This is a genomic window from Pseudomonas fluorescens, from assembly GCF_018614655.1.
GTDB classification, from domain to species: domain Bacteria; phylum Pseudomonadota; class Gammaproteobacteria; order Pseudomonadales; family Pseudomonadaceae; genus Aquipseudomonas; species Aquipseudomonas fluorescens_BX.
Window position 1 is genome coordinate 56916 of record NZ_JAGGOG010000019.1, and the last position, 57671, is coordinate 114586.

The 57671-nt window shown below is 59.0% G+C and carries 53 protein-coding genes (2 of these 53 cut by a window edge); 24 read left to right on the forward strand and 29 right to left on the reverse strand.

The annotated features are described in order from the left end of the window. Positions 1–2016: the 5' portion of an ATP-dependent RNA helicase HrpA gene (hrpA, locus tag J7E41_RS19905; protein WP_214995470.1), read on the reverse strand. Its footprint begins 1896 nt before the window's first position; only the first 2016 of its 3912 coding nucleotides appear in the window; its start codon is at positions 2014–2016; its stop codon lies beyond the left edge, outside the window. Between the two features lie 275 nt (positions 2017–2291). Between hrpA and J7E41_RS19910 the strand changes: the two genes are divergently transcribed. Continuing rightward, positions 2292–2843, forward strand: coding sequence for a hypothetical protein (locus J7E41_RS19910; RefSeq protein ID WP_214995472.1), 552 nt, complete (start codon positions 2292–2294; stop codon positions 2841–2843). Positions 2844–3011: 168 nt separating this feature from the next. On the opposite strand, the gene aceK is transcribed toward J7E41_RS19910, so the two are convergent. After that, positions 3012–4733, reverse strand: a complete 1722-nt coding sequence (gene aceK, locus J7E41_RS19915; protein WP_214995474.1) for a bifunctional isocitrate dehydrogenase kinase/phosphatase — start codon at positions 4731–4733, stop codon at positions 3012–3014. 188 nt (positions 4734–4921) lie between these two features. Between aceK and J7E41_RS19920 the strand changes: the two genes are divergently transcribed. After that, positions 4922–5818, forward strand: coding sequence for a DMT family transporter (locus J7E41_RS19920; protein WP_214995476.1), 897 nt, complete (start codon positions 4922–4924; stop codon positions 5816–5818). Positions 5819–5850: 32 nt separating this feature from the next. On the opposite strand, the gene J7E41_RS19925 is transcribed toward J7E41_RS19920, so the two are convergent. Next, complete coding sequence (locus J7E41_RS19925; protein WP_214995478.1) at positions 5851–6711, reverse strand: DMT family transporter; 861 nt, start codon at positions 6709–6711, stop codon at positions 5851–5853. Between the two features lie 429 nt (positions 6712–7140). On the opposite strand from J7E41_RS19925, the gene J7E41_RS19930 reads away from it, so the two are divergent. Beyond that, on the forward strand, positions 7141–7680 hold the full coding sequence (locus tag J7E41_RS19930) for a hypothetical protein (RefSeq protein ID WP_214995480.1): 540 nt from the start codon (positions 7141–7143) through the stop codon (positions 7678–7680). Between the two features lie 43 nt (positions 7681–7723). Continuing rightward, positions 7724–7876, forward strand: a complete 153-nt coding sequence (locus tag J7E41_RS19935; RefSeq protein ID WP_214995482.1) for a hypothetical protein — start codon at positions 7724–7726, stop codon at positions 7874–7876. Between the two features lie 54 nt (positions 7877–7930). On the opposite strand, the gene J7E41_RS19940 is transcribed toward J7E41_RS19935, so the two are convergent. After that, on the reverse strand, positions 7931–8869 hold the full coding sequence (locus tag J7E41_RS19940; protein WP_214995484.1) for an aspartyl/asparaginyl beta-hydroxylase domain-containing protein: 939 nt from the start codon (positions 8867–8869) through the stop codon (positions 7931–7933). A 186-nt stretch (positions 8870–9055) separates the two neighbouring features. Beyond that, positions 9056–10030, reverse strand: a complete 975-nt coding sequence (cysK, locus tag J7E41_RS19945) for a cysteine synthase A (RefSeq protein WP_214995486.1) — start codon at positions 10028–10030, stop codon at positions 9056–9058. Positions 10031–10155: 125 nt separating this feature from the next. On the opposite strand from cysK, the gene J7E41_RS19950 reads away from it, so the two are divergent. From J7E41_RS19950 to J7E41_RS19960, 3 genes are all read left to right on the forward strand, one after another. Further along, a complete protein-coding gene (locus J7E41_RS19950; RefSeq protein ID WP_214995488.1) occupies positions 10156–11232 on the forward strand; it encodes a DUF748 domain-containing protein in 1077 nt (358 codons plus the stop codon). A gap of 160 nt (positions 11233–11392) precedes the next feature. After that, the gene (locus J7E41_RS19955) at positions 11393–12238 is read left to right on the forward strand and encodes an AAA family ATPase (RefSeq protein WP_029292347.1); all 846 of its coding nucleotides are present in this window, start codon (positions 11393–11395) and stop codon (positions 12236–12238) included. Positions 12239–12249: 11 nt separating this feature from the next. Beyond that, complete coding sequence (locus J7E41_RS19960) at positions 12250–13428, forward strand: vWA domain-containing protein (RefSeq protein ID WP_214995490.1); 1179 nt, start codon at positions 12250–12252, stop codon at positions 13426–13428. Positions 13429–13619: 191 nt separating this feature from the next. On the opposite strand, the gene J7E41_RS19965 is transcribed toward J7E41_RS19960, so the two are convergent. The 3 genes from J7E41_RS19965 to J7E41_RS19975 are packed head-to-tail and all read right to left on the reverse strand — an operon-like array spanning position 13620 to position 15975. Continuing rightward, positions 13620–14537 carry a biotin-dependent carboxyltransferase family protein gene (locus J7E41_RS19965; protein ID WP_214995492.1) on the reverse strand — a complete coding sequence of 306 codons (918 nt, stop codon included), beginning with the start codon at positions 14535–14537 and terminating at the stop codon, positions 13620–13622. Then, positions 14534–15238, reverse strand: coding sequence for a 5-oxoprolinase subunit PxpB (gene pxpB / locus J7E41_RS19970; protein ID WP_214995494.1), 705 nt, complete (start codon positions 15236–15238; stop codon positions 14534–14536). Before pxpB ends, J7E41_RS19965 begins: the two co-directional genes overlap by 4 nt. Further along, the gene (locus tag J7E41_RS19975) at positions 15235–15975 is read right to left on the reverse strand and encodes a 5-oxoprolinase subunit PxpA (protein ID WP_214995496.1); all 741 of its coding nucleotides are present in this window, start codon (positions 15973–15975) and stop codon (positions 15235–15237) included. Before J7E41_RS19975 ends, pxpB begins: the two co-directional genes overlap by 4 nt. A 178-nt stretch (positions 15976–16153) precedes the next feature. Between J7E41_RS19975 and J7E41_RS19980 the strand changes: the two genes are divergently transcribed. After that, the gene (locus tag J7E41_RS19980; RefSeq protein ID WP_214995497.1) at positions 16154–17092 is read left to right on the forward strand and encodes a LysR family transcriptional regulator; all 939 of its coding nucleotides are present in this window, start codon (positions 16154–16156) and stop codon (positions 17090–17092) included. A gap of 866 nt (positions 17093–17958) precedes the next feature. Here J7E41_RS19980 and J7E41_RS19985 read toward each other — a convergent pair. From J7E41_RS19985 to ltrA, 4 genes are all read right to left on the reverse strand, one after another. Beyond that, positions 17959–18501: a DUF2937 family protein gene (locus J7E41_RS19985; RefSeq protein WP_214995499.1), complete on the reverse strand. Its 543-nt coding sequence runs from the start codon at positions 18499–18501 to the stop codon at positions 17959–17961. Positions 18502–18512: 11 nt separating this feature from the next. Next, positions 18513–19289, reverse strand: coding sequence for a class II glutamine amidotransferase (locus tag J7E41_RS19990; RefSeq protein WP_169353400.1), 777 nt, complete (start codon positions 19287–19289; stop codon positions 18513–18515). A gap of 30 nt (positions 19290–19319) precedes the next feature. Beyond that, positions 19320–19796 carry an MFS transporter gene (locus J7E41_RS19995; protein WP_214995501.1) on the reverse strand — a complete coding sequence of 159 codons (477 nt, stop codon included), beginning with the start codon at positions 19794–19796 and terminating at the stop codon, positions 19320–19322. Positions 19797–19883: 87 nt separating this feature from the next. Then, on the reverse strand, positions 19884–21590 hold the full coding sequence (ltrA, locus tag J7E41_RS20000) for a group II intron reverse transcriptase/maturase (RefSeq protein ID WP_214995503.1): 1707 nt from the start codon (positions 21588–21590) through the stop codon (positions 19884–19886). A 1147-nt stretch (positions 21591–22737) separates the two neighbouring features. Between ltrA and J7E41_RS20005 the strand changes: the two genes are divergently transcribed. Further along, the gene (locus J7E41_RS20005) at positions 22738–24792 is read left to right on the forward strand and encodes a S9 family peptidase (protein ID WP_214995505.1); all 2055 of its coding nucleotides are present in this window, start codon (positions 22738–22740) and stop codon (positions 24790–24792) included. A 68-nt stretch (positions 24793–24860) separates the two neighbouring features. Here J7E41_RS20005 and J7E41_RS20010 read toward each other — a convergent pair whose 3' ends face one another. Beyond that, entirely contained in the window at positions 24861–25148 is a 288-nt protein-coding gene (locus J7E41_RS20010; protein WP_214995507.1) for a hypothetical protein, read from the reverse strand. Positions 25149–25229: 81 nt separating this feature from the next. On the opposite strand from J7E41_RS20010, the gene J7E41_RS20015 reads away from it, so the two are divergent. After that, positions 25230–25916: a spermidine synthase gene (locus tag J7E41_RS20015; RefSeq protein WP_214995509.1), complete on the forward strand. Its 687-nt coding sequence runs from the start codon at positions 25230–25232 to the stop codon at positions 25914–25916. A gap of 51 nt (positions 25917–25967) precedes the next feature. Here J7E41_RS20015 and J7E41_RS20020 read toward each other — a convergent pair whose 3' ends face one another. After that, entirely contained in the window at positions 25968–26888 is a 921-nt protein-coding gene (locus J7E41_RS20020; protein WP_214995511.1) for a ParB/Srx family N-terminal domain-containing protein, read from the reverse strand. 175 nt (positions 26889–27063) lie between these two features. On the opposite strand from J7E41_RS20020, the gene J7E41_RS20025 reads away from it, so the two are divergent. The 3 genes from J7E41_RS20025 (at position 27064) to J7E41_RS20035 (ending at position 28433) form a co-directional block, all read left to right on the forward strand. Then, on the forward strand, positions 27064–27438 hold the full coding sequence (locus J7E41_RS20025; protein ID WP_003210675.1) for a YajD family HNH nuclease: 375 nt from the start codon (positions 27064–27066) through the stop codon (positions 27436–27438). Positions 27439–27546: 108 nt separating this feature from the next. Further along, the gene (locus tag J7E41_RS20030; protein WP_063032537.1) at positions 27547–28014 is read left to right on the forward strand and encodes an RNA methyltransferase; all 468 of its coding nucleotides are present in this window, start codon (positions 27547–27549) and stop codon (positions 28012–28014) included. 68 nt (positions 28015–28082) lie between these two features. After that, positions 28083–28433, forward strand: coding sequence for a YgaP family membrane protein (locus J7E41_RS20035; RefSeq protein WP_214995512.1), 351 nt, complete (start codon positions 28083–28085; stop codon positions 28431–28433). A gap of 125 nt (positions 28434–28558) precedes the next feature. Here the strand turns inward: J7E41_RS20035 and J7E41_RS20040 are convergent, their stop codons facing one another. Next, positions 28559–29797, reverse strand: a complete 1239-nt coding sequence (locus tag J7E41_RS20040) for a hypothetical protein (RefSeq protein WP_214995514.1) — start codon at positions 29795–29797, stop codon at positions 28559–28561. An 11-nt stretch (positions 29798–29808) separates the two neighbouring features. Further along, the gene (locus J7E41_RS20045) at positions 29809–30258 is read right to left on the reverse strand and encodes a YcgN family cysteine cluster protein (protein ID WP_214995516.1); all 450 of its coding nucleotides are present in this window, start codon (positions 30256–30258) and stop codon (positions 29809–29811) included. A gap of 187 nt (positions 30259–30445) precedes the next feature. On the opposite strand from J7E41_RS20045, the gene J7E41_RS20050 reads away from it, so the two are divergent. After that, complete coding sequence (locus J7E41_RS20050) at positions 30446–31039, forward strand: nitroreductase family protein (RefSeq protein ID WP_214995518.1); 594 nt, start codon at positions 30446–30448, stop codon at positions 31037–31039. A 90-nt stretch (positions 31040–31129) separates the two neighbouring features. Here J7E41_RS20050 and J7E41_RS20055 read toward each other — a convergent pair whose 3' ends face one another. From J7E41_RS20055 to J7E41_RS20085, 7 genes are all read right to left on the reverse strand, one after another. Further along, positions 31130–34387 carry an OspG family effector kinase gene (locus J7E41_RS20055; protein ID WP_251029591.1) on the reverse strand — a complete coding sequence of 1086 codons (3258 nt, stop codon included), beginning with the start codon at positions 34385–34387 and terminating at the stop codon, positions 31130–31132. Positions 34388–34826: 439 nt separating this feature from the next. Continuing rightward, positions 34827–35759, reverse strand: a complete 933-nt coding sequence (locus J7E41_RS20060) for a D-2-hydroxyacid dehydrogenase (RefSeq protein ID WP_214995522.1) — start codon at positions 35757–35759, stop codon at positions 34827–34829. A gap of 122 nt (positions 35760–35881) precedes the next feature. Continuing rightward, entirely contained in the window at positions 35882–36175 is a 294-nt protein-coding gene (locus tag J7E41_RS20065; RefSeq protein ID WP_155586391.1) for a YcgL domain-containing protein, read from the reverse strand. Beyond that, positions 36172–37305 carry a ribonuclease D gene (rnd, locus tag J7E41_RS20070; RefSeq protein WP_214995524.1) on the reverse strand — a complete coding sequence of 378 codons (1134 nt, stop codon included), beginning with the start codon at positions 37303–37305 and terminating at the stop codon, positions 36172–36174. The genes J7E41_RS20065 and rnd overlap by 4 nt, the downstream gene beginning before the upstream one ends. A gap of 122 nt (positions 37306–37427) precedes the next feature. Further along, a complete protein-coding gene (locus J7E41_RS20075) occupies positions 37428–38087 on the reverse strand; it encodes a class I SAM-dependent methyltransferase (protein WP_214995527.1) in 660 nt (219 codons plus the stop codon). Positions 38088–38160: 73 nt separating this feature from the next. Further along, positions 38161–39810 (reverse strand): phosphoethanolamine transferase, encoded by a 1650-nt coding sequence (locus J7E41_RS20080; RefSeq protein ID WP_214995529.1) that lies wholly within the window; start codon positions 39808–39810, stop codon positions 38161–38163. Between the two features lie 164 nt (positions 39811–39974). Further along, entirely contained in the window at positions 39975–41348 is a 1374-nt protein-coding gene (locus J7E41_RS20085) for a glutamine synthetase family protein (protein ID WP_214995531.1), read from the reverse strand. 387 nt (positions 41349–41735) lie between these two features. On the opposite strand from J7E41_RS20085, the gene J7E41_RS20090 reads away from it, so the two are divergent. Next, positions 41736–42512 (forward strand): transporter substrate-binding domain-containing protein, encoded by a 777-nt coding sequence (locus tag J7E41_RS20090; protein WP_214995533.1) that lies wholly within the window; start codon positions 41736–41738, stop codon positions 42510–42512. Between the two features lie 137 nt (positions 42513–42649). On the opposite strand, the gene cynR is transcribed toward J7E41_RS20090, so the two are convergent. Continuing rightward, the gene (cynR, locus tag J7E41_RS20095) at positions 42650–43498 is read right to left on the reverse strand and encodes a transcriptional regulator CynR (protein WP_214995535.1); all 849 of its coding nucleotides are present in this window, start codon (positions 43496–43498) and stop codon (positions 42650–42652) included. Between the two features lie 111 nt (positions 43499–43609). Between cynR and J7E41_RS20100 the strand changes: the two genes are divergently transcribed. Genes J7E41_RS20100 through J7E41_RS20110 form a run of 3 tightly spaced genes read left to right on the forward strand, consistent with a single transcriptional unit; the run spans position 43610 to position 45661 of the window. Then, the gene (locus J7E41_RS20100) at positions 43610–44269 is read left to right on the forward strand and encodes a carbonic anhydrase (RefSeq protein WP_214995537.1); all 660 of its coding nucleotides are present in this window, start codon (positions 43610–43612) and stop codon (positions 44267–44269) included. A 27-nt stretch (positions 44270–44296) separates the two neighbouring features. Further along, positions 44297–44767, forward strand: coding sequence for a cyanase (gene cynS / locus J7E41_RS20105; protein WP_214995539.1), 471 nt, complete (start codon positions 44297–44299; stop codon positions 44765–44767). A 54-nt stretch (positions 44768–44821) separates the two neighbouring features. Then, positions 44822–45661, forward strand: a complete 840-nt coding sequence (locus J7E41_RS20110) for a cache domain-containing protein (RefSeq protein ID WP_214995541.1) — start codon at positions 44822–44824, stop codon at positions 45659–45661. 399 nt (positions 45662–46060) lie between these two features. On the opposite strand, the gene J7E41_RS20115 is transcribed toward J7E41_RS20110, so the two are convergent. After that, positions 46061–47578, reverse strand: coding sequence for an MDR family MFS transporter (locus J7E41_RS20115; RefSeq protein ID WP_214995543.1), 1518 nt, complete (start codon positions 47576–47578; stop codon positions 46061–46063). Between the two features lie 72 nt (positions 47579–47650). Further along, the gene (pobA, locus tag J7E41_RS20120; protein ID WP_214995795.1) at positions 47651–48835 is read right to left on the reverse strand and encodes a 4-hydroxybenzoate 3-monooxygenase; all 1185 of its coding nucleotides are present in this window, start codon (positions 48833–48835) and stop codon (positions 47651–47653) included. 188 nt (positions 48836–49023) lie between these two features. Between pobA and J7E41_RS20125 the strand changes: the two genes are divergently transcribed. Continuing rightward, complete coding sequence (locus J7E41_RS20125; protein WP_214995545.1) at positions 49024–49911, forward strand: helix-turn-helix domain-containing protein; 888 nt, start codon at positions 49024–49026, stop codon at positions 49909–49911. On the opposite strand, the gene J7E41_RS20130 is transcribed toward J7E41_RS20125, so the two are convergent. Beyond that, positions 49904–50080 (reverse strand): hypothetical protein, encoded by a 177-nt coding sequence (locus J7E41_RS20130; RefSeq protein WP_178123450.1) that lies wholly within the window; start codon positions 50078–50080, stop codon positions 49904–49906. The two genes, J7E41_RS20125 and J7E41_RS20130, sit on opposite strands and share 8 nt — an antisense overlap. 100 nt (positions 50081–50180) lie before the next feature. Continuing rightward, positions 50181–51086 carry a LysR family transcriptional regulator gene (locus J7E41_RS20135; protein ID WP_214995547.1) on the reverse strand — a complete coding sequence of 302 codons (906 nt, stop codon included), beginning with the start codon at positions 51084–51086 and terminating at the stop codon, positions 50181–50183. Between the two features lie 114 nt (positions 51087–51200). On the opposite strand from J7E41_RS20135, the gene J7E41_RS20140 reads away from it, so the two are divergent. Continuing rightward, entirely contained in the window at positions 51201–52067 is an 867-nt protein-coding gene (locus J7E41_RS20140; protein WP_214995548.1) for an MBL fold metallo-hydrolase, read from the forward strand. 31 nt (positions 52068–52098) lie between these two features. After that, entirely contained in the window at positions 52099–52713 is a 615-nt protein-coding gene (locus J7E41_RS20145) for an NAD(P)-dependent oxidoreductase (RefSeq protein WP_214995550.1), read from the forward strand. A gap of 145 nt (positions 52714–52858) precedes the next feature. Here the strand turns inward: J7E41_RS20145 and J7E41_RS20150 are convergent, their stop codons facing one another. Continuing rightward, positions 52859–53725 (reverse strand): LysR substrate-binding domain-containing protein, encoded by an 867-nt coding sequence (locus tag J7E41_RS20150; protein WP_214995552.1) that lies wholly within the window; start codon positions 53723–53725, stop codon positions 52859–52861. Positions 53726–53840: 115 nt separating this feature from the next. Between J7E41_RS20150 and J7E41_RS20155 the strand changes: the two genes are divergently transcribed. From J7E41_RS20155 to J7E41_RS20165, 3 genes are all read left to right on the forward strand, one after another. Continuing rightward, positions 53841–55466: a 5-guanidino-2-oxopentanoate decarboxylase gene (locus J7E41_RS20155; RefSeq protein ID WP_214995554.1), complete on the forward strand. Its 1626-nt coding sequence runs from the start codon at positions 53841–53843 to the stop codon at positions 55464–55466. A gap of 211 nt (positions 55467–55677) precedes the next feature. Next, on the forward strand, positions 55678–56865 hold the full coding sequence (locus J7E41_RS20160) for a CynX/NimT family MFS transporter (protein WP_214995556.1): 1188 nt from the start codon (positions 55678–55680) through the stop codon (positions 56863–56865). Between the two features lie 163 nt (positions 56866–57028). Beyond that, positions 57029–57671, forward strand: the 5' portion of a protein-coding gene (locus J7E41_RS20165) for a LysR family transcriptional regulator (RefSeq protein WP_214995558.1). 293 nt of this gene lie beyond the right edge of the window; the window shows 643 of its 936 coding nt (coding positions 1–643); the start codon lies at positions 57029–57031; the stop codon falls past the right edge of the window.

Consider the following 57671-nt stretch of genomic DNA (forward strand, 5'->3'; position numbering starts at 1 on the left):
GGCGGTCATCAACCACTGCGGACGCTTCTTGCCGATGCCCGAGGAAGGGTGAATCCAGAAGCGTCGCTGGCGGGCGCCGAGGTAGTCACCGTCTTCAGTTTTCTGGCCAATCTGGCTCAGCAAGCCCGAAAGCACCGCCTTGTGCAGCTTCGGAAAGTCCGCCGGCTCTTTATTCAGCGTCAACTGCATATCACGGCAGATCAAGCTCAACTGACGATGGGAGTCACGCCACTCACGCAAACGCAAGTAGTTGAGGAAGTTCTTGCGGCACCAGTTGCGCAGCGGGCTGGCGGTCAGTTCCTGGCGCTGCTCTTCAAATCCGCGCCACAGATTGACCAGCCCGGCGAAATCCGAATCGGGGTCTTTCCATTGTGCATGGGCCTGGTCGGCGGCTTGCTGACGCTCCGGCGGACGCTCGCGCGGGTCCTGGATCGACATGGCACTGGCGACGATCAACACTTCCTGCAAACTGCCTAGCTTGGCCGCTTCCAGCAGCATGCGGCCCATGCGCGGGTCCACCGGCAAACGCGCCAACTGCCGGCCCATCGGGGTCAACTGGCTGTTGCGATCCACCGCCGACAACTCTTGCAGCAGGTTGAAACCGTCGCTGATGGCCTTGCCATCCGGGGGTTCGATAAACGGGAAGTCGGTGATTTCACCCAGTCGCAGGTGCAGCATCTGCAGGATCACTGCTGCCAGGTTGGTGCGCAGGATTTCCGGATCAGTAAATTCCGGCCGTCCAACAAAGTCTTCTTCGCTAAACAGGCGCACGCAAATGCCCGGCTCGACCCGTCCGCAACGGCCTTTACGCTGGTTGGCACTGGCCTGGGAAATCGCCTCGATCGGCAGGCGCTGGACCTTGGCGCGGTAGCTGTAGCGACTGATGCGGGCGGTGCCGCTGTCGATCACATAGCGAATGCCCGGCACCGTCAGCGAGGTTTCGGCGACGTTGGTCGCCAACACCACGCGGCGGCCCGGGTGGGACTGGAAGATCCGCTGCTGCTCGGCCGGTGACAGCCGTGCGTACAACGGCAGGATTTCCGTGTGCTTGAGCTGGGCCTTGCGCAGCATATCGGCGGCGTCACGAATCTCTCGCTCGCCCGGCAGGAACACCAGCACATCGCCGGGGCTCTTGTGCTCGCTGCGTTCAAACGCGGCGATTTCGTCGAGGGTGGCCAGGATCGCCTGGTCCACGGTCAAGTCGTCCTCGACGCGGTTGCCCTCCTCGTCCTGCTCCAGAGTCAGCGGGCGGTACCAGGTTTCCACCGGGAACGTACGCCCGGACACCTCGACGATCGGCGCATCATCGAAGTGCTTGGAGAAGCGCTCCAAGTCGATGGTGGCCGAGGTGATGATGACTTTCAGGTCCGGACGACGTGGCAACAGGGTTTTCAGGTAACCCAGCAGGAAGTCGATGTTCAGGCTGCGCTCGTGGGCTTCGTCGACAATGATCGTGTCGTAGCGTTCGAGGTAACGGTCGTTCTGGGTTTCCGCCAGCAGGATGCCGTCAGTCATCAGCTTGATCAGGGTGTTGGAATCGCTCTGGTCCTCAAACCGCACCTGATAGCCCACCAACGACCCAAGCGGCGTAGCCAACTCCTCGGCGACCCGGCTCGCCACGCTGCGCGCAGCAATCCGCCGCGGCTGGGTGTGGCCGATCAAACCGTATTGGCCGCGACCGATCTCCAGGCAGATTTTCGGCAACTGGGTGGTTTTGCCCGAGCCGGTTTCGCCGGCAATGATCAGCACCTGATGCTTGAGCAGTGCTTCCTTGATTTCGTCACGCTTGGCGGCAATCGGCAGGCTGTCGTCATAACGAATCACGGACAGGCTGGCACGCCGCGCCGTCACCTGGGCACAGGAGGCCTGCATCTTCGTCACCCACTGCGCAAGTTTCTCCTCATCGGGCTTCTTGCGCAGCTCAAGCAGCTGCCGACGCAACCGGTGGCGGTCGGCGAGCATGGCGTGATCGAGGTTTTTCAGCAGTTGGTCGATAGCGGGCGCTTGGTCAGTCATCAGGTGGGCAAAGGTCTTTTTAGTGAGGCAGGTAAGCCTGCGGTGACATTCTCGTAACTGAGGATTGTCGCAGATTCCGTACCTGCGGACGAGGCGACCACTTACGACACCCGCTCTCCTTGGAAAACGTCCTACCGAATAGGAGAAAGCTCCCACAGCTAATAAGGAAAGGTATCAAACACCATCATAAAAGGCTGACAACTTATGAGAAGAGAGATCGGCTCCAATGTAAACGCTATAACGCAACCATTCCTGTAATTGCCAAGGAGTACTTTATGCCGATCGATGGTAACTCGTATCCTAATACCTACAACAACACTTCCAGCTACGCTAACAAATACCAAAGTATCGCACCTGAAAGTCAAGCATCTCACGGTTCCTGGGCTCAGAGCTCGTCCACCCCACTGGTGAATCAGACCCCGCTATCCAGCTTGAGCAAATCCACACAGGAAAAGATCAACCAGGCGAAGAACACGAAAGACACCCTTGAAAAACTCCCGAAAGACTTTCCGATCCGCAGCCTTACTTCCGAAGACTATCAACGCCCTGTTAGCCTGATACAACAGAAAATCGACAAACTGGCGAACAATACTGACTCTAAGAATCCATTCACAAAGATCAGCAACCACAGGGAAAATAAAAGAGATGAGAAAGAGCTCAACAAAGAAATGAGCTCACTGTACAAAAAAGTCAGGGACGTCCAACTCAATGGCACCAATGAAACAGACAAGAACCGCGCCTCCAATGTGACGGACACCCTGACAGTCTTGGGCAGGAATCAACCCTGGCTTCAAGATATCCGCAAAGAAAATGGGTCAAGTCAGTAAGCGGAAGTCCATGAGTAGCGGGCCATGAGCTTGATGGTCACCTTCTCCGATAGATGATCACATCAGTATCAAACAGTCTCAGGTCTATCGAACATCCCGTACCGTCCCCGCCATCGGGTGCTCGATAGACGTCTACGCCAGTGTCACCTCTCATTCGACTCCCAGGCGTTATTCATCCGGCAGCCCGTGGCGCCGATACGGAAACACATCAATCACCTTGCCGGCGCGAATCGCTTCCTGCAGGCTTTTCCAGTAGTCGGCGTTGTACAACTCGCCGTGCAACTGGTCGAACAGCTTGCGCTGGCCGGCGTCGGCAAACAGAAACGGAGGAAACTCTTCGGGGAATACGTCCAGCGGCCCGATGGAGTACCAGGGCTCCGAGGCCATTTCATCTTCCGGGGTACGCGGTGCCGGGATGTGGCGGAAGTTGGCTTCGGTCAGGAAGCAAATTTCGTCATAGTCGTAAAACACCACGCGCCCGTGACGGGTGACGCCAAAGTTCTTCAGCAGCATGTCGCCGGGGAAAATATTGGCCGCCGCTAATTGCTTGATCGCCAAACCGTAGTCTTCCAGCGCTTCGCGTACCTGGGCCTCATTGGCATTCTCCAGGTAGAGGTTGAGTGGGGTCATGCGCCGTTCGGTCCAGCAGTGGCGGATCAGCACCGTATCGCCTTCGACTTCGACCGTGCCCGCCGCCACTTCAAGCAATTCAGCAAGGCATTCAGGCTCGAATTTGCTCAAAGGGAAACGGAAGTCGGCGAACTCCTGAGTGTCGGCCATGCGTCCGACGCGATCGACGCTTTTCACCAGGCGATACTTCTCGATCACCGTGGCGCGGTTGACGTTTTTCGACGGAGAAAAACGGTCCTTGATGATCTTGAATACGGTGTTGAAGCCCGGCAGGGTAAACACGCTCATGACCATGCCACGCACGCCCGGCGCCATGGTGAATTGGTCGTCGGTGGTGGCCAGGTGGTTGATCAGCGCCCGGTAGAACTCGGACTTGCCGTGTTTGTAGAAGCCGATGGAGGTATAGAGCTCGGCGATGTGTTTTCCCGGCAGGATGCGCTTGAGGAAGCCGATGAATTCCGCCGGCACCGGTACATCCACCATGAAGTAGGAACGGGTGAAGGAGAAGATGATCGACACATCCGCTTCATCGGTAATCAGCGCATCAATCTGGATGCCGCGCCCTTCCCGGTGCAACAGCGGAATTACCAATGGCCATTGCTCGTCGCGGGTGTAGATGCGCCCTACCAGGTACGCGCCTTTGTTGCGGTACAGCACCGAGGAAAACAGCTCGACGTTGAGGTCCGGATCCTTGCACACCCAGTCCGGAAGATTTTCCCGCAACTGCGCTTCCAGGCGGAGCAGGTCCGCCGGCAAATCGGCGTAGGGTTCGCTGAAGCTGTAGTCGGCAAAGATTTGCTCAAGCATGCCTGGCAGCTTGCCTTGCGGCTTGTAGGTGCGGGTTTGCGCGGCCCGGGCCCGGCGCAGGCTTGGACGGGTGGTGTGGATGAACATGCAGCCGTCGCTGATCAGATCATGGCTGAACAGCCCGCAAAAGGTCGAGTTGTACCAGGTCTCGGACAACTCATCGTCGAAGCGCAGGTCGATCAGGTTGATGTAGGCGCTTTTCACCAGCGGCCAGGCTGCGATGTCGAGCAGCGATGCGTCGTCGAATCCGGCCCTCAGACGTGCGATCACCTCGCTGACTTTTTCTTCGTAGAGGTTGATACGCGCCGCCGACGCTACCTGCCCCACCTGCCACTGGGCCTTTTCGAAACGTTCCCGCGCGCCGTCAGTGATCTGACGGAAATGCTCGCGGTAATCGTCGAAGCCGTCGAGGATCGTTTGCGCAATGTCGAGGGCGGGCGTTTGCTGCGGCATAAGGGAAACCTCTGCGGGCATTTGGAAGACCTGAGCTTAGCCAGTGTCGGGGAACAGGAGAAGGGTCATTTTTCCGGCCGTCCACCAGCAGGCGCTGTGACCCGATTTGTTCTGTAAAGAGTGGATTAGTATTTGTGTCAGGCAGGCCGCTGGGCAACACTTCCACCCCCATCAAGTAGGAGTTTTCCGTGAGACCTGTCGACACCCTGTACCTGCTGGTGCTGGCCGCTATCTGGGGCGCGAGTTTTCTGTTCATGCGGATCATCGCGCCTGAAATCGGCACGATTCCTACGGCGTTCTTTCGCGTGTCGATTGCCGCTACCGGCCTGTTGGTGATCCTGGCGATGATGCGGATGAGCTGGGACTTTCAAGGCAAGTTCAAGACTGTCCTGCTGCTGGGGGTGATCAACTCGGGGATTCCCGCCACCCTGTATTCGGTGGCTGCCCAAGTGCTACCCGCCGGTTATTCGGCCATTTTCAATGCCACCACGCCGCTGATGGGCGTGTTGATTGGCGGCCTGTTCTTCAGCGAGCGCCTGACCCCGTCCAAGATCAGCGGCGTCTGCCTGGGGCTGTTCGGTGTCGGCATCCTGACCCGAGCCGGCCCGGTGGCGTTCGACATGGAACTGTTGATGGGCGCCCTCGCCTGCTTGCTGGCAACGACGTGCTACGGTTTCGCCGGGTTCCTGGCCAGGCGTTGGCTCGATCAACAAGGTGGCCTTGATAGTCGCTTGTCAGCCCTCGGCAGCATGCTCGGCGCGACGCTGTTCCTGTTGCCCTGGTTCGGCTGGAGTGCGATCAGCCATCCACCCGCCAGTTGGGGCGGTTGGCATGTATGGTTGTCATTGCTGGGTTTGGGGCTGGTATGCACGGCGCTCGCCTACATTCTGTACTTCCGCTTGCTGACGTCCATTGGGCCGGTGAAATCGATGACCGTCACTTTCATGATTCCGCCGTTCGGCGTGTTGTGGGGCGCACTGCTGCTGGATGAGCCGCTGTCGATGGCCCATCTGTATGGCGGGGTGTTGATTGCCGGGGCGTTATGGTTAGTGCTCAGGCCGGGGAAACTGGCCAAAACCCTGTAGAAGCTTTCTCGCCTCTACAGGGTGTTTATTGATCAGCTTTTACGGAACACAAAAGCCAATCCGATGATGATCAACCCCATTCCCACCAGGCTCAACATCGCCAGTTTGTTGCCAAAGATCAGGTAATCCATCACCGCCGTCACGGCGGGTACCAGGTAAAACAGACTGGTGACATTCACCAGATTGCCCCGGGCGATCAGCCGATACAGCAGCAAGGTGGCCAGCAGCGACACCACTAACCCCATCCACAGCACAGGCAGGTAGAAGCCCGTGTTGTGCTCAAAGTGAAACGGCTGGAACGGCACGAATACCGCACACAACAACAGGCCTGCCAGGTACTGCACGGGCAGCGTGCCCAGTGGGTTATCGGTGATGCGCTTCTGCATGATGGCGCCGAAGGTCATGCTTGCCAGGGCCAGCAAGCCGAACAGCATCCCCGCCAGGGACATCCCGGACAAGCCGATGCCCTGATAAACCACCATGATCAACCCCGCCAACCCCAACGCCAGACCGAACATCCGAAGCCAGGAGCGCTGACGCTCCATCAGCACCACAGTAAGGATCGGTTGCACGCCCATGATGGTCGCCATGACGCCCGGAGTGACTTTGAGGTCCAGGGCCAGCAGATAGAAAATCTGATAAGCCCCCAACAGCACCAGGCCGGTGGCCACTGCATACCGCATTGGTTGACCAGGGCGCGGCAACTTGAGCTTGAGGATCGGCACCAACATCACCAGGCCCACGAGGGCAATGGCAAAGCGGATCAGCAGAAAGGCAAAGGGCGAGGCATGGGCCAGACCCAATTTTGAGAAAATCGCCCCGCTGCTCCACAGCAAGACAAACAGACTCGTCGAGGCCGCCGCGGCCACGGATTGTTTCGAAAGAACAGACATGGATACCACCTGTCATCAGGCAAAAAGCCAACTCAGCAAACGCTGAAATTCAGTAGGTTTTCTTCAGGCGGGCACGGGGCAACAGCAATCAGCTGATCAGCCCGAAATGCCAACGCCCGGCGGTGATACGACTGCGTACACCGGCGTGCTACTGACAGGTGGGGGGTAATGACTGATCTGCACAGGCTGCTGATTCCCACACGGCACGACCACAGCGCTGACCGCTGAATCGACTACCGCTATGCGCAAGGAAGCTGGCATGTGCTGATCTTTTTTGAAGGGATAAAAAGGTGCTGTGAAACACCTGGGGCTGACTATAACCAGCCGGAGACATGCTTTGCAACGACTTCGCCAAAAGGCCAGTAAGGACAGACTGCTGTTGGATGCCTAGGCTCGGAAAAATCAGACATCCATACTTCAAGAGAAAAAATGCCGCGACCACACACCTTTCTCCGATATCAGTTGAACAGATCAAAAGCCAGGAAATTTGCCAACGCAACACTGGCCAGCTTGCCGACAGACTTGGGGCATGCAACCGACGCCAAACTCGACTTCTCGCAAGTCAGATTTGAAGCAATCGACGCAGCAGCGCTGGATGCCTATCACACATGGGAGTCACCCTGCTTTTCATGGGAAGAAGTCGTACAGTGGAAAGCGAAAGAGCTGATGTATTTCGACGTTTCAATCTGGTTGGATCGCAAACTCTACGGCCTATGTTTCGCGAACCCAAACCATAGCCGGTTGAGAATGCGGATTGTACGATTGGAGGGAAGCCCGGATAAGGACCATCCCCTGCGTGGGCACATCACTCCATTTGCCTTGATTGCCGTCAACCATTACGCAAGCATCATCGGTAGCAAAACGCTGGAAATACAGGAGCCCGTAACGGAAGTCATCTCAACCTACCAAAAAAACGGATTCATATTCGACTCATCAGGTCGTCTTGTAATGGATGTGAAGAGCGCATAGGCTCCCTCCCATCGCTCAAATATTGAACAATTGAGGAGACACCATGAAAAGTCTCAATAAAAAGAAGCCAACCAAAGAACAAACTACCGCTCAAAAACCTTCGAGCAACGGGCCTGCAGTGATCGATCCACGTATTCTCCATGCCGCCCTTTATGGTGTCGACGAGCCCGCTGGTGCCTTGGCAGGACGCAAATAATTGCAGGTATAAAAAAACCGCTCATCGAGCGGTTTTTTTATACCTGCAAAGGCCTCAACCAAACAACCAATACCCCAACGCCACCAACACCACCACCGCCAATACTGGCCGCAGGATGCGGTATGCCTTCGGATACTTGCGCTTCCACTGCTTGACCCCGCCGCTGAAGCTGTCGCTGAACCGCTTGCTCCAGGCGTAGGCCTGATTGATCCCGCCGACGCGCTCGTCATCCAGGTTCTGCGGCGCAGTAGCGCGACCCAATTGAGCGCTGACCCAACGATTGATACGGCTCATCAACCGGTTGCTCAATGGGCGCTCAATGTCACAGAACAGAATCACCCGGGTTTTATCGGTTTCGTTCTTCACCCAGTGCACATAAGTCTCGTCGAACATCACGTCGTCACCGTCGCGCCAGGCGTAGACCTGGCCATCGACAAAGATGCGGCAGTCGTCGGAATTGGGTGTCGACAACCCCAGGTGATAACGCAGCGACCCGGCAAACGGGTCGCGGTGCGGGTTGAGGTGGCTGCCGCCTGGCAACAGAGCGAACATCGCGCCCTTGACGTTAGGAATGCTGCTGACCAGGGCCACGGTTTTCGGGCACAGCAGTTCAGCCGACGGCAGCGGTTTGTCATACCACTTGAGGTAGAAACGCTTCCAGCCCTTCTTGAAGAACGAACCGAAGCCGGCGTCGTTGTTCTTCTCAGCGGCGCGGATATAGCCCTCGTCAAACAGGTGCATGGCCTCTTCGCGGATCACTTCCCAGTTGTTCTTGAGCACATCCAGCTCCGGGAACTTGCTGCGGTCCAGGTAGGGTTTGGACGGCACCGCAGAGAAGATGTACATCAAGGCGTTGTAGGGGGCGAACAGCGCCGAGTGGTTGACGAACTGACGCAACATCGGAAGACGCGCCTTGCCACGCAAATGCACATAAAGCGTACTGCCGATAAACAGCAGCAACACCGACAGTTTGGCGGCCAAAGAAAAGGTCATGCAGCAACTCCTGGAAATAAGCGCCTGGACAACAACCTCCCGCTGAAGGGAAACCAGACATAGCAGCTGGCCATGATAAACACTCCAGGCCTCGGGAAAAACCCGCGCAATCCAACAATCGGTATTAATCAATGCGCGTTGATGGGCCAATTATGCATAAGGCCCATGCAATCGCGCTGATATGGATCAAGCCTGGTTTTCCTGATCGGTAAACAAATCGCTGAACAACATACTCGACAGGTACCGCTCCCCGGAGTCCGGCAGCACGACGACGATGGTCTTGCCCTGCATCTCCGGCTTCTGGGCCAGGCGCACAGCCACAGCCATCGCGGCGCCACCGGAAATACCGCAGAGAATCCCTTCCTCCTGCATCAACCGCAGGGCCATGGCCTTGGATTCGTCATCGCTGACCAGCTCAACCCGGTCGACCATCGACAGGTCGAGGTTTTTCGGCATAAAGCCTGCACCAATACCCTGAATCTTGTGGGGGCTGGGCTTGATCTCTTCGCCGGCCAACGTCTGGGTAATCACCGGGGAAGTGATGGGTTCCACCGCCACCGAGAGGATCGGCTTGCCCTGAGTATTCTTGATATAGCGGGATATGCCGGTGATGGTGCCGCCCGTACCCACGCCCGCTACCAACACGTCCACCGCGCCATCGGTATCGTTCCAGATTTCCGGGCCGGTGGTTTTCTCGTGGATCGCCGGGTTGGCCGGGTTATCGAACTGGGCCGGCATAAAGTATTTGGCCGGATCACTGGCGAGGATTTCCCCGGCCTTTTCAATTGCGCCCTTCATGCCCTTGGCCGGCTCGGTCAACACCAACTCGGCCCCCAGGGCCTTGAGCACCTTGCGTCGCTCAATGCTCATGGATGACGGCATGGTCAACAGCAACTTGTAGCCCCGGGCAGCGGCGACAAACGCCAGGCCGATCCCGGTATTGCCCGACGTGGGCTCGACAATGGTCATCCCCGACTTGAGTTTGCCGCTGCTTTCAGCGTCCCAGATCATGTTGGCGCCAATCCGGCACTTCACCGAATACCCCGGGTTACGTCCTTCGGTCTTGGCCAGGATCGTCACACCACGGGGCGCGATACGGTTGATCTGAACCAGAGGCGTGTTGCCGATGGAGTGCGCGTTGTCTGCAAAAATGCGGCTCATGACGGGTCCTTATTGCACCATTTGGAGAGGCCCCAAGCGTATGCCTCGTGTCTTGAGGCGTCCAGTCAAGGCGAACGTCCAGCGGTCGCCGTAGTCAATCGCCTATATGGATGGAGAAACGCCCTATGAAACGTCGCTACCGTTGGCCGCTCTGGACCGTCGCTGTGATTGTGCTGGTGTTGGTTGCCCTGGATCTCGCCCTGCCCTATCTGGTGCGCGACTACCTGAATGACAAACTCGCCGACATGGGGGATTACCGTGGCCAGGTAACCGATGTGGACCTTGCCCTATGGCGTGGCGCCTATCGGATCAACGGCCTGCAGATCGTCAAGGTCGACGGCAAGGTCCCGGTACCGTTCCTCAAGGCCCCAGGGATCGACCTGTCGGTGAGCTGGCATTCACTCTGGCACGACCATGCGGTGGTCGCCGAGGTGCAGTTCATCAGGCCGGAACTGAACTTCGTCGACGGTGGCACCAATAAACAAGCGTCCCAGACCGGTCAAGGTACCGACTGGCGCGCCCAATTGGGCAAACTGCTACCGATCACTCTCAACGAAGTTCGCATCGAAGATGGCCGGATTGCCTTCCATAACTTCAGCTCCAAACCCCCGGTCAACATGGGCGCCACCGAGGTCAATGCCACGCTCTACAACCTGACCAACGTGGTGGACGTCCAAGGCAAGCGCGACGCCCGCTTCGACGGCAAAGCCCTGCTGCTGGGCCATGCCCCACTGGAAGCCACGGCTACCTTTGATCCACTGAGTAATTTCGAGGACTTCGAATTCCGCTTTCGTGCCCGCGACATCCAACTCAAGCGTTTGAACGACTTTGCCTCGGCCTACGGCAAGTTCGACTTCAACGCGGGTACCGGTGATGTGGTGATCGAAGCCCAGGCTGAAAAAGGCCAATTGAGTGGCTATATCAAGCCGTTGCTACGGGATGTCGAGGTGTTCAACTGGCAGCAGGACGTGGAAAACAAAGACAAGGGGATTTTCCGGTCAATCTGGGAGGCCGTGGTCGGCGCCAGCGAGACGGTGCTGAAAAACCAGCGCAAGAACCAGTTCGCTACCCGTGTGGAACTCAGCGGCAGCGTGCATCAGCGAGATATCAGCGCGTTCCAGGCGTTTTTGCAGATTTTACGCAACGGTTTCATCCAGGCCTTCAACGCCCGCTACGAACAACCCAAGCCCAGTGCGGATTGAAACGTTCCTCCCTCGCGCCTACAGGATGTGACTGCCCATTCAGAGACTGAATAGCCCGTCTGCGTTCACAGTCGCCGGGGCTGCGCGGTATAGTCGGCCCATTACTGATGATTCGCCCCAAGGCCCGCCGCCTGTGGGCGTCACGTTCGAGGAATGACCGATGAAGTTCGAAGGCACCCAGGCCTATGTTGCCACCGATGACCTGAAACTGGCCGTCAACGCCGCCATCACCCTGGAGCGACCATTGCTGGTCAAGGGCGAACCCGGCACCGGCAAGACCATGCTCGCCGAGCAACTGGCCGAATCCTTTGGCGCCCGCTTGATCACCTGGCACATCAAGTCCACCACCAAGGCCCATCAAGGCCTGTACGAGTACGACGCGGTCAGCCGCCTGCGGGACTCGCAGCTGGGTGTGGACAAGGTCCACGACGTGCGTAACTACCTGAAGAAGGGCAAGCTCTGGGAAGCCTTCGAGTCCGAGGAGCGGGTGATCCTGCTGATCGATGAAATCGACAAGGCCGACATCGAGTTCCCCAACGACCTGCTGCAAGAACTCGACAAGATGGAGTTCTACGTCTACGAAATCGACGAGACCATCAAGGCCAAGAAACGTCCGATCATCATCATTACTTCCAACAACGAAAAAGAGCTGCCGGACGCATTCCTGCGCCGCTGCTTCTTCCACTACATCGCCTTCCCCGACCGCACCACGTTGCAGAAAATCGTCGACGTGCATTACCCGGACATCAAGAAGGACCTGGTCAGCGAAGCCCTCGACGTGTTCTTCGACGTACGCAAGGTGCCCGGCCTGAAGAAAAAACCATCGACTTCCGAACTGGTGGACTGGCTGAAACTGCTGATGGCCGACAACATCGGCGAAGCGGTGCTGCGCGAGCGTGATCCGACCAAGGCCATCCCGCCCCTGGCCGGTGCCCTGGTGAAGAACGAGCAGGACGTGCAACTGCTCGAGCGCCTGGCGTTCATGAGCCGTCGCGGCACTCGATAAGGGCAATTGTCATGCTGCTCAACCTGTTCAATGAAATGCGTGCAGCCAAGGTGCCGGTGTCGGTGCGTGAACTGCTGGACCTGATCAACGCGCTGAAACAGCGCGTGACCTTCGCCGACATGGACGAGTTTTATTACTTGGCCCGCGCGATTCTGGTGAAAGACGAACGGCATTTCGACAAGTTCGACCGGGCCTTCAGCGCCTATTTCAACGGCCTGGAAAAACTCGACGACCATCTGCAAGCGCTGATTCCCGAAGACTGGTTGCGCAAGGAGTTCGAGCGCTCGCTGAGTGACGAAGAACGGGCGCAGATCCAGTCTCTGGGCGGCCTCGACAAGCTGATCGAAGAATTCAAGAAACGCCTGGAGGAACAGAAAGAGCGCCATGCCGGCGGCAACAAGTGGATCGGTACCGGCGGCACCAGTCCCTTCGGCTCCGGTGGTTTCAACCCGGAAGGCATTCGCGTCGGCGACGCCGGCAAGCGCCAGGGCAAAGCGGTCAAGGTGTGGGATCAGCGCGAGTACAAGAACCTCGATGATTCGGTGGAGCTGGGCACCCGCAACATCAAGATCGCCCTGCGCCGCCTGCGTAAATTCGCCCGTCAGGGCGCGGCCGAAGAACTGGACATCGACGGCACCATCGACCACACCGCCCGCGATGCCGGGCTGCTGAATATCCAGATGCGCCCGGAACGGCGCAACACCATCAAGCTGCTGTTGCTGTTCGATATCGGCGGCTCGATGGACGCCCACGTAAAAACCTGCGAAGAACTGTTCTCGGCCTGCAAGACCGAGTTCAAGCACCTGGAATACTTTTACTTCCACAACTTCGTTTATGAATCGGTGTGGAAGAACAACATGCGCCGGGGTTCGGAACGTACCTCGACCCAGGACTTGCTGCACAAGTACGGCGCCGACTACAAAGTGATCTTTATCGGCGATGCGGCCATGGCGCCTTATGAAATCACCCAGGCGGGCGGCAGCGTCGAGCACTGGAACGAAGAGCCGGGCTATGTGTGGATGCAGCGTTTCATGGAGAAGTACAAGAAACTGATCTGGATTAACCCGTATCCGAAAGACACCTGGGGTTATACGGCGTCAACCGGCATCGTGCGGGATTTGATCGAGGACCAGATGTACCCGCTGACGTTGCGCGGACTTGAGGAAGGGATGCGCTTCTTGTCCAAATAACTTCCTGTAGATACCGTCTTGCGCGTCACCAGACAAAAGCCCTGCCAGGTCATACATTTGGCCCGTTGTAGCCGCTGCCGAGGCACGAGGCTGCGATAAGGGCCGAAGGACCTTCAGCGGTTTCAAGATCCTAACGACTGCTACGCAGCCGATCGCAGGCTGCGCCAGCGGCTACAGGTGATCGGCAGCGGCTACTGAAACCGTCGCAAATATTCGATGTGCTGCTGATGCGCCGTCTCCTGCACCACTGGCGCCAACCTCACCTTCTCCCCCGGCAAACACTGCGCCAGCCGCGCCAACGCCAACGGCGTCAGTGCCCCCAGACGCGGATAACCGCCAATAGTCTGCCGATCATTAAGCAACGCTATCGGCTGCCCATCCGGCGGCACCTGGACGGCCCCCAACGGGATACCTTCGGAAATCAATGACGGCCCCTGATACTGCAACGGCGTCCCCAACAAACGCATGCCCATGCGGTCGGCACGGCTGTCCAGGGTCCACTCGGTATTGAACGCATCAAACAGGCTCTGCCCACTGAACTGGCCGATCTGCGCCCCGACAATCAACTCAAGCGGCGCCTTTGAGTGCACGTTCGGCAGTTGCTCGGCGGATAGCACGCGCATAGCGCCGCCCGTGCCGGAATACCTCAAACAGGCACCTTCGGCCAGTGCCCGACCCAATCCATCCAACCCGCCCAGCTCTTCACGCCCGACACTGGCGCAACTGCCCAGCACCTTCGGTGCATCAAAGCCTCCCGGTGCAGCCAAATAGGCCCGTGCCCCGCTGAAAGGTTGGGTAAATCTCAATCGCTGGCCTTTTTGCAGAATGAAACTGCGTCCGGGGCTGATCGCACGCTCATCCACATAAGCCCCCAGGTCCGCCCCAGCCAATGCCAACAGGCAATATTCCTCGGCCCGCACGGTAAACCCGCCCAGGGTGATTTCCACCACAGACGCATCCAGCGCATTACCCAGCAACCAGTTGGCCCAGGACATCGACACCCAATCCAGCGCCCCCCCCTGAGTCACGCCCAGGTGCCTGACACCAAAACGTCCAGCATCCTGCAGCAGGCACAGCGGGGTGCTGGCCTCGATCAACAAGCGGCTCATGCCTGCGCCTCCAACGGCGTGTCATCGCCACCCAAGTTGATGAATTCAGCATGATCCACGGCTTCGAAACGCACGACATCCCCCGGCTGCATCAGGCTGTAGCCGTCTCGCTCGCGATCGAACAGTTTGGCCGGGGTACGGCCGATCAGGTTCCAGCCACCCGGTGACACCACCGGGTAAGCGGCGGTTTGCCGCTCGGCGATTCCTACGCTGCCTGCTGCTATCCGCTTGCGCGGGGTGTTCAGCCGGGGGGTGGCGAGCATTTCATCCACCAGCCCCATAAAGGCAAAGCCTGGGGCAAAACCCAGGGCGAACACTTGGTATTCATGTTGGCTGTGCCGACGAATTACCTCCTCCACTGCCAGGCCGCTGCGTTGGGCCAGCAATGTCAGTTCGGGGCCGACACTGAGGTCATACCAGACCGGCAACACATGGCACTGCCCGCTGCCTTTCGGCTCGGGCTGCAACCCATTCAGCGCCAGGCTAATCAACTCCCGAGCCTGAACCGGGCTCAACGCAAAAAGGTCGTAATGCACCATCAAGGTGGTGTAAGACGGCACCAGATCCACCAACGCTGCGCCAAAACTTTCCCGCAGACGGCGAGTGGCCGCCAGCATCCAAGGCATGTTGTCTTCAGCAATCACATCAAACAGACGCACCATCAGGCAGTCGATGGCCACCACTTCAATCCGCGGCTTCATCGTAGGGTCAAGGCCTCGCGGATGCGTTGGACCGCGGCCACCGAACTGACATTGTCGCCGTGCACGCATAGCGTGTTGGCCTGCAAGTGCAAAGCACTGCCGTCACTGGCCGTGAGCGGCTCGCCACGGGAAATGAGCATGGCCTGCTCGACGATTTTGTCCGGGTCGTGGTGCACGGCGCCAGGCAACAAGCGCGAAACCAGATGCCCGGAGCTGTCATAAGCTCGGTCGGCGAACGCCTCGAACCACAATGTCACTCCATATTCATCGCCCAAGGCTTGGGCAGCGCTGTTGTCGCGGGTTGCCATCAACATCAGCGGCAATTCGCCATAGGCCGCCACGGCCTTGATCACTGCGCGCAATTGCTCGGGCTTGGCCATCATGTCGTTGTACATCGCACCATGGGGTTTGACGTAGCTGACCCGCCCACCCTGGGCCCGGCAAATCCCATCGAGCGCGCCAATCTGGTAGTGCAACAGGTCCTGGATTTCCTGGGGGGTGTACGCCATGGAACGGCGACCGAACCCCGCCAGGTCTTGATACGCCGGGTGCGCACCAACTTGCACGCCATGCTGGAACGCCAGGCTGACGGTCTTGCGCATGATGCTCGGGTCACCGGCATGAAAGCCGCAAGCCACATTAGCGCAGTCAATGAACGGCATGACTTCGGCATCCAGACCCAAGGTCCAGTTGCCAAAGCTTTCGCCGATGTCGCAATTCAATAGCAGGCGGCTCACGGTGGGGACTCCTGTAGGCATTATTTTTTTGTAGTGTGGGATCTTTTACCAAGATCTCGCAACGATGTTGTCCTGAACCCCAACGACGCTTATCGTGAGACAGCTCGATTTTTGGCGTTTGCCCAAGGCTGCGTCCAACTAATAAAAACCGATCCATGCATAAGAAAAAGTTGATCCCATGAATTTGAAGTTCCTTGAAACCTTCGTCTGGGTGGCCAAGCTCAAGAGTTTTCGCCTCACAGCCGAGAAGCTCTTCACCACCCAGGCCTCGATTTCCAGCCGCATTGCCGTGCTGGAAAACGAATTGGGGGTGAAGCTGTTCCTGCGCGACTCCCGTGGCGTGAGTCTGACGCCGGAAGGCTTGAAGGTGCTCGACTATGCCGAGCAGATGATGGTCACCATGCAGGGGCTCAAGCAATCCCTGGAAACCACCAGCAGCAAGGTCGGACGGATCCGCATCGGCGCCATGGACACCGTGATCCACACGTGGCTCAGCCCGTTGGTGGCGGATCTGATGGAGCGTTTCCCCCTGGTGGAAATCGAATTGGTCGCCGATACAGCACTGAACCTCAGCGATCAGCTGCAAAAAGGCTTTCTGGACCTAATTCTGCAAACCGACCTGCTGCGCCAGGAAACCCTGCGCAGCCTGGAACTGGCCAGCCACCCCATGGGCTGGATCGTCGCCAGCCAGTCGATCTACAACCGCGACTACGCCTCCCTCGCCGACCTGGCCCAGGAACGCATCATCACCTACTCGAAAAACTCCCATCCCCACCAGGATGTACTGAGCCTGATGCAGGCCAACGGTGTGGCCGCGCCGCGGATGAACTGCGTGAACTCGGTGTCGGCGATTACCCGTTTGCTGCGCGATGGTTTCGGTATCGGCGCATTGCCACCGGTGCTGGTCAGCGAAGAACTGGCACGGGGTGAGTTGGTGATGCTGCCCATGGAGCAACGGCCGCCGAACTTGCAGGTGGTGGTGTCGTGGCGGGTTGGCGTGGAATTGGTGGAAGAGATTGTCGGGCTGTGCCAGACGGTCGTGGCCCGATATGCGCAGGAGGTGGGAGAGGAATTGATGGTGCTCAGCAAACCGCCATCCCTGAAGGAACCCACTTAAAAATGTGGGCGCGGCGGTGCGACTTGCTCGCAAATGCACTTGTAGCCGCTGCCGAGGCACGAGGCTGCGATAAGGGCCGCAGGACCTTCAGCGGTTTCAAGACCCTTGCGACTGCTGCGCAGCCGATCGCAGGCTGCGCCAGCGGCTACAGGTGATCGCCACATCCTCTGTAGCCGCTGCCGAGGCACGAGGCTGCGATAAGGGCCGAAGGACCTTCGGCGGTTTCAAGATCCTGGCGACTGCTGCTCAGCCGATCGCAGGCTGCGCCAGCGGCTACAGGTGATCGCCACATCCTCTGTAGCCTCTGCCGAGGCACGAGGCTGCGATAAGGGCCGCAGGACCTTCAGCGGTTTCAAGACCCTTGCGACTGCTGCGCAGCCGATCGCAGGCTGCGCCAGCGGCTACAGGTGATCGCCACATCCTCTGTAGCCGCTGCCGAGGCACGAGGCTGCGATAAGGGCCGAAGGACCTTCGGCGGTTTCAAGATCCTGGCGACTGCTGCGCAGCCGATCGCAGGCTGCGCCAGCGGCTACAGGTGATCGCCACATCCTCTGTAGCCGCTGCCGAGGCACGAGGCTGCGATAAGGGCCGAAGAACCTTCGGCGGTTTCAAGATCCTGGCGACTGCTGCGCAGCCGATCGCAGGCTGCGCCAGCGGCTACAGGTGATCGCCACATCCTCTGTAGCCGCTGCCGAGGCACGAGGCTGCGATAAGGGCCGAAGGACCTTCGGCGGTTTCAAGATCCTGGCGACTGCTGCGCAGCCGATCGCAGGCTGCGCCAGCGGCCAGGTGATCGACACGACCCCTCGCCACAGGTTCGGTGTAACCATAAGGCTGTTTTTCAAAGACCTTGAAAGGGCTGGGTCTTAAAGCCCCTTCAAATCCCGCTCTTCAATCGGCCGGCTCTGGCGCAGGCGCTTGCCGCCCAACACGACCCAGTCGATCAGGCGGAACAGGCACTCCAGGCCAAACGACAGCAACATCGCCCCGCCCAGGCCCCAGCCCATGGCTTCAGGGGTCAGGAGTAACTGGTAGCTGTAGCCGTTCCAAGTTTCCTGACGAATATCCGGATCAGCCGCCACCGCCACCTGCAGGGCGCGGATGTACCAAGGGCCTTGCATCGCCTGGAACTGCTTGTCCAACGCCACCTGACGGTCGAGCAAGGTGCCGAGGCTGTTGGCATCGCTACGGAAGACCGGATCTTCGCTGGCGCGGTAATGGGCCACCAACGCCTGCAAGTCGCCATTGAAAAACTGCTGCGCCGTGGCGTCAAAGCCACGCAGGCCTGTCTGGGCCTCGATCAGGTGGGCTTCCACACGCTTGGCGTAATCATTGATAAACCCCGGCACCTGAACACCGACCAACAAACCAATGGCAAACAGCACCAAGCGCAAATAGCTGAGCAACATGAGCGACGTCCTTATGCCGTTATGCCCTGGCTGACGCATTCACCGCGTCGCCACAGGCTCCACTGGCCCGGTTCGTAGCGGGTCCAGGTCTCGTTTTCGGTCAGGGGCTCGGTGGCAATCACCGTCACCACGTCATTGGGGGTGGTTTCGGCCTGAAAATCGACGATCACGTCGACATCCTTCAAGCGCGCTGGGCCAAACGGCGCGCGACGGGTGATTTGCGCCAGCTTGGTCGAGCAGTAGCAAAACAGCCAATCGCCATCGCTGAGCAGGCAGTTGAACACACCTTTGCTGCGGTATTCGGCGCAGGCTGCGATCAAGTCTGGCAGCACCTGCTCGATGTCCACCGGCTCCGGGAAAGCCTCGCGCACCCGGTTGAGCAAATCGCAGAACGCCGCTTCGCTGTCGGTATCGCCTACCGGGCGGTAAAACGTGGCGCGGGGATTGAAGTCCGCCAACTGCCCGTTATGCGCAAAACACCAGTTGCGGCCCCATAGCTCGCGGACAAACGGGTGGGTATTGGACAGGCACACCTTGCCCACATTGGCCTGACGGATATGGCCAATCACTACTTCGCTCTTGATGGGATAACGCTGCACCAGCCGTGCAACTTCAGATTCGCTGCTGGCGGCCGGGTCCTGGAACAAGCGCAGGCCACGACCTTCGTAGAAGGCGATGCCCCAACCGTCGCGGTGGGGGCCGGTGCGACCGCCCCGCTGCATCAGCCCGGTAAAGCTGAAGACGATATCGGTCGGTACGTTGGCACTCATGCCCAATAATTCACACATGCCAGGACTCTCGCAGCAGGGCGGACAACGTTAAAGACGCGGTTCGACCCGCAGATTGCTGGCTGGAGCTGCCGGACGACCATAACGCTCGCCACCAAAGGGTTCGTCGTCATCTGCAGGCTCTACCGCCGCCGCAGCAGCAGCGGCCTGCTCACGACGGGCCTTGGCAGCACGCTCGATGGACCAGCGGATCAGTGCGATCACCAGGTACACACCGAAGGCGATCATTGCGTACATCACCAGATCGGAAATCGCCCGCCAGGCGTTGTTACCGACCTTGAGCAGCAGGTCCAGGGCGGTGATGGCCACGGCCGGCGCAAACTGCGTCTTGACCGGATCGACGATAGTCGGGCTTAACAGCAACACCGCCATCAGCAACCGCAGTGGCTCACGCAGCCAGCGCCACATCCAGCGGGTCATGGCAAACCACACCAACAGGCAGCCCAAAGCTGCGAAGGCGTAGAGGCCCCAAGCGGTCAGATAGTCGTTCTCGGTCATGGTGTCCATGGCAAGGTAGGCAAGTCGGGTGGAGACAGGCCATTACTGGCCTGCCTCCCCCTAAGAACCGTACGTGCGTCTTTCGACGCATACGGCTCAAGTCTTAAGTAAAACCCCTTGCGGGGCCGGCTTATTCACTGTCAATCCGCGGCTATGAAGCTGTTGGTGACACACTGGGTGCAATAGTACTCGGTTATCCAAGGTGTCTCTACCGCCTTGGGAGCGGTGGATGATGTGATGGTCATTCCATCCCGTCACCTTGGTAATCGACCCATTGCACAATGGGCACAGTCCTTTTTGACTCTGGAACAGGCTCAAAATCTGCTTGCGGTACTTCAGCTTGTTCAGCATCCGCGCCATTCGCAGCTTCTCGCCCATTTCCTCCATGGAAGGGTCGAAGGGGTTGTACTCCCCACTTACCTTCTTGTGCCGTTCGATCGGCGTACTCGCCAGCGAGTAAAGCTCGACCGTCCGTATGCTTCCGCTTTCTTCCACTACCGTGGTGGCAAATACCCAATCTTTGCTTTCACGGGTTCGGAAATACTTCTTCTTGACCCATTCCAGCGATTTCTTGGGGTGTCGCCGTTTTGCCCAACGCCAATTAGCACGGAACAGCAAATGGTCCAGGCGACTGTACGCTTGCTTGGCAACCACCGGCTGGTGATACAGCGCCCAGCCTTTCAAGATGGGATTAAGCAGCCCTATCAGATAGTGCTGCGTCGCCATCTTGTTGGTGTCTATGACGTCCTTCACCTTGCGATAGAACGCTCCCACGTTCTTCTTGCTCGGCTTGATCAGAAGCTTCCCGCTGTATTTGCGGAAATTCCAACCGAGGAAATCGAAACCTTCATCTATGTGGACGACATGGGTTTTCTCAAGCGACAACTGCAATCCTCGCACTGTGAGAAACTGCTCAACCCAAGGTTTGATCTCGTTTTCGAGCATCTCTTTCGAGCTACCGGTAATCACAAAATCATCCGCATATCGCACCACATTGATTTTCAGCTTCTTGGCCTTCGTCACGCCCAGATGTTGCTTGAGTTGCGACTCCAGTCCGTCCAGCACCAAATTTGCCAAGGTGGGCGAGATAATTCCGCCCTGTGGCGTACCGGCATTCGTTGCCTGTAGCTGGCCTTTATGAACCACGCCAGCCTTCAACCATTTCCGAAGGATCTCTTTGTCCGTTGGGACATTGGCGATCAGCCAGTCATGGTTGATATGGTCAAAGCAGCCTTTGATGTCCGCCTCCAATACCCATTGGGCCGAGACCTTCTTGGATAGGCAAACGAACAACTGCCCCATCGCATCCGCCGTGGAACGCTCGATCCGAAAGCCGTAGCTATTCGGGTCGCCGGTTGTTTCAGCGATGGGTGCCAGGGCTAGCAGGTATAGCGCCTGCATGGCTCTGTCAGTCATGGTTGGAATGCCCAGAGGGCGTTCTTTTCCATTCGACTTCGGGATAAACACACGCCGCAATGGCCGTGGTTTATACCCGTGGCGCTTCAACCCATTTGCCGCTTTCCATTTGGCATCGGGTGTATCCCAGAGCACTCGGTCGACTCCCGCCGTGCGCTTGCCCTGGTTTTCAGTGACTCGCCGTATGGCCAAGTATCTGGCCGAACGAGAGCGGGTCAGCATCCGTTGCAGGGCTTTCACCCGGCGCCAGTTGCCTTCCTGACAAGCCTTCGCAATCCGTATCTGCATCGCCCGTACGTTCCGCTGCACACGACACCAATCGATGTCATGCCAATGCTGCGGAGCGCCGGAAGGCGCAGACACGGCCATTTGGCTATGTACTAACATGCTGCCTTCCTCTCAAGTTTCCCGGAGCAGAAGACGTACGCATCCCCTGACGGGAATGGACGCTCCCGTCAGGAGTGGATGAATAGGAAGCCCATTACTGCCGGACTTCGAAGATTATTGAGACAGGTTCACTCAGTGTTCATGCGATAAAAGACCACACAGAAGTCTGCCCGGTTTCCCGTGGGGTAATGTCCCAACCCCTATCCGAACCATTACAGCCCGGCGTTCGCTTTTTCTGCGATCCCATACCCGCACAGCCAACAGATCCCCTTGCGGTTCACCTGCCCGAAGGCAGCCGTACGGGCTTACCACGTTCCCTGCCTGTCACACGATTGGTTTAGGGTCTGCCTTTTCACCGGTGGTCTTGAGGACGACGTACGCCCAACCTGTACGGACGTAACCGACCACTTGCCTTTTGGCCCAAGCCTGTCAGCAGTTTTGGCTTGTTCATAGTTACGGTGTTTATCAGCAGTTCACTTACGTTACCCATGCCAACCAGCCTAGCGTCTCGACCCAGTACTGCTCCGAGCCTCTGCACTCCACCTCACGATGAAAGTGCACTCTGACGAGGACTGCATTGTTGGAAAAGCTTCACACCCCACCGTTACCAGTGACGCATGTTTTCCTAGGCTATCGTTGGTCGTACAACGAGTCCGCTGCCCCCCTGTGAACAAACAGGGTAGTTGGACAATGACAGACAGAGCTTTCGCTCATGTCTCCGGTTTGATGTGAGCAGGGACTGCCGAGGCAGCACGCCCAAAGAATTGTTACCTCCTGTTTCAAAAGCAAGAGATAACCCCAGCGGGGATTCTCTCCCGCATGGGTTTAGCCCTGGATAGGGCTGATATGTAGTAGGCACTCCAATACCGAAATCCGGTATTGCGGTCGAGCCACCGAGCGCTAATCGACCTTGGGTTAGCCACCGCCGCTGCGGCAAGTTCTTGAAGGCATTGAACTTCTGGGACGGTTTTGTTTCTTGAGGTTGGGTACCCAAGCTCTCGGCTTTCTTTCGAAAACCCTTCAAGATGACTCCTCACCTCGAAGTATGGAGACACGCTACGCGTGTCGCACACAGGCCGCTATGATAACGGCTTTTGAGTGCCGAGGCTGCAATGCCGTCGGCCAACTGCCAGACAGAGAGTGATCCATGCCCCCATCGACCCACATCACTGCCGCCCCGATTGCCCGCAAAGCCACAGGAAACGACCCGTACGCCTGGCTGCAAGAACGCGACAGCAGCGAGGTGCTCGACTACCTCAAGGCGGAAAATGCCTGGCAAGAGGCGCAGCTTGCGGATCAGACAGCCCTGCGCGAATCCCTGTTCGAAGAGATCAAGGGGCGGATCCTCGAAACCGACCTGTCCCTGCCCTCTCCGTGGGGGCCGTACCTGTATTACACCCGCACCACGGCCGGTGACGAATACGCCCGCCACTACCGCTGCCCACGCCCGGCCGATGACAGCCAGCAGGTGGACGAAAGTGCCGAAGAATTGCTGCTCGACCCTAACGTGCTGGCCAACGGCGGCTTTTTCTCCCTCGGTGCCTTCAGCATCAGCCCGGACCACCAGCGCCTGGCCTACAGCCTGGACACCAGCGGCGAAGAGATTTACACCCTGTACGTGAAAGAATTGGCCACCGGCAAAGTCAGCGAACTGGCGTTCGAAGATTGCGACGGCAGCATGACGTGGGCCAACGACAGCCTCACCCTGTTTTTTGGCGAGCTGGACGACACCCATCGCCCGCACAAACTGTATCGCTATCGCCTGGACGGCACGGTTGCCGAAGAAGTGTTCCATGAGCCGGACGGACGTTTCTTCCTGCATTGCTACCGGGCAAGCTCCGAGCGGCAACTGCTGCTGTCCCTGGGCAGCAAGACCACCAGCGAAGTCTGGGCCCTGGACGCCAACCAGCCACAACAGGCCTTTACCTGCCTGGCACCAAGAATCGAAGGCCATGAATACGACGTCGACCACGGCAAACTGAATGATCAGTGGACCTGGTTTATCCGCAGCAACCGCGACGGGATCAACTTCGCCTTGTTCCAGGCTGCCGACACCGGCAACGTGCCAGCCGAGGAAGACTGGCAGAACCTGGTCCCTCACAGCGACACGGTGATGCTCGATGGCGTGAGCCTCAACGCCCGGGCCATGACCTTGAGCCTGCGCGAAGGTGGCCTGCCGATCATCGAAGTTCACCCACAAGGCCTGCCGGCGTATCGGGTGCAGTTGCCGGACGCGGCCTACAGCCTGTACGTGCAGAACACCCTGGAATTCGTCAGCGACAAGATCCGCCTGCGTTATGAAGCCCTGAACCGCCCGGCTCAGGTCCGCCAGCTGGAATTGGCCAGCGGCGCGCAGCAAGTGCTCAAGGAAACCCCGGTGTTGGGCGCATTCAACGCCGACGATTACGTCAGTCAACGGCTGTGGGCGACCTCGCCCGATGGCACCCAGGTGCCCATCAGCCTTGTGGTTAAACGCGATCAACTCGGTAAGCCAACGCCACTGTACCTTTACGGCTATGGCGCCTACGGCGAAAGCCTTGACCCGTGGTTCTCTCACGCCCGCCTGAGCCTGCTGGAGCGCGGTGTGGCCTTCGCGATTGCCCATGTCCGCGGCGGTGGCGAGCTGGGCGAAGCCTGGTACCGCGCCGGCAAGCAGGAACACAAGCAGAACACCTTCAGCGACTTTATCGCCTGCGCCGAACACCTGATCGCCCAGGGCCTCACCACGTCCAAGCAACTGGCCATTAGCGGCGGCAGTGCCGGCGGCCTGTTGATCGGTGCGGTGCTCAATCAACGCCCTGAGCTGTTCCAGGCGGCGATTGCCGAAGTGCCGTTCGTCGATGTGCTCAACACCATGCTCGACCCGGACTTGCCGCTGACCGTCACCGAATACGACGAATGGGGCAATCCCGAGGAGCCTGAGGTATACGAACGGATCAAGGCCTACGCGCCCTACGAAAACGTCAGCGCCCAGCCTTACCCAGCCACATTGGTGATCGCGGGCTACAACGACAGCCGGGTGCAGTATTGGGAAGCGGCCAAATGGGTAGCCAAGCTGCGTGCCACCAAGACCGATGACAACCTGCTGCTGCTCAAGACTGAACTGGGGGCCGGCCATGGCGGTATGAGCGGGCGCTATCAAGGGCTACGTGACGTAGCACTCGAATATGGATTTGTTTTCAAGGCGCTCGGGCTGGTTTAAGCACGCCCAACCGGCAGTCGGGCCTGAACGCCTGACCGCCGGGCAACAGATAGCTGCCCCAGCCGGTTCTAGCTGCCTGACGCCTTGGGCTTGATGTCGTTCTGCTGCAAGCCGGGAAGCGTCTGGTCCTTCGGCGGCTTGGGCATTTCAATCGGTGGCAACAAAGGCGCACCGGTGCTGCCGGGCGCCTTGGGCGTCGGCGGCGGGGTCACTTGCGGGTAGGGTGTGGGCGTTGCAGTGCCCGGCGAACCCGGCGTGGGTGCGGGAGGAATGGGTACGGTTTGCAACTCCTGAGCGTACGCGGTACTCAAGGTGAGCGCGCTCCATACAATGACCGTTAGAATGCTGCACTTCATCGATGGCTCCATGGCCTGACTGTAATCCAGTCCCAAGGCTACTCCCAACCGCGCAAGAATGCCCTTCTCAATGAGATTTCCATGAAACGTTTCGTTCTGCTGGACACCACCCCGATCCCCGACAACGGCGGTGCCTTGTGCCTGTTCGAATACGGCGAGGACTTTGTCATCAAGATCCAGGGCGGTGACGGTGGCCAGTTGATGAACACCCGTATGCACGGTTCAGAAGACGCGCTGGCGGAGATTCCGTGCCGCAAAGTCGCCGGCCGGCCCGATTCACGGGTATTGATTGGCGGGCTGGGCATGGGCTTTACCCTGGCCTCGGCCCTCAAGCATCTGGGCAAGACTGCCGAAGTGGTGGTCGCCGAGCTGGTGCCGGGCGTGGTGGAGTGGAATCGCGGGCCGTTAGGGGAGAAGTCTGGCCGACCACTGCTGGATCCGCGCACGGTGATCCGCATGGAAGACGTGGCCAAGGTACTGCAGGCCGAACCCCAGGGGTTTGATGCAATCATGCTGGACGTCGATAACGGCCCCGAAGGCCTGACACAAAAAGCCAACAGCTGGTTGTATTCCGCTGGTGGCCTGAGCGCCTGCGCCAAAGCGCTGCGGCCCAAGGGTGTATTGGCAGTGTGGTCAGCCAGCGCGGATAAACAATTCAGCGAAAAACTGCGCAAGGCCGGGTTCAAGGCCGAAGAAGTCCAGGTGTTTGCCCATGGCAACAAGGGCACGCGGCATACCATCTGGATTGCTGAAAAGCTCAAGGGCTAAAGCTCTATCAGGAGGTGCTCCCACGCACGAACGTGGGAGCGATCAGGCGGCCTAGCGAAACCCGTTCCGGTAATCGATCACATACGCCACCTTCTCTTCGAAGGTTTTCTCCAGTTCCTTGCGATTGAGCGACGTAAAGCCCCCTAACTGCTGCGCGGTGAAGCCGCTATCACCCACCGGTGCATCAGACGCCAGCGTCACCATCAATTTGGCGACTGCTTCAATGGCGTCGCTGTATCCGTCCTTCTTGTTCAGGTTGAACGCGGTCAGGTCAATTTGTGGTCGCAACCAACCGCCCCAATAAAACTCCAGGAACTCCGGCACCACGGCGTCCGAAGTCGGCTTGCCGTAGGACGCCTTGCGCGCGAAGTACACCAGGCTGCGGAAGGTATCGTCCTGCAGGTCCTTGAAGCCCAAGTGCGCAGGAATTTGCGTCGGCACAATGGTTGTGCCCTGGCTGTCCTTGAGCCAGACCTTGCGACCCTGCTCCATACGCTGCCAGAAAGTGGCCAGGTTCGGGCTGTCGCTGAAGTCGTCGGTCACCCGCACCCACATCTTCAACTGGGCGCCAGCGCCGGGCTGCTCCCAAAAACTGCTGAACGTATGGTGGCCGTCAGTGAGGTACAACTGGCCCGCAGGGCCGACCACCACGGTTTTCATATCCGCAGGGTGAGTGCCCACAGGGTCTTTGCAGGTGAAGCTGTCCGGCTTTTGCAGATCGGCCTTTTTCGGCACCTTGTCGGCCTTGCCCTGACCGTTGGTCTCACAGTACTCGTCGAACAGCTTGGACCGCGACGCTGCGAACAACCCCAGTTTGTAATAGATCTGATCAAAACCGATAACCGCCTGGGTCGGGTGCAATTGCTCCAGGGCGACATCAATTACCTGACCCGGCCTGGGCGTCGAGAACGCCTGGACCTGAGCCGTGACAACACACAACAGAAGGGCCAACAGCCCTGATTGCAAGCGCATGAATGAGGATCCTTTCATAGTGATTTCTCCAGACGATCAGCCGATGATCGAGCAGCAACATTACAAAATAACCTGCCACGGGACGGGGGCACCGTTGAAAAAAGCCTGGGGCTAATTATTCCGCCAACGGCTAGAATCAACGCTATCCGTGATCCACTAAAACACAGGAGCCATGATGAGCTCGACCAACCCGCCCTCCCACACCGCCAAGCTGGACCGCATCCTCGCCGATGCCCAGCGCGACCGGGAAATGGGCTACCGCGACAAAGCCTTGAAGATGTACCCCCACGTGTGCGGCCGCTGCGCCCGTGAATTCGCTGGCAAGCGCCTGAGCGAACTGACCGTGCACCACCGCAACCATAACCATGACGACAACCCCCAGGATGGCTCCAACTGGGAGTTACTGTGCCTGTACTGTCACGACAACGAGCACTCGCGCTATACCGACCAGCAGTATTTCGGTGAGGGCTCCACCAGCAGTCCGACCATCGCCAAGGCGACGCATAATCCATTTGCGGCGTTGGCTGGCCTGATGAAGAAAGACGACTGAGTGGCTTTGTTGATTGGGCAATTGCCCAATCAACACCCTTCCTGCAAACCGCCCGCCTTGGGAGCAATCCCCGTATAATCGCGGTTTTTCTCGAAGGCACCCTTCCCCGTGGGCAATAAACGCTACAGCTGCATCGGTCTGTATAACCCCAAGTCACCCGAGAACGTCGGTTCGGTGATGCGCGCCGCCGGCTGTTATGGCGTGGCGTCGGTGTTCTACACCGGCAAGCGGTATGAACGGGCCCGGGACTTCATCACCGACACCAAGAAGGTCCACCACGACATTCCGTTGATCGGCATCGACGACCTGAAAAAAATCCTGCCCCTGGGCTGCATCCCGGTCGCCGTGGAACTGGTGGAAGGCGCCCGCCCTCTCCCCGAATACACTCACCCTGACCGCGCGCTGTATATCTTCGGCCCGGAAGACGGCTCCCTGGACAAGGAGATTCGTGACTGGTGTGAAGACGTGGTCTACATCCCGACTACCGGTTGCATGAACCTCGCCGCCACCGTCAACGTCGTGCTTTATGACCGCCTGGCCAAGGGCAACAACACCCGCTCGGGACCCAAGTACTGATTTTTCGGGAACATCTGTGTCCCACCTACAGTCAGCTATCTATCAATGACCCTTGTTGGAGACAGATCATGAGCGACAGCAAAACCCTGCGACCTATCATCGAGTCCACCCCGTTCCAGACCCGCCCCACACAGAACGTGCAGGGCTGGGAACGCATTGGTTCCCTGGCGGGCGGTGTGGTGATGATGGGCAAAGGCCTGCGCCGTGGCGGCTTTTTCGGCTTGATCCAGGTGGCGATTGGCGGCGTGGCACTGGCCCGTGGCATCAGCGGCCACAGCTCGGCGAAAGATTTGCTGGAAAAGAGCCGTCAGGAAATGAATACCGTGCGCACGAAGATCGAGCGGGCAGGGGAAGAGCTGAAGAACCTCAAGACCAAGGCGGAAGTCGCGGCTGAAAAAACCGCTAAAACCACTGGCTGAACACAATTAAGTGTGGGAGCGGGCTTGCTCGCGAATACGGTGTGTCAGTTGATGCATATTTGACTGACCCACCGTATTCGCGAGCAAGCCCGCTCCCACATTTTTAATCGATTTTGTCCGAACGATCAGCGCAGTAACTGGGTATCCAGCACCACCGACGACTCGCCAATAATGCTTTCCCCCAACTGCACAAACTCCTTCGTGCTGATGCTGTTCAAGCGCATTACTGCCTGAGTCAAATCATCCAATGAGCGCTTGTTGTGGGTTTTGAGGCGGATCTCGCGGTCCAGCTCCTGCAACACCACCACCGCCCGCGCCACGGTCGCGCCGCTGACCTGGTCACCGCGCAACGTCGTCACCGCCTTCCCTTCCTTGTTCAGCCGGGCCTGGATCGCAGCGTAGCGCTCATCACTGATGCCACCGGCACGGCGCACCAGTTCAATGGCGTAATACTCCGCCAGGCCTTCACTGATCCAGTCACTGCTCTGGCTGCCATTGAAGCGGCCGATGGCTTGCACCACCTCACGCATCAGTGGGCTGGTGCCGTTTTCGCTCACCAGTGGCGTGCGGCTGTTGAGGTAGATCGAATCCCGCGCAGAGAACGCACCACGCCGCATCGGGTCGCTGGCGCCCACCACCAGCAGCTTGGCCGGATGGCGAGGAAACGCCGCTTGCACCTGGGGCCAGACAAAGGTCAGCAGTGTCAATACGTCCATGCGCCGCATACCCTGGCCCTTGGGCGAGGCCACCGTGATTTCGGTCTCCCCCAGGCGTACCCGGCGTGTACCTAGCGTACCGGCGAGCATCCAGCCGGTGGGCCGATCGAACAGGCGGGAAACGTTATCGATGCGGAACTTGTTTTTGCCGATGCGCGGCCAGGTGGTCTCGACGCTTTTCCAGCCGGGCGGCAGTTCGAAGATCAGTCGTGACACCAACTCAATGCCGTCTTGCTGATCGAGACGAGCCGTCGGCACCAAGTCTTCACCGCGAAACAGCGCCCAGCTCGGTGTCATCCGCGCTTCATAGATACCCTTTTTGCGGGCATGACTGAGGCGTACACGGTAAGTCAGGCTGGCCTTGTCTGCACTGGGCTGCCACACGCCTCGGCTGTCACCGGCGGTATGGCCCGGCAGAACTTGCCACTGGCCATCGGCCTTGAAATCGCTGTAATCGTCATCACGGCCCAGGTCAAAGTTCAGGCTGCGCACGGCCGAGCCCTGGGACAGGCTCAGGCGCACTTCGGCTTGATCGCTCTGGGGCAACAACTTGACGTGATAGTCCAGGTCGACTTTCTTGGCCGACCATGCCGACGCGCTCAACGCCAGCAACAGCAGGCTTGCGGCCAGCTTCCTTCCAACCGTCATACGCACTCCTTTCAGCCTGCGCGGAAAATCAGGTAATCCTCCCAATTGTCCTCGGCCACGCTGCCTTCGCTGAGCATGCGCCCGGACTGGGAAATGCGTTCGTGGTGCACGGCGTCGCGATCGCCGCAGACCAGGTGATGCCACAGCGGCAAATCCTTGCGCTCGCTGACCAGTCGATAACCGCAGGTGGGCGGCAGCCATTTGAACTGGTCGGCCTGACCCGGGGTGAGCTGGATGCAGTCAGGCACCGAGTCGCGACGATTGGGGTAATCGGTGCACTGGCAGGTTTTCAGGTCCAGCAGTTTGCAGGCAATGCGCGTGTAGTAGACGCTGTTGTCGTCTTCGTCCTCGAGCTTTTGCAGGCAGCACAGGCCGCAGCCGTCGCACAACGACTCCCACTCATCCTGGTCGAGTTGTTCGAGGGTTTTGCGGATCCAGAAAGGTTCGACTTTGGCGGCCATGGCTCTACATCAGTATCGGTATGTTAAAAGGCCGCCAGTCTAGTGCCCATGGCCCTCGGGGCCAAGCGCTTACGACTGCCGGTAGAACAAGACTTGTCAGCCACCCGAAAGGCGCAGTAGTTTTGAGTCCCTGTTTTTTTGATCTGCACCTTGCAACCCTAGCCCATCCCGTCACCAGGAACTGCCCATGAGCACCCACCCACGCGTTGCCGATTATGCCATTCACCCGCAGTTCACCGACCGCTGGTCACCACGGGCCTTTACCGGCGAGAGCATCCCGGAAAAAACCCTGCTGAGCTTCTTTGAAGCTGCCCGCTGGTCGCCGTCGGCGTACAACTCACAGCCTTGGCGCTTTCTCTACGCGCGCCGTGACACGCCGAACTGGGAGCGTTTCCTGGGCCTGCTGAACGAATTCAATCGTGGCTGGGCACAACATGCCTCGGCCCTGGTGATCGTGATCTCGAAAACCGACTTCGCCGTGCCTGGCGCCACCGAAGAAACCCCGGCCCTGTGGCACACCTTTGACACCGGTTCTGCCTGGGGCCACCTGGCGCTGCAAGCCAGCATCAGCGGCTGGCATACCCATGGCATGGCCGGTTTCGACCAGGAGCTGACCCGCAAGGAACTGAAAATCCCCGAAGGCTATGCACTGCACGCGGCCGTTGCTGTTGGCAAGCTGGGCGACAAGTCGACATTGGCGGACTACCTGCAAGCCCGGGAAACCCCGAGCCCGCGTCGGCCGCTAACTGAGCTGGTGGCGGAAGGGGATTTCAGTCTTTAAGGCTGATGCAGACTTGGCAGGTCATTGCCTGCCCCTGTGCAACACACGAAAACCCTGCCGTTAAAAACGGCAGGGTATACCTGAAATGGATCAACTCACTTTAGCGATAAGACCGCTAAAGGCCCGGCGCAGCGCTTCTTTATGTCGGTTATAAGAATCCATGACAACCGGCACCATAAACTCAGAACTCAGCGAATCCATATCCACCGGATAAATCTTCTTGTCCCGTGAGGAATACATGAAGTTTTTCAACTGCAGATCATTGTGATAGATATCCTTCCCTTCCATCTGCACAAATACATCATCAAGTAGTGATCGCGCTTGCGACGGCAAACTACCCTTCTCAAACTTACTAAGATCCACTCCATCAATCCTTCCCATCTTTATATATTTACGGCCATCCTCAATGATCGTCCTTGCAAAACCCTCACCATAATATTTATTCAGGGATCGTGTTTCCATATCCATGTAACCCGCAAAGGGCTTTAAAGATGTTTGACCGAGGTCTTTATAAACACTTCTTCCATCCAGACTTGCGTAAATTACCCCCTCACCGCCGCCCCCAATCACAGGCCCCAGATCGGATGCGACCGACAGCGGATCTCCGCCCCGGGCAGCCAGGCGTTGCCATTGATCGCCCTCCACATGTTGGACCAATACCGGCGTTTGTCGATTGTTGTGATAGATCCGTGCCTGGGCAACGCCGTCAGCGGTTCGGGTGACGTGTCGTACTTCGTAGACTGCGGTTTGTCCGGTACTGTCGGTATGACGGATATGGGACAGGTGGCCATCGGTCGCGACATAGACCCCCTGACTGTTACGCGAGAGCCCGGCTATGCGGGATTCCGGGACTTTGAGCTCACCAAAGAGCCTGTTGTTCAACTCACTGCCCGGCTCAATACGCGACGTGGTGAGCACGCCATCCACAGCCTTCGTTTTAGAGGTGAACCCTTCGAGCGGGCTGCCATATGGCCGCATCTTGTTTGCATCGAAGGCATACCATTTGCCGTTCCACAGTACAGCCCCCCCTTCAACACTATGACCTGCAACCTTGAAGATCCCCGCTGCCGCTGCCTCATACTGTTTGCTGGCCGCCTTCAACAAGTCATAACTGCCGGATGCGCCTCTGAGCTTATTAACCCCTTCAAGACCTTTGTCGAGCAGCAAGCCAGCCCCTCTGCGTACCAATCCGGCACCTCCCACCGCCAAATCACCCAAACCACTCACAGGATTGAATACGCCGACAGCAGTGGTGCCGATGATCTTTGCGACTTTCACTGCCTTGATGGTCGTGTTGACGGCCGTGGTTCCAACCTTCGTCACCTTGGCAGCAGCTCCCACACCGGCAGTGACGAAACCAAAGATATCCATGCCCAAATCTATCGCGCCGTCCAGATAGTTACCGTTCTGAAAATTGACAATGGCCGATCTAAGCGGAACGAGATTCAGGAAAAAATCCGCTATTTTCCACTCGTTTTCCATTTGCTGATCGTAAGTAGTGCCCCCCCTGGCCTGTTTCACAGCATCTTTATTGTCGATATCGAGATGCTCGAAAAACGCATCGGCGATAAACCGGGTCCGCGTGCTGGAAAAGCTCAAGGGGATCTCTGAAGTGCTGCCTGGCTGCTTTTGTCCCAAGTCGGCCTCGCTGGCGTTAGCCGGCGTAAACTTTTCTATCGGATATATCAGATTGGCATTTCGCTCTTGTTGCCTTGTCAACACATAAGGCGGCACAGTCGTGATGGCGCCATTCTTCAGGTCAATTTCATAAACAGTCACCCCATTAACACCTGTGGTTTTCACCAGCAGGTTGTCATTTTTGTGCTCCAGCGTTTTACCCGTAAAGCCCATACCCAGCTTGTAAGTATTGTTTTGGAAAAATTCGAGCTTCGCATATTCCAGGTTTTGCCTGTCGGCCAATGGAAGCTGAGCAATGAGGTGTTTGACAGTGGTACTGATACCCTTCTTGCGTGAATCGATTGCCTGTTTGAATTGATCATTGAAAGTTTTGTTCACATCGAACTTAAGAGACTTGCCTTTCGTTGCTTCGATAATACGTTGGTCCGTCGATTTCCACTCGTATTGGTCCAGCCCGCTCATGGCGATATCCAGCATCGAATGAAGGCCTGCAGGCGCCCGATTCGGATCGTAAAGCGCCTGGGCTGACGGCTGCCCCGCAGTGTTGACCCTTAAGAGCTTTTCTTCAAAAGGTACGTTTTCTGCGAACCGCGCTTTAAGTTTGGCCAGTGCAACTTCTTTACGACTTGGAATTTCGGTTTCCAATAATTTCGAAGCCGCTATCCGTTCCTGCAATTGTTGATTGAACGCGGTTCTTACGCTCTCTACTTCGATGAGATTGTAACTATCATTTTCTTTCTCAAGGATAATGCCGTTGACCACACCCCAGTCCATTAACGCTGCCTTCTGGGCAAGTTGAGTGTTTGCCGGATCGGCCAAAGCTGCACCCTCGGCCTTGAGCATGACTTGGGCAAAGGTCATGTTCGGTACCGTGCCTGGAGACTGAGCTTCTATTGTCGCCGCAGCGATCGACAGGCTGACCCAGGCCGGGCTGCCGTATGTCACGCTGAAGGGGATGTCTTTGATCAAAAATTCAGGGGCGCTCCTTGCCAGCAATAGGTACGCACCCACCTTGGCCATTTCGGGGGTAGCCTTGCTGCTGACACTCAGGTGCTCGCTCAGCCCATCAAGCACCACTGACGCCGGCTTGCCCCAGTGTTGCGGCTGCATCAGGTCAAAGCCTGCCACCTTGTTTCGGCGGGGGACAGTAATGGACTCCGGGTCCAGTACCGAATGGATGGCTGCCAAGGCGTATTCATTGATGCTGGTGTCGGTGGCAATGCCATTCAATTGGGTCTGTATGGCCAGCCCCATTGCCTGCCCGCGGGCGGAGCTGACGATCACCTCCAGCGCTTTGGCCGGGTCGCGTAACGCTTCACCGCAGAGCGGTTGGTTACTGTTCAGGTCTTCCAATACACCCACGCTCGGGCCGATTTGCGGTTTATTCGGATTGCGATTGGCATAATGAATGGCGGTGTCCAGCAACGTACGTTGCTCACTGGCACTCAGGGGAACAGGCCAGGACAAACCACCCCCAAAGTTGCCGAAAGGATGCGCCAAGGCTCTCTCATTCACCGAGTCAGCAAGGCTTGCAAGATGAAAATGGGTGGTGGGCACGTGCAAGCCATAGCCCCTGATGAAAGTCTCAAGGGTTGCGGCGTTGCCGACCTGCGTCGAGTAGGACGAATCGGGCTGAACGTCCATCGGTGTGCTTTTCAGCGCCGCCTGCACCGCCTGAGGGGTGGCGTTCACACCCAGCTTTGCAGCCATTTCGTTAAGCTTTTGTCCCAATGTCTTCCAATTCTGCCTATCACCCAGTGCAACTTTCAGGTCAGCTTTTGGGGCGAGCGAAGGGCTAGTTTGGGTGAGGGGCCCTGGTAAATATGATCCACCAGTTGCTCGACTCGGCTCCCCTGGTGGGCTTCTTGAGGGACCCGCTGTTTGATCGGTCAACCCTACGGGCATCACAGGGATGTCATGAGGAGGTAAGGACGCAACGCCAAGATTCAACATGAGCAAGTACTCTTTTTGAAGAAGAGCACCAGCGTCACATGGGACCCGCGACGACGAAATCAGCTTAGTGTTAACAGACGTTTGTGAGCGCCGGCCATCGCACACCTCGCCGAATCATTCCCGGTTATGCAGGGTTAATGTTTGGTGCGAAAGTGTCCACGTCCGAACCTGACCGCCGTCGATTTAATCGTTTTTTTCAATACCCGCGCTCGAAACTCACTTCGCCACGCAACGCTTCCTTGGCCTGATACGCCCGCAGATTCTCGACAAACAATTGCACCATCATTTTCGGTGAAGTCGGCGCCGAGCTGTGGCCGGTCAGCAGCAAGCCCCAGGCCGTCCAGAACGGATGACGCTGCGGCAGCGGCTCCTGACGGCAAACGTCGATGACCGCGCCCGCCAGATGCCCTTCCTTCAAGGCTTCCACCAGGTCAGCATCCACCACCGCCACACCGCGTCCGACGTTGATAAATAAACCGGTAGGCTTGAATTGCTTGAACAACGCCGCGTCGTACACGTCGTGGGTGTTCGGCGTGTTGGGCAGCAGGTTGATCACGTAGTCCACCTCTCCCACCAACCGGCCAAGCTGGTCCAGCCCGGCCACTTCAACAAACGGTGCCTGCTCACGGGCTTCGCTGGCGATGCCATACAGCTCGACCCCAAAGGGCTGGAGGAACTGCGCCACACTGCGACCGATATCACCGGTGCCGACGATCAGTGCCTTGCGCCCCGCCAAGCTCTGGCCCATGCGGTTGTCCCACTTGCGCTCCACCTGGCTGACCAGGCGCGCCAGTACTTCGCGCTCGTGGCCGAGCATGTAAGTGAGCACGTATTCGGCCATCACCTGGCCAAAAATGCCGACGGCGCGGGTCAGGCGATAGTCGCGGGGCAAACCTTCAGCCAGCAACGGGGTGATCCCGGCCCAGGTCGATTGCAGCCATTGCGGGTGGTGGCCCTGACGCAGCAGGGTCGCCAGCAGGTCCGGTTGACCGAGCCACACCGGGCAATCAGCGGCCAGGCGCGATAATTCAGCGGAGTCGCCGCTGGTCATCACTTCGAGGTCCGGCGCGGCTTCGCGCAGCAGTTGGGCGTACAACGGATGATCGTGTTCAGCAATCAGAACGCGCATGGTTCAAACCTTTCAAAAACAGTGCAGGCGGCCGCAAGCAGCAAATTCACGGTATCCCTCGGGCCGCCGCCAGATAATACGATTCCATTTCATGAGCGAACCCCTGACGGGGCTCGTACCGATCACATCGGGTCGTTGCGACGCAGCAGTTCGTCAGGCAAGTGTTCGATGTACTCGTCCTCGGCCGGCGGCATTTGCAGGTGATACCCCTGCTTCTCGAGGTTTTCCAGAACCACCGCGATGTCTTCGCGGGACAGCTTGCGCTCGGGGCTCAGTACCAGGTCAAAGGCGTGGTGGGGCTTGCCGAACGCCGCCAGCAGGGTCTCCGGAACGCGCTCCAGCGCATCACTTTTCAGCACGTAGAGGTACATCTCGTTTCGTTTCAAGCTGCGATAGATGGAGCAAATACGCTTCAAGGCTGTTCTCCGGCGGTGGCCAGGCTGTCCAGCAGCGCCTGGCCCATCAACTCGCGGCGCCAGCCACGCAGCGAGTCAGGCAATTGGTAAGGGCCCTCGGGGTAGCCACTTTTGACCAGGGCTTCGAGGGTTTTCTTGCGTAGCATCAGTTCCGGCGCCATGTCGAGGCGTTCTGCTTCAGCCTGGCCGAGGGCACGCAACTGCTTGATCAATATTGCGGCATCTACCGGCAAAGGCTCGGCAACCGCCGGTGGCCATTGGTCCATCGACACGCTGCCGGCACGCTTGATCAGGTCCAGCAGGAACTCGCCGTCCTGACGCACGGTGCGCGGGTGCATGTCTTCGATTTTTGCCAGGGCGGCGAGGTTATCCGGCTGAGACTTGGCCAGGGGCCATAACGAATGCTCGCGAATAATCCGGTTGCGCGGCAGGTCACGGGCGCGGGCTTCCTGCTCACGCCAGGCGCACAGTTCACGCAGCACGGCAAGCTGGGCCCGGGACAGTTTCCAGGCCAGCTTGGCGTCCCGGTAGGCCTCGTAAGGGTCGACTTCACGGCGCAGGTTGGCCACCAGTTCGGCACCGTCGTCCAGGACCCAGGCGTATTTGTCGTCAGACAGCTTGGGGCGCAGGCGTATGTAGACTTGCGCCAGGTGCACGGCGTCTTCGGCGGCGTAGCTGATTTGCGTCTCGGACAATGGCCGCTGCAGCCAGTCCGAGCGGGTTTCGCCCTTGGGCAACTCGATATCGAGCACGGCTTGCACCAACCGCGAATACCCCATGGAAAAGCCCAGGTTCAGGTACGCGGCCGCCAATTGGGTGTCGAACAGCGGCACCGGCAGGCTGCCGGTCAGGCGCAGCAACACTTCCAGGTCTTCGCTGCAGGCGTGCACCACCTTGATCACCGCCGGGTTCTCCAGCAAGGCGGCCAAGGGTTGCCAGTTGTCGATGGTCAAGGGGTCGATCAGATAAGCGCGCGCGCCATCACCGATCTGGATCAGCCCGGCAATAGGGTAAAAGGTGTCGACCCGCATGAATTCGGTGTCGAGGGCGACGAATGGCAACTGCTGCCATTGGGCGCAATGCTGGCCGAGGCTATCGTTGTCGCAGATCCAGTGAATATCGATGGCCACACGGCTCTCCCTTGAAGAATGGCGCGCAGTATATATCGCTAAAGGGATTTGCGAGCATCCGCAGTGCAAGAGCGGCCATGAAAAGTCTGACAGGAGCCGAAGAATAGTCCGACAGAAGCGGCTTAGCCTCTTTTACGCAGGACGTACACCCGCCACATGGCCGAACCGGGCAGGAATTCCTGGTGGTTGAGGATCTTGAAGCCGGCTTGTTTGAACTCCGCTTCCACCTGCACCCGGTGACTGCCAGAGTCCGTCGGGGCCAGGCTCTGGGCAGCGAAAGCCTTGTAACCAGCGTCACTGTTTACCGAGACAATCACCGTGTCGCGGCTAACCCGATGAAACTCCTGCAGCAGCGCCAAGCGTCCATCGGCACTGGGCACATGGCGAAACAACTCCAGGCAAAAGATGCAGTCCACAGCGTTGGCCGACAGCCCGATGGAAAACGCCGAGCCCTGAAAGGTTTTCACGCGCTTGAGCAATGCCGGGACATGATGGGTGCGAGCATGGTCGAGCATGGCCTGGGAGTTGTCCGACGCCAGGATCACCCGGTTACCGTGCTCGGCCAACACCGGCCAGAACCGACCCAAGCCGCAGGCCAGATCGAGGACCAGGCCTGGTTCGCCGGCGATCTTCAGCGCATTGCGTACCAACCGCTCATCACGCCACAGTGCCAGGCGACGCCATAGCCCGGGCGGACGCGTGTCGCCGCAGACGCGGGCGTGCTCACGGTCATAGCGCTCGGCAAATTCAATCTCGATGGAGGACGGTGGTTGCGACGACATCACACGACTCTTGTTAGTAGGTCAGACGTAGGCACTTTAACGACGGGTGCGTGAAAAAAAGGTCGAAACGGTTTCAATGCTTGGCGAGCACACCATCAACCACGGCTGCACGACAGCCGGCGAACATGTCCAGGCCCGGGTTGTAGGCATGGGTGTCGACATCCAGCAAGCCCAGCATCGAATGAAACAGATTGTCCTGGCTCAAGGGTTTGTGACGACTCAGTTGCAGGCAATGCGTATCCACCGAAAAAGCGGTCTGATAACTGTCTGAGAACCAGGCCAACATCGCCACATGCTTCTGTTGGTCCGGGGCCAGCATGTACGGGGTACCGTGGAGGAACAGGTTGTATTCCCCCAGAGACTCGCCGTGGTCGGACAGGTAGAGCATGGCCGTATCGACCTTATCCTGATTGCTGCGCAGCACGTTGATCAGGCTGGCCAGCACATGATCGGTGTAGACCAGGGTGTTGTCGTAGCCGTTCACAATACTTTCGCGACTGCAGGTGTTCAGGGCATTGCTCTCACACACCGGGGTGAAATGTTCGTACTCCTTGGGGTAACGCTTGAAGTACTCCGGGCCATGGCTGCCCATCTGGTGCAGCACCAGCACGGTATCCTTGTCCAGGTTGTCGATGAACGCCTGTAGGCCCTGCAGCAGGATTTCGTCGCGGCACTCGCTGTTGGCACACAGCACCGGGTCGTTGAGCTTGCTGACATTCTGGACCGTCACTCGATCACAGGTACCCTTGCAGCCGGATTGATTGTCGCGCCAGACCACCTCGATACCGGCGCGCTTGAGCACATCCAGCAAGCCTTCCTGGTTTTTCGCCTGGCTGGCGTTGTAGTTCTTGCGACCCATATTGGAAAACATGCAGGGCACCGACACCGCCGTTTCGGTGCCGCAGGAATGCACATCGGTGAAGGCGATCAGGCCGCTTTCCTGCGACAGCTCGGGAGTGGTGTCACGGTCGTACCCCAGAATGCCGAAGTTCTCGGCGCGCGCACTCTCCCCCACTACCAGCACGGTCAGAGACTTGCGGGTGTGGGCTTGCCAGGCGGGATTTTTCTGCGCGTCTTCGGCGATGGTATGGAACGGTTGCCGGGCAGAAACCACCTGTTCACGCAGGTAGCCGACGGAGGCACCGATGTAATTGCTCGGTACGATCATCAAATGCAGTTCATGGTGATTGCGAAACAACGACGACAAGCCTTGATAGTTGATCAAGGCCACACCGCCGATCACCGCCACTGAGGCGATACTTACCAGCACTTTGCTCAAGACTTCACGGTGCCAGCGCCGATAATTAATGGGGGTTTTCCACACTAACCAAGCGGGAAATACTCCCAACAACAAAATATAAGCCAACAACTTTAAAGACAACAGGTCACGTACTTCGGTGACATTAGTTTCGGCAAAGTTGCGAAACATACCAGCGTCGATCAATACGCCATATTGACTCATGAAATAAGTCACACCGGCACTGACCAAAAACAGCAGCATCAAGACCGGTTTAAGCACCCGCCGAAAGGCCACCAGCGTCAGTACCAGGTTGAAGCCGCACAGCAACATCACGACAAAAGCCGCGCACATCAGTAGCCCGCGAATATCGAGGGTGACAATATCGGCCAGATGCTGCCAAAGGACGAGGTTGAACCCCAGCAATAAAAACGCGCTGGCAACCAGGGTAATAATCTCGGGGCGAACGGGTTTGACGTTAAACATAACGCTCTGCTTGGCCAGGGAAGTAAGTGCCGCCAGGAAAAATTCCCGTGGTAGCGACGGCACGGACTGTAAGCAGGCGTCTATCAATTTTTCGTGAAAATAATAGGAAGAAATAGTGGGAGTGAGCAATTACCAAACTTTCTGTTTACTCCCGGAAGAACCCGTCAGGCCTGATGCAGGTACCAGCGCCAATCCTGCTCCCCAACCTCCCCCATGAACTGACGGTATTCCGCACGTTTCACCGCCAGGTAAACCCCGAGGAACTCACCGCCAAAGGCTTCCCGCGCCCAGGCTGAGCCTTCCAGCGCACGCAGGGTGGTCAGCCAGTCAGTGGGCAGTAACTCTTTGGCTTGGGCATACCCGTTGCCTTCCACCGGAGCACCCGGGTCGCGCTGCTCGCGAATGCCTCGGTGAATCCCCGCCAGAATCGCTGCGGCGGCCAGGTACGGATTGGCATCGGCGCCGCAGATGCGGTGCTCGATATGCCGGGAAAATGCCGGCCCGCCCGGCACACGCAGGCTCACCGTGCGGTTATCCACGCCCCAGGTCGCCGCCAGCGGTGCGTAGCTATTGGTCTGGAAGCGTCGGTAAGAGTTGGCATTGGGACAGAACATCAGCAGTGAATCGAGCAAGGTGCTGAGCATGCCGCCCACCGCCTGGCGCAACAGCGGCGTGCCATCGGCGGCCTCGCTGGCAAACAGGTTATTGCCGTCGCGGTCGGCCAGGCTGACGTGCATGTGCATGCCGGTACCCGCCAAATCGTCGAATGGCTTGGCCATGAAACAGGCGGTCATCCCGTGCTTGTGGGCGACGCCTTTGACCAGACGCTTGTAGCGCACCGCCTCATCCATGGCTTGCAGAGCATCGCTGCGGTGCTCAAGGGTAATTTCCACCTGCCCCGGGGCATATTCGGAAATCGCCGTGCGCGCAGGAATACCCTGCAGTTTGCAGGCGCTATACAGGTCGGCCAAGAACGGTTCGATCTGTTCCAGCTCCCGCAAGCCATACACCTGGGTCGAGCGCGGGCGGCTGCCATCCACATCGTGCGCAGGTTGTGGCCGGCCATTGCTGTCGGGCTTCTGATCGAGCAAATAGAACTCCAGCTCCGCCGCCATCACCGGGTAGTAACCGTCGGCCTTGAGCCCGTCGATCACCCTGGCCAGCAAATGCCGAGGATCAGCCACGGTGGCGGGCATCCCTTCTTCGGGGTGCATGCTGACCTGCACCGCCGCCGTTGGAATCAACCGCCAGGGCATGCGTTGCAAACTGCCGCTGACCGGGTAGGCGCGGCAATCGATGTCACCCACCTCCCACACCAGGCCGGAGTTTTCCACGTCGTCGCCATTGATGGTCAGGCCAAGGATGGTACTGGGCAGCGGCCGGCCGCTTTTATAGACCGCCAGCAGCTCATCGCGGTGCAACAACTTGCCTCGGGGCACGCCGTTGCTATCGAGGATAAACAACTCGAACATCTCGATATCCGGATTCTGGTCAAGAAAGGACTGGGCTTCATGCAGGGTGGCAAAGGCAGTACTCATGGAGAATTCTCATACGTTCGCGTCAGGCAAGCGCGCAAGCGCTGCCAGTCAGATGCGCGGGGCATCCACGGGGGCAATCAACGTAAGGAGGGAATATCCGGTGGGCGTGCATGGCGGCAGTGCCATAGCGCCCAGAACGCCAACTCGCAGGGCAATGCATCAGCCGAGATTCGTCGACAAGCCGGACAACTTGACGCGGTAGCGCCACGCGATGTCTCGGGGTGAGTGTCGGGGGAACCGTCCATGCAAGGATCACAGTGAGGAGATGCCGGGCAGCGTCACATGGCTGGATAAGCCGTTCAATTCAGTCTTGACGGAGTTTGGTTGTGCACGGACTAAACATTTGAAAATATGGGGCCCCGCTTCTGCCCCCAAGGACTCGCCCGCATGAAAGCTCCCTTGACCCTTTGCCTGCTGACAGGTCTGGCGCTGCCCGCCCTCGCCGCCTCTCCCACCTCGCGTCTGGATGAAGTGATCCAACGCGGCGAAATGACGGTGTGCACCACCGGCGACTACAAGCCCTACACCTACTTGCGCGCGGACGGCAGCTACGAGGGCATCGATATCGCCATGGCCCAGTCCCTGGCCAAAAGCCTCGGCGTGCAGATCAAATGGGTGCCTACGACCTGGAAAACCCTGATGCCGGACTTCCTCGCCCAGCGTTGCGACCTCGCCGTCGGCGGTATTTCCGTGTCCCTGGAACGGCAGAAAAAAGCCTTCTTCAGTCAATCGATGAATGTCGACGGCAAAATTCCCCTGGTGCGCTGCGCCGATGTGCAGCGCTATCAGACCGTCGAACAGATCAACCAGCCTCAGGTTCGGGTGATCGAACCGGCGGGCGGCACCAACGAAGTCTTCGCCCGGGCGCACCTGGGCCAGGCGCAGTTGCGACTGTTTCCGGACAACGTGACGATTTTCGAAGAGCTACTGGCAAACAAGGCCGACGTGATGATCACCGACGCCAGCGAGGCCCGTTACCAGCAGAAGCTCAAACCTGGGCTGTGCGCGGTGAACCCGGAGCGTTACATGCAATACAGCGAAAAGGCTTTCCTGCTGCCCCGGGATGATGTGGCTTGGAAAAGCTACGTGGACCAGTGGCTGCACTTGAGTACGGTCACGGGGGTGTATGACGGGATCGTCAACCAGTGGTTGGCGGCGCCTTGATCAACGCGGGTATCTCCCCCCAGTTTCTCGTAGCAGCTGTCGAGCGCCAGCGAGGCTGCGTCGAGGACAACGCGAATTTGCGCCTAGCTTGATGGCGGTGGTGTGGCCGACGTAGCCTCGCTGGCGCTCGACAACTGCTACGTAATCAATTCGATAAACGCCCGGCAAGCCGCGCTGCGATAAGCCCCTTTGCGACTGAGCAACGCCGCCGTGCGTTGCGGCAAGGGCGGGTGAATGGACACCGCACTCAAGCCCGACTGAGCCCGGGCAATCGCGCTGGGCAGGATGGTCGCCAGCGGCGTGTTACGGACGATCTCAATGATCGCGCTGATGGAGTTGGCTTCCATGGCGATCTGCGGTTTTACGTCCTGGCTGCGGCAATAGTCATCAATGTAGCGGCGGGTGGCGAAGCCCGAGTTCAACAGCACCAGCGGCTGTTGAAGCCAGTGCTGGCCACCCAGGTCCGGGTGGCTGGCGCTGACCACCACACTCAACTCCTCGACAAACAATCCCTCGCACTCGATATCCGGCAAGTGCTCGCCGGTAAACCCGATACCAATATCCAACTGATCCTGCGCCAATGCCGCTTCGATACGGTCTTGGGTCAGTTCCTCGACGCTCACCACAATCCCTGGGTATAGGTTATTGAACCGCGCCAGCAACGGACCGATCAGGTAAGCGGTGAACGTCGGGGTCATGGCCAGGCGCAAGTTGCCACGACTCAGGTCTTGCACGTCATGCATCGCCCGCGTACCGGCCTGCAGATCCTGCAAGGCCAGCCGCGCAAAACGTACATAGGCCTCACCCGCATCGGTCAACCGCACACTACGCCCGGTGCGATCCAGCAACGGCGCACCGAGGGTGTCTTCCAACTGCTTGATCTGTTGCGACAAGGTCGGCTGGGACACATGCAACGCTTCGGCAGCGCGGGTGAAGTTACGGTGCTCGGCAACGGCCAGCAGGTAGCGGATATGGCGTAGCAGCATGTGGGACGCTCAACTATAGGCCTGACTTATAGAAATCATAATAAGCCGGTCTTGGACGCTATAGCTGAAAACTTCCATCCTTGCCCCATCAGCGACGCAAGGAGAACCACCATGCAGCATCTCATCGACGGCTTTCGCAAGTTCCAGGACGAGGCCTTTGCCCAGCGCAGCGACCTGTTCAAACACCTGGCCACCACCCAGAACCCCGGCACGTTGTTTGTGTCCTGCTCCGACAGCCGCGTGGTCCCGGAGCTGTTGACCCAGCAGGAACCCGGCGACCTGTTTGTGATCCGCAACGCAGGCAATATCGTGCCGTCCTACGGCCCGGAGCCGGGCGGCGTGTCAGCCACCGTCGAATATGCCGTAGCCGTACTCGGCGTCAGCGACATCGTGATCTGCGGTCACTCGGACTGCGGCGCCATGACCGCCATCTCCACCTGCAAATGCCTGGATCACCTGCCGGCCGTGGCCAATTGGTTGCGCCATGCCGAGTCGGCCAAGGTGATCAATGCGGCCCGTACCCATGCCTCCGACGAAGCCCGGCTGGACGCCCTGGTACGGGAAAACGTGGTAGCGCAACTGGCTAACCTCAAGACTCACCCCTCAGTCGCCCTGGCGCTGGAACAAGGCCGGCTGAACCTGCACGGCTGGGTGTATGACATCGAAAGCGGCTGCATCGCCGCCCTGGACGGCACCACCGGACGTTTTGTGTCCCTGCTGGAAAACCCGCAGACCCGTGCGGTCTCGACCACATCTCAACACGCTGCATAACCCCTGTTTACCCAAGAGGAAATCACCATGTTGCAATCCCAGTTCGCTCAAACCCCACGCCTGGCCCTGGCCGATACGGTTATCGACATCAAGGCCCGCAAGGACCTGTCATGGCAGGACCTCACCGACGGCACTGGCCTGAGCCTGGCTTTCGTCACCGCCGCCTTGTTGGGCCAGCACCCGTTGCCCAAGGACGCCGCTGACGTGGTCTGCGACAAACTCGGCCTCGACCAGGACGCCAGCCGCCTGCTGCAAACCGTGCCCCTGCGTGGCAGCTTCCCGGGCGGTATTCCGACGGATCCGACCCTGTACCGTTTCTATGAAATGCTCCAGGTCTATGGCTCGACCCTCAAGGCTCTGGTCCACGAGCAATTCGGCGACGGCATCATCAGCGCCATCAACTTCAAGCTGGACATCAAGAAGGTCGAAGACCCGGACGGTGGCTCCCGCGCGGTGATCACCCTGGATGGCAAATACCTGCCGACCAAGCCGTTCTGATTACCCGACAACCGTCTACGCTCTTGGGACACTGACAAGAACGAGGGACGGGCAATGAAGGCAATGTTCCGAATCACCTGGCTGCTGCTGTTGTGTTTCAGCCAGGTGCACGCCGCCGCCACGCAAGACAAAGACGCCCAAGCCGCCAAGGCCCTGCTGGAAAAGGCCTTGGCGTACTACCACGACAATGGCGACAAGGCCTTCGCGGCCTTCAGTCGCCAGGGTGAGTTTGTCGACAAGGACCGCTATGTCTTTGTGGTCGACACCAAGGGCGTGCTGCTGGCCAGTGGCGGCCCCTCCTCCGCGTTGATTGGCCGGGATATCTCCGAAGTGCTGGGACCGGACCTGCGCAAATCCTTCAAGGACGTGCTGCTACAGCCCGAGGCCAATGGTATTCAGCAAGCCGACTACCGATGGCAGAACTGGAACGACGGCAAGATCGAACGCAAGCACGTGTTTTATCAGCGCATTGGCGAGCGCATTCTCGCGGTCGGCTACTACTTGCCACGAGCCTCGCCGGAGCAGGCCAAGGCGCTGCGGGACAAGGCGGTCGACGAACTGGCGAAAGATGAAAGCAGTACCCTCAAGGCGATCAATGCGATGCAGGGTGGTTTTCTGCAGGATGACCTGTATGTGTTTGTGGTTGACCTTGATACCCGGCGTTATGTGGCGCACGGGACTAACTTGCGGTTGGTTAATACCGACTTTGGCAAGATCAGCGACCCGGAGGGTAAGCCGGTGGGGGAGCCGATCTTGAAGCTGATGGCTGAGCAGGATCAGGGGGAATATCAGTACCGCTGGAAGAACCCGGTGACGGGGAAGGTTGAGGATAAACATGCCTATCTGCGTAAGGCGGGGCATTTTATTGTGGCTGTGGGGTATTACAGTCCTTGAGGTTGGGGGGCGATATAGGGGTGGGAGTACATATCCGTTGTTGCGGTAACGGCTGATTATGGTTCCGCCCTTACAGCCAGCCCTTTCGAGGTCTTTGAAAAGTCTGCCGTATTTGGAGAGCAAACACTGACCTGTGGCGAGGGGGCTTGTCCCCCGTTGGGCTGCGAAGCGGCCCCAAAAAGATCGCTGAGTTTTTTCAGATAGACCGAGATTGCAGGTTTTAGGGCTGCTTCGCAGCCCAACGGGAGACAAGCCCCCTCGCCACAAGGTCAGTGCTCGCCCCTGATTGACCGGTATTAGCCAAAAAACTGTTTTTTCAAAGACCTTGAAAGGGCTGGCTGTAAGGGCGGAACCCTAATCAGCCGTGAAAACAACAACGGATATGTACACAGTCAGCAGTCAGTTCACCTTATCCTCCCGCCCCCGCAACACCCGATCAGGCATCCCAATCGCCGCCGCCAACCCCAACAGCGACACCCCCGCACTCACCATCAGCAAATGCCGAAACGTCACCAACAACTCCCCCCGCAGAGCATCCTGCGCCGGACCCGGCGCGGCATTGAGCCCATCGAGCAACACATTGCCAGAACTACCCTCCGCCACCAGCGCCCCACTGGCCAAGTGAGCAAAACTGGAATCCTGCAACAACGCCAACAGCAGCGCCGACATGCACGCCACCCCCACCGCACCACCGAGGGAGCGAAACAGGTTAGTGGTACTGGTAGCCACACCAATGTCCCGTTGCTCCACCGAATTCTGCGTCCCCACCAGCGACGTGGGGAACTGCATACCGGAGGCAATCCCACTGAGCAACATGAACAGGCTACTCAACAGCAACGCCTGCGGCGCACTGAAGGCCATGCCGAGGATCGCCAACGGGGTCAACAGCGCGCCGGTAAGGATCATCGGTTTGTAGCGGCCAGTCACCGAGGTCATGCGCCCGGCAAAATAGGCGCCCATCGGCAAACCAATAGCCAATGGCAACAAGTGCAAAGCGGCACTGTCGGCACCGGCGCCGGTAACAGTCTGGTAACGCAGGGGCATCAGCACGATCAGGGAAATCGCCTGGAAGCTGGTAAAGAAAACCGTGCACCAACACAGCACCGCACTGCGGTTGGCGAACAGGTGCATCGGCAGCAAGGGTTCGCGCGCCCGGCGTTCATGCCAGACAAACACCGTCAGCGCCAACAGGGCGCAGGCCAGCAACCCGAGTACTTGATCGTCGCGCCAAGGGTGGCCCTGGCCGATTTCAGTGATGCCCATCAACAGCGCAGTCAGGCCGATGATCATCAGCAAGGTGCCCAGGTAGTCGATGACCGGCTTGCGTTGCGGCACCGGCAGCCCCACCAGCGTGCGATGGGCCACCCACCAGGCGCCCGCGCCCAGCGGCAGGTTGATCAGGAACACCCAGCGCCAGGACAAGTATTCGGTCATATAACCGCCCAGCACCGGCCCGGCGACGCTCGCCACTGCGTACATGCTACTGAAATAGCCTTGGTAGCGACCACGCTCACGGGGCGGGATGATGTCGCCAATGATCGCCTGGCTCACCGAAATCATCCCACCGGCGCCGATGCCCTGGAGGATCCGCGCCAGCACCAGTTGCTCCATGCTTTGCGCCATGGCGCAGAACAGCGAAGCGATGGTGAACAGGCCCATGCCGATCAACATCATCGGCCGCCGCCCGTACAGGTCGCCGAGTTTGCCGTAGATCGGCACCGCCACCGTCATCGCCACCATGTAGCCGGAGATGACCCAGGCCAGCAGGTTGACGTCGTTGAACCGGGCGGAAATGGCTGGCATCGAGACGGCAACGATGGTCTGGTCCAGCGCGCCGAGAAAAATCGCCATCATCAAGGCAACCAGAACACTGCGGATGGCGGGTTTGGGCTGAACGGGCTGATTGAGGTTGGTCACGGCTGAACCTGCAGGCAAGCCCCACGGGTAAAAGAGCCCGCAGGAATGCTCGTCAGTTTACTCGATAGCCCACTATTCGATAGCCTCGTAAGGAAGTCCGACGTAATTTTCTGCAATGGTTTTTCGCCCGGCTTCAGAGTCGACAAAATACTCCAGTTCGCTCTGAGCAATGCGCTGGCTGAAGCCGTCCGCCTCTGGAAATTGATGCAGCATCGAGGTCATCCACCAGGAAAAGCGTTCGGCCTTCCAGATCCGCCGCAAACAGATCTGTGAGTATTTTTCCAGCAAGTCCACCCGCCCCTCGCGATAGACCTTGAGCAGGATATTGAACAAGGTACTGACATCGCTGGCCGCCAGGTTCAAGCCCTTGGCGCCGGTGGGCGGCACGATATGGGCGGCGTCTCCCAGCAGAAACAGGCGGCCGTACTGCATGGGTTCCACCACGAAGCTGCGCAGCGGTGCGATGCTCTTTTCGATGGACGGCCCAGTCACCAGTTGCGCCGCCAAATCTGCTGGCAGGCGGGCCTTGAGTTCGTCCCAGAAACGCTGATCAGACCAATCTTCGACGGCCTCTTCGACCGGCACTTGCAAGTAATAGCGGCTGCGTGTGGGCGAACGCATGCTGCATAAGGCGAAACCACGCTTATGCTTGGCGTACACCAGTTCATCATGAATCGGTGGGGTTTCGGCCAGGATCCCCAGCCAGCCAAACGGATAAACCCGCTCGAAAACCTTTAAATGCTCGGCCGGAATCGACTGCCGCGCCACACCGTGAAAACCGTCGCAACCGGCGATATAGTCGCATTCCAGGCGAAACGACTCGCCCTCATGCTCGAAGGTCAGCCAGGGCTGTTGGCTTTTCAGGTCATGGGGCTGCACATTGCGAGCCTCATACAAGGTGATGGCACCCGCCGCTTCGCGTGCCGCCATCAGGTCGCGGGTGACCTCGGTCTGCCCGTAGATCATCACCGTCTTGCCACCGGTCAACGACTTGAGGTCGATATGGGTCAATTGCCCATTCAGCGCCAACTCAAACCCGTCATGCACCAGCCCTTCGGCGTCCATTCGTCGGCCTACACCGGCTTGGCGCAACAGGTCGACCATGCCTTGTTCCAGCACACCGGCACGAATCCGCCCGGCAACGTAATCGGGCGTTTGACGCTCAAGAATCAGGGTCTCGATGCCTGCCTCGTGCAACAGTTGGCCCAGCAGCAGCCCGGAGGGACCGGCACCGATGATGGCGACTTGGGTTTTCAACGTTTTCATTATTTTTATGGCCCGTAGCTTTCAGCGAACGTATTCGGTGAAAGAGTTGTCATTGGTCTTGGTGCTGGCATTTTTCACTTGAGTGACCGGCATAAGAAGGTGAAAACTGATCCAAACCCTGCGCTTTTTGCCAATCGGGGCGATTACCGCACCATTATCCTGAGTATCGGATTGAAACCATGACCAAAACTGCCACTACCGCGATTCCGGTCTTCAAGCTGTATGGGGAAAACCAACAATGGCCCACCCCGGATCTGTTGCACTGCGAAACCATCTCCCGGCGCAGCCGTGAGTATCAGTGGGAGATTGCACCGCACCGGCACGCGGACCTGTGTCAGTTGTTGTTTGTGTACAAGGGCCAGGCGCAGTTGGAGATCGAAGGCCAACGCACGGTGCTGAACGAGTCGACGCTGCAAGTCCTGCCGCCACTGTGCGTCCATGGCTTTCGGTTTTCCGAAGAGGTTGAAGGGTATGTCGTGACCCTCTCTGCACCGCTGGTGCTGCATTTGCAGGGGCAATTGGGTTCGGCGGTAGACGGTTTGAGTACCTTGGGCAGTTACCCTGCGGGCCAGGACGGTGACTACCTGAACAGCCTGTTCTCCCGGCTGCAGGATGAATACGCCGATGACCAGCCTGCGCGGGACATGATGATGCACGCCCTGGTCAGCGTGTTGCTGGTGTGGATCAGCCGCCAGGCCATCCAACGCCGCCATCCGCGGGCGCCCCGAGGACGCGAATACTTCCGGCACTTCACCCAACTGGTTGAACAGCACTACCGCGAACACCCGAAAATCGAAGACCTGGCCCACAAGCTGGGGATTTCGGTGTCTCACCTCAATGGCACCTGCCGGGAACTGGGGGGGCAACCGGCACTGCAGATCATGCACGACCGCCAATTGCTGGAAGCCAAGCGCCTGCTGACCTACACCAGCATGACCATCAATGAAATGTCGGAAGTGTTGGGGTTTTCCGACCCGACCAACTTCTCACGGCTGTTTCGCCGGCGTGTCGGGTTCTCGCCCAAGGCGTTTCGGGAGCAGTTGAAGGCCGATCGGGACGTTACCTGAGGGCGCTCAAGCTGGCGGTTTGGGGAATGCAGTGGTCACGGTCGCAACTGGCAGCCAGGCTCGGCTTCATGCGGGTCTGCTCGACGCGATAGGCGGCCGTGCCATACAACGCCGTGGCAGCAGCGCACAGGGTGAAAATCATCAGGTACTTTCTTGTTTTGATCGACATGGTGCTGACCTCTGATCCGATCAAGAAGGTGCTTCAATCAGCATAGGTCAGACAGGGCAAGCCGCCATTATGGGGCGGTATTCAATACCTTTATGACGCGTTACAGACCGATATCCCACACCGGGTCTTCGGGAAACCTCAACACCAGAAAATCCAGCAGGCTGCGCAGCGCCGACGGCATGTGTTTGCGCGAGGCATACACCGCATACATGTTCATCTGCCGGGGCTCGGCCTCGGGCAACAGGCGGGTCAGTTGGCCGCTGCGAATATAGTCCCCGGCCTGGTAGCTGGGCAGCATCGAGACCCCGGCACCGGCCAACGTCGCTCTTAGCAAGGTGCTGGCCTCGTTGGCGCTGATATTGCCTTGAACCGGCACCGATACTTGTTCGCCACCCTCTTCGAAATGCCAGAGGCTTTTGCCGAAGTAGGAATGGGTCAGGCAGTTGTGTCGGGCAAGGTCTTCCACCTTGTGCGGTCGCGGATGTTCCAGCAGGTAAAGCGGCGATGCACAAATCACCGAGCGGCAGACCGTAAGCTTGCGGGCGATCAGGTTGGGGTCCAGGTCATTGCTGGTGCGGATGGCCAGGTCGATGCGTTCATCCACCAGGTTCACCGTGCGGTCGAGCATTTGCAGGTCGACCGTGACCTGCGGGTAGCGTTTGACGTATTCGGCCATGGCATCCGCCAACTGCGCCTGGCCGAAGGAGGTGCTGACACTCAGGCGCAACAAGCCGCGCGGGGCTTCGTCCGGTTCGCTGACGGCGGCCTGCATGTCGCTGCACAGCTCCAGCATCTGTCGGCAACGGGGCAAGGTTTCACTGCCGGCGGCGGTCAGGCTCAGCTTGCGGGTGGTGCGGTGCATCAGCCGCGCGCCCACCCAATCCTCCAACTCTGCCAGGTAGCGCGACACCACCGGGCGTGACAGGTCCAGATGATCGGCAGCAGCCGACTGACTGCCCAGGTCCACCACCGCGACAAACACCCGCATTGCTTGAAGACGATCCATGATTTGCCCGATTTCAGAAACAAACTATGTTCAAGCATCGCATTTTTTGCTGCGTTCAGTGCAACTAAGCTCTGTCCATCGCCTGCCAAGGCCTATCGACTGCTGGAGTTGCACATGTTCTCGATCCTCAAGCGTTTTGCACTGGCTTCGGCTGCCCTGGGCTTCGCCGCCCACGCCGCAGCCGCCGACCTGAGCCTGGATGTCTACAACCCGGGTGAGGCAGCCATCTTCCCGGTCAGCTCGGTGTTGGTCAGCGGCCAGAAAGACGCGATCCTGGTAGACGCCCAGTTCGGCAAAGGCCAGGCCGAGCAACTGGTGCAGAAGATCCGCGCCAGTGGCAAGCAACTGACCACCATCTATATCAGCCACGGTGACCCGGACTACTACTTCGGCCTCGACACCCTGACCGCAGCGTTCCCCAAGGCCAAGGTCCTGGCACCCCAACCGGTGGTGGACCACATCAAGGCCACCGCGGCCGGCAAACTTGAATTCTGGGGCCCGAAAATGGGTGCCGACAAGCCCGCCAAGACCATCGTCCCCCAAGTGCTTGTAGGCCATGAGCTGACCCTTGAAGGGCAGAAACTGGAAGTGATCGGCCTCGACGGCCCGCAGCCGGACCGCAGCTTCGTGTGGATCCCATCAATCAAGGCGGTGGTCGGCGGTGTAGTCGTGGCTGAAAACATCCATGTGTGGATGGCTGACACTCAGAGCGCAAAATCCCACACGGACTGGCTGGCCACCCTGCAACGTATCGAAGACCTGAAACCGCGCAACGTGATTCCGGGTCACTACCTGGGCACACCTTCGCTGAAATCCGTGGCGTTTACCGCTGACTACATCAAAGCCTTCGACGAAGAAACCGCCAAGGCCAAGGATTCCGCCGCACTGATTGCAGCCATGAAAAAGCGTTACCCGAACCTGGCCGACGAAAGCTCCCTGGAGCTGAGTGCCAAAGTCGCCAAGGGCGAAATGAAGTGGTGAAGTGTTTCAACCTACCGTACTGGAGAACGTCATGAGCAAGATCGCAATTATCGGTGCCACCGGTCGTGCCGGTAGCCAACTGCTGGAAGAAGCCCTGCGTCGCGGCCACACCGTTACGGCCATTGCCCGTAATACCGACAAGATCGGCGTGCGCCCTGGTGTGAAGGTCAAACAGGTGGATGCCCTGGACGCTAATGCCCTGCAACAGGCCGTCGCCGGCAACGACGTGGTGATCAGCGCCGCGCACTTTGCCACCCTGCCTGCCAGTGCCGTGATTGGCCCGGTGAAGCAGGCCGGCGTGAAACGTCTGCTGGTGGTGGGCGGTGCCGCATCGCTGTTGTTGCCGGGCGGTGGTCGTGTGTTCGACAGCCCTGGTTTCCCGTCGGAGTACAAGGCTGAAGCCGGTGCGGGTATTGAGTTTCTCGACGCCTTGCGTCAGGAAAAAGAGCTGGACTGGACCTTTCTGTCGCCGTCGGCGGAGTTTGTCGAGGCTGAGCGCACCGGCAAATTCCGCCTGGGTCAGGATGATTTGTTGGTGAGCAGCGAAGGTCGCAGCTGGATCAGCTTTGCCGACTATGCGATTGCGTTGATTGATGAAGTGGAAACGCCAAAGCATTCGCGCCAGCGCTTTACTGTCGGGTATTGATGACAATGTGGGAGCGGCGGTGCGACGATTCGACTTGCTCGCGAATACGGAGTGTCAGGCAAATATGTATCAACTGACCCACCGCCTTCGCGAGCAAGTCGAATCGTCGCACCGCCGCTCCCACATTTAATCGGCATTGTCCGGACTACTGTGCCTGGCTGACCAACCAGGTCAGTAACGCTTCAAGCCCCACCGACGGCTCCGTCCCCTGCGGATACACTAGGTAATACCCCATCCCCGTCGGCACTCTCAATTCAAATGGCATCACCAGCCGCCCGGCCTTGAGGTCTTCGCCGATCAACGCGCTGTCGCCAATCGCCACGCCTGACCCCTGTGACGCCACGGTCATGGCCAGGTCCAGCGTCTCGAAATGATACCCCTGGCTCAAGTTACCCAACCGTGTACCGGCCGCCTTCAACCACAACGCCCAATCGCGCTCATCCCGCGTGGGGTGCAACAGCACCTGCCGCTGCAAGTCCGCCGGCGTCTGCAAACCCGCCCGCAAGGCCGGTGCGCAAACCGGCGTGAGTTGCTCATCAAACAGATGCCAAGCCTGAGCCGACTGTTCACCGACGGGCGCATAGATCACCGCCGCATCAAACTGCTCACGACGAAAATCCACGGTGTAGGCCACGGTGGTGGTGAGTTCCACCGGCACATCTGGCCGTTCCTGCTGCCACTGCATCAGCCGTGGCAGCAGCCAGCGCATGACACAGGTGGGGGCCTTGAGTTGCAAGGTCTCGCGGCGGCAGCCGATCTGCTCCACCGCCTCACCGATCAGGCCGAACACTTGCTGCGCCCGTAGCGACCACTCGCGCCCCTCATCGGTCAGGCTCAAGCCTCGGGCCTGACGCTGGAACAGCGGGTAGCCCAGATGGCTTTCCAGCCCGGCAATCTGTCGGCTGACCGCGCCCTGGGTGATGTGCAATTGCTCGGCAGCACGGGTGAAGTTGCAGCACTGAGCCGTGACCCAGAAGGTGTGCAGTGCGGGCAACGGTGGAAGGCGTTTCATCGGGCAGCAGCCATGACGTGAGGACATGGCTAGTATGACTTTTTATCGATTGTTGCCGCTACAGCCCAGCCGTCCAATAGCGCTCTCGTCTCAATTAACAATAAGGGCTTTTGAAATGGCGACGTGTGGCGAAGCATTGGTCAAGCTGCTGGAAGGCTACGGCGTGGAACAGGTGTTCGGCATCCCCGGGGTTCACACCGTGGAGCTGTATCGAGGCCTCGCTCGCTCCAGCATCCGCCACGTCACCCCGCGCCACGAACAGGGCGCCGGTTTTATGGCCGACGGTTATGCCCGCACCAGCGGCAAACCCGGCGTGTGTTTCATCATCACCGGCCCAGGCATGACCAACATCACCACCGCCATGGGCCAGGCCTACGCCGATTCGATCCCGATGCTGGTGATTTCCAGCGTGCAATCGCGCAGCCAGTTGGGCGGCGGGCGCGGCAAGTTGCATGAACTGCCGAACCAGGGCGCGCTGGTCGCCGGTGTCGCGGCGTTTTCCCATACCTTGATGTCGGCCGCCGAATTACCGGGCGTGCTGGCGCGGGCGTTTGCGCTGTTCCAGGCTGGGCGGCCGCGTCCGGTGCATATCGAGATCCCCCTGGATGTGCTGGTGGAGAATGCCGATGCGCTGCTGGGCAGTGAGCCGATCAGTGTCGCCCGTGCCGGTGCTGCGCCGTCGGCGGTCAAGCAGATGAGCCAGTGGCTGGCAGCAGCCAAGCGGCCGCTGATCCTGGCCGGTGGCGGTGCCATCGACGCCGCTGGCGAACTGACCCGCCTGGCCGAAACCCTTGGCGCACCGGTGGCCCTGACCATCAATGCCAAAGGCATGCTGGCGGCCAACCATCCGCTGTTGATCGGTTCCACCCAAACCCTGGTGGCCACCCGCGCGCTGGTCGCCGAAGCGGATGTGGTATTGGCTATCGGCACTGAATTGGCCGAAACCGACTACGACGTCACCTTCGCCGGCGGCTTCGAAATTCCCGGTGCCTTGCTGCGCATCGACATCGACCCGGACCAGACCGTACGCAATTACCCGCCGCAGGTGGCGCTGGTGGCTGACGCGCAGATTGCCGCCGAAGCGTTGCTGGACGCGTTAAATCACCAACCGCTGCCGCCTCGTCACGATGATTGGGGCGTCAACCGCGTCGCCCGCCTGTGGGCCGACTTGGCACCCACCTGGGACGCTGCCTCCCGCGCGCAAACCCTGTTCCTCAACACCGTTCTGGAAGAGCTGCCCGAGGTGGTATTGGTGGGCGACTCCACCCAACCGGTCTACACCGGCAACCTGACCCTGAACCTCAATCAACCGCGTCGCTGGTTCAACTCGTCCACCGGCTACGGCACCCTCGGCTACGCCCTGCCCGCCGCCATCGGTGCCTGGCTGGGGCGCGGTAGCAAGGCGCCGGTGGTGTGCCTGATCGGTGACGGTGGGCTGCAATTCACCCTGCCGGAACTGGCCAGCGCCGTGGAGGCACGCACGCCGATCATCGTCCTGCTGTGGAATAACCAGGGCTATGAAGAGATCAAGAAATACATGGTCAACCGCTCTATCGAGCCGGTTGGCGTGGACATCTACACCCCGGACTTTATCGGCGTGGCCAAGGCTCTGGGCTGCGCCGCCCAGGCCATCCGCGGCGTTGAAGAACTGCGTACGGCATTACGCGAAGCCGCTGGCCGCCAGGGGCCGACGCTGATTGAAATCGACCAAGGTTTGTGGATGCAGGACGCATCGGTATGAGTGTCGCGCTCGAAGGTCTGTAGTCAACGGTCAACGGCGCGCAGGCGTTGACCTGTTGGAGGGTCATCAACCGGGCGACCGAAGCCACGCGCTCACCGTTATCCCACGGCGAGCCCATCCCGCATTTTTTCAATAGCCCCAACGACTTTCTCATTTGCCTCTCTCCCATCGGCGCGGCCTAATAATGCCCTTGTCATTTCAAGGCCCGCCCATGGAAACCGTTCACGCGAAACCCGCCACCGCCCTCTGGCTGATGATCAGTGTCGTGTTGGTCGCCCTCAACCTGCGACCGTCGATGGCTGCGGTCGGCCCATTGTTGTCGTCGATTCGCGCCGATGTGCCCTTGAGTTTCAGCAGTGCCTCATTGCTGACCATGTTGCCGGTCATGGCCATGGGTCTGGCGATGTTCTTTGGCATGGGCTTGGCCAAGCGCCTCGGAGAGCACCGCAGCATTGTGCTGTCGCTGGTAGTGATTGGCCTGGCGACGGTGTCGCGGCTGTTTCTCGACTCGACGCTGGAGCTGATCATCAGTGCCATCGCAGCCGGGGTGGGGATCGCGATGATCCAGGCGTTGATGCCGGCGCTGATCAAATCCCGTTTCAGCGATAACGTTTCGCTGTTCATGGGCCTGTACGTCACCGCCATCATGGGCGGCGCGGCCCTCGCAGCGTCGTTCTCGCCCTTCGTCCAGGTGCGCACCGAAAGTTGGCGCATTGGCCTGGCAATCTGGGCGGTGCTGGCCGTGTTGGCGCTGGTGTTCTGGTACACCCAGCGCTCGGTGCTGGCACCGCTGCCGCACGCAGGATCGGGGCAGCAGGAATCGTTTTTCGGCAATCGTCGCGCGTGGTTGCTGGCGATCTTCTTCGGTCTGGGTACCGCGTCCTACACCTGCGTACTGGCCTGGTTGGCGCCGTACTACGTGGAGCAAGGCTGGAGCGAACAGAACGCCGGCCTGCTGCTGGGCTTTCTGACCGCCATGGAAGTGGTCTCAGGCTTGATCACGCCGGCCATCGCCAACCGGCGCCAGGACAAGCGTGGCGTGGTTGCGGTGTTGCTGGTGCTGATCATCGCCGGTTTCTGCGGCCTGATTCTGTCCCCCCAACACTTGAGCTTGCTGTGGCCGTGCCTGCTGGGCCTGGGCATTGGCGGTTTGTTTCCGATGAGCCTGATCCTGTCCCTCGACCACCTGGACAACCCGCGCCGCGCCGGAGGCCTGACGGCATTCGTGCAAGGTATCGGCTATTTGATCGCCGGCCTGTCGCCGCTGATTGCCGGGATGATCCGCGACCAACTGGGCAGCTTCGAATGGGCCTGGTGGTCGCTGACGGCGGTGATGGTGGTCATGTTGCTGATCGTGCTGCGCTTCGATCCACGGCATTACGCCCGGCATATTAAATAGCGCGAGCTAGAGCCTTTGGTCGCAGCGTCGTATTCAAAACACTATTTGTCCCACACCAAACATAGAAAGGAGCTACAGACCTTTCTATTGGTACGCTCGTTCCGTTAACATTTTGACCCTGTATTGCGCTGCAACAGCGCAAAGGGCTTATCGGACGGAATGGATGCTAAACAGCAACTTGCTTAGAAAGCTCGATATGCAGGACCTGATGGTGTTTATCGCTGTGTATGAGCAAAGCAGCGTCACCGAGGTGTCCGAAACCCTCTACGTCAGCCAGTCCACCGTGAGCTATAGCTTGAAGAAACTGCGCACCAGTTTCGAGGACGATTTGTTTATCAATACCCGGGCCGGTATGCGCCCCACGTACAAGGCCACCAGCATGTACGGCCATGTGCAGAAGATCCTGGAAAGCATCAACCTGTGTCATGCCGGCAGCCAGGTGTTCGACCCGACCCAGGAAGCCGTGACCTTCAACATCTGCGCCCCGGAATACTTCGAGCAACTGATCCTGCCCCGGCTGCTGAAGAACTTCGATCACGCCGACCTGCCGGTGATCGTCAACGTACAGAAACTGGAAACCGACATCCCCGCCGAAGCCTTGCGCAGCGGCAGCCTGGACCTGGTGATCTGTTTCGGACCGCACTTTCATCGCACCCACAAGGACCTCAAGACGCAAATGTTGTTAGAGGACGATCTGGTCTGTGTCTTCGATAAGCGTTCGGCCCCTCGCGAGCCGGCATTCAGCCTGCAATCCTTCGTGGCCCGGCGCCATGTATTCCCCACGCCCTGGACCTCCGACACCAACA

What these genes read in the sequence shown, in the direction of transcription:
- J7E41_RS19910 (WP_214995472.1), top strand. Translation starts at nt 2,292, where the DNA reads ATGCCGATCGATGGTAACTCGTATCCTAATACCTACAACAACACTTCC.
- aceK (WP_214995474.1), bottom strand. Translation starts at nt 4,733, where the DNA reads ATGCCGCAGCAAACGCCCGCCCTCGACATTGCGCAAACGATCCTCGAC.
- J7E41_RS19925 (WP_214995478.1), bottom strand. Translation starts at nt 6,711, where the DNA reads ATGTCTGTTCTTTCGAAACAATCCGTGGCCGCGGCGGCCTCGACGAGT.
- J7E41_RS19930 (WP_214995480.1), top strand. Translation starts at nt 7,141, where the DNA reads ATGCCGCGACCACACACCTTTCTCCGATATCAGTTGAACAGATCAAAA.
- J7E41_RS19935 (WP_214995482.1), top strand. Translation starts at nt 7,724, where the DNA reads ATGAAAAGTCTCAATAAAAAGAAGCCAACCAAAGAACAAACTACCGCT.
- J7E41_RS19940 (WP_214995484.1), bottom strand. Translation starts at nt 8,869, where the DNA reads ATGACCTTTTCTTTGGCCGCCAAACTGTCGGTGTTGCTGCTGTTTATC.
- cysK (WP_214995486.1), bottom strand. Translation starts at nt 10,030, where the DNA reads ATGAGCCGCATTTTTGCAGACAACGCGCACTCCATCGGCAACACGCCT.
- J7E41_RS19950 (WP_214995488.1), top strand. Translation starts at nt 10,156, where the DNA reads ATGAAACGTCGCTACCGTTGGCCGCTCTGGACCGTCGCTGTGATTGTG.
- J7E41_RS19955 (WP_029292347.1), top strand. Translation starts at nt 11,393, where the DNA reads ATGAAGTTCGAAGGCACCCAGGCCTATGTTGCCACCGATGACCTGAAA.
- J7E41_RS19960 (WP_214995490.1), top strand. Translation starts at nt 12,250, where the DNA reads ATGCTGCTCAACCTGTTCAATGAAATGCGTGCAGCCAAGGTGCCGGTG.
- J7E41_RS19965 (WP_214995492.1), bottom strand. Translation starts at nt 14,537, where the DNA reads ATGAGCCGCTTGTTGATCGAGGCCAGCACCCCGCTGTGCCTGCTGCAG.
- pxpB (WP_214995494.1), bottom strand. Translation starts at nt 15,238, where the DNA reads ATGAAGCCGCGGATTGAAGTGGTGGCCATCGACTGCCTGATGGTGCGT.
- J7E41_RS19980 (WP_214995497.1), top strand. Translation starts at nt 16,154, where the DNA reads ATGAATTTGAAGTTCCTTGAAACCTTCGTCTGGGTGGCCAAGCTCAAG.
- J7E41_RS19985 (WP_214995499.1), bottom strand. Translation starts at nt 18,501, where the DNA reads ATGTTGCTCAGCTATTTGCGCTTGGTGCTGTTTGCCATTGGTTTGTTG.
- J7E41_RS19990 (WP_169353400.1), bottom strand. Translation starts at nt 19,289, where the DNA reads ATGTGTGAATTATTGGGCATGAGTGCCAACGTACCGACCGATATCGTC.
- J7E41_RS19995 (WP_214995501.1), bottom strand. Translation starts at nt 19,796, where the DNA reads ATGGACACCATGACCGAGAACGACTATCTGACCGCTTGGGGCCTCTAC.
- ltrA (WP_214995503.1), bottom strand. Translation starts at nt 21,590, where the DNA reads ATGTTAGTACATAGCCAAATGGCCGTGTCTGCGCCTTCCGGCGCTCCG.
- J7E41_RS20005 (WP_214995505.1), top strand. Translation starts at nt 22,738, where the DNA reads ATGCCCCCATCGACCCACATCACTGCCGCCCCGATTGCCCGCAAAGCC.
- J7E41_RS20010 (WP_214995507.1), bottom strand. Translation starts at nt 25,148, where the DNA reads ATGAAGTGCAGCATTCTAACGGTCATTGTATGGAGCGCGCTCACCTTG.
- J7E41_RS20015 (WP_214995509.1), top strand. Translation starts at nt 25,230, where the DNA reads ATGAAACGTTTCGTTCTGCTGGACACCACCCCGATCCCCGACAACGGC.
- J7E41_RS20020 (WP_214995511.1), bottom strand. Translation starts at nt 26,888, where the DNA reads ATGCGCTTGCAATCAGGGCTGTTGGCCCTTCTGTTGTGTGTTGTCACG.
- J7E41_RS20025 (WP_003210675.1), top strand. Translation starts at nt 27,064, where the DNA reads ATGAGCTCGACCAACCCGCCCTCCCACACCGCCAAGCTGGACCGCATC.
- J7E41_RS20035 (WP_214995512.1), top strand. Translation starts at nt 28,083, where the DNA reads ATGAGCGACAGCAAAACCCTGCGACCTATCATCGAGTCCACCCCGTTC.
- J7E41_RS20040 (WP_214995514.1), bottom strand. Translation starts at nt 29,797, where the DNA reads ATGACGGTTGGAAGGAAGCTGGCCGCAAGCCTGCTGTTGCTGGCGTTG.
- J7E41_RS20045 (WP_214995516.1), bottom strand. Translation starts at nt 30,258, where the DNA reads ATGGCCGCCAAAGTCGAACCTTTCTGGATCCGCAAAACCCTCGAACAA.
- J7E41_RS20050 (WP_214995518.1), top strand. Translation starts at nt 30,446, where the DNA reads ATGAGCACCCACCCACGCGTTGCCGATTATGCCATTCACCCGCAGTTC.
- J7E41_RS20055 (WP_251029591.1), bottom strand. Translation starts at nt 34,387, where the DNA reads ATGGCTGCAAAGCTGGGTGTGAACGCCACCCCTCAGGCGGTGCAGGCG.
- J7E41_RS20060 (WP_214995522.1), bottom strand. Translation starts at nt 35,759, where the DNA reads ATGCGCGTTCTGATTGCTGAACACGATCATCCGTTGTACGCCCAACTG.
- J7E41_RS20075 (WP_214995527.1), bottom strand. Translation starts at nt 38,087, where the DNA reads ATGTCGTCGCAACCACCGTCCTCCATCGAGATTGAATTTGCCGAGCGC.
- J7E41_RS20080 (WP_214995529.1), bottom strand. Translation starts at nt 39,810, where the DNA reads ATGTTTAACGTCAAACCCGTTCGCCCCGAGATTATTACCCTGGTTGCC.
- J7E41_RS20085 (WP_214995531.1), bottom strand. Translation starts at nt 41,348, where the DNA reads ATGAGTACTGCCTTTGCCACCCTGCATGAAGCCCAGTCCTTTCTTGAC.
- J7E41_RS20090 (WP_214995533.1), top strand. Translation starts at nt 41,736, where the DNA reads ATGAAAGCTCCCTTGACCCTTTGCCTGCTGACAGGTCTGGCGCTGCCC.
- cynR (WP_214995535.1), bottom strand. Translation starts at nt 43,498, where the DNA reads ATGCTGCTACGCCATATCCGCTACCTGCTGGCCGTTGCCGAGCACCGT.
- J7E41_RS20100 (WP_214995537.1), top strand. Translation starts at nt 43,610, where the DNA reads ATGCAGCATCTCATCGACGGCTTTCGCAAGTTCCAGGACGAGGCCTTT.
- cynS (WP_214995539.1), top strand. Translation starts at nt 44,297, where the DNA reads ATGTTGCAATCCCAGTTCGCTCAAACCCCACGCCTGGCCCTGGCCGAT.
- J7E41_RS20110 (WP_214995541.1), top strand. Translation starts at nt 44,822, where the DNA reads ATGAAGGCAATGTTCCGAATCACCTGGCTGCTGCTGTTGTGTTTCAGC.
- J7E41_RS20125 (WP_214995545.1), top strand. Translation starts at nt 49,024, where the DNA reads ATGACCAAAACTGCCACTACCGCGATTCCGGTCTTCAAGCTGTATGGG.
- J7E41_RS20130 (WP_178123450.1), bottom strand. Translation starts at nt 50,080, where the DNA reads ATGTCGATCAAAACAAGAAAGTACCTGATGATTTTCACCCTGTGCGCT.
- J7E41_RS20135 (WP_214995547.1), bottom strand. Translation starts at nt 51,086, where the DNA reads ATGGATCGTCTTCAAGCAATGCGGGTGTTTGTCGCGGTGGTGGACCTG.
- J7E41_RS20140 (WP_214995548.1), top strand. Translation starts at nt 51,201, where the DNA reads ATGTTCTCGATCCTCAAGCGTTTTGCACTGGCTTCGGCTGCCCTGGGC.
- J7E41_RS20145 (WP_214995550.1), top strand. Translation starts at nt 52,099, where the DNA reads ATGAGCAAGATCGCAATTATCGGTGCCACCGGTCGTGCCGGTAGCCAA.
- J7E41_RS20150 (WP_214995552.1), bottom strand. Translation starts at nt 53,725, where the DNA reads ATGAAACGCCTTCCACCGTTGCCCGCACTGCACACCTTCTGGGTCACG.
- J7E41_RS20155 (WP_214995554.1), top strand. Translation starts at nt 53,841, where the DNA reads ATGGCGACGTGTGGCGAAGCATTGGTCAAGCTGCTGGAAGGCTACGGC.
- J7E41_RS20160 (WP_214995556.1), top strand. Translation starts at nt 55,678, where the DNA reads ATGGAAACCGTTCACGCGAAACCCGCCACCGCCCTCTGGCTGATGATC.